Below are 56,408 nucleotides of genomic sequence, written 5' to 3' on the forward strand. Positions count from 1 at the left end.
TTAAAGTGCTTTACAATCCGAAGACCTTCTTCACACACGCGGCATGGCTGGATCAGGCTTTCGCCCATTGTCCAATATTCCCCACTGCTGCCTCCCGTAGGAGTCTGGACCGTGTCTCAGTTCCAGTGTGACTGATCATCCTCTCAGACCAGTTACGGATCGTCGCCTTGGTGAGCCATTACCCCACCAACTAGCTAATCCGACCTAGGCTCATCTGATAGCGCAAGGCCCGAAGGTCCCCTGCTTTCTCCCGTAGGACGTATGCGGTATTAGCGTTCCTTTCGAAACGTTGTCCCCCACTACCAGGCAGATTCCTAGGCATTACTCACCCGTCCGCCGCTGAATCAAGGAGCAAGCTCCCGTCATCCGCTCGACTTGCATGTGTTAGGCCTGCCGCCAGCGTTCAATCTGAGCCATGATCAAACTCTTCAGTTCAATACTGCTTGGGTTTTTAAGAAACCCTAAACTTGGCTCAGCAATCTCAAATGACTATGTGATTTCTCGCATGGCCACTTGTGATGCTGATAATCTTTTTGACTATCAATCCGTACTCACAAGCACCCACACGAATTGCTTGATTCGATTTGTTAAAGAGCGTTTGGTTAAGAGCTTTTCGTCTCAACCGAGGCGCGCATTCTACGCTTTCCTCAGAACCTGTCAAGCGTTTGTTTTGAAGTTTTTACTACCACTTTCTTTCGAAAGCTAACAACTTCAACAACTTACTGCTTGCCCCGAAGCGTTCATCGCTGCGAGGAGGCGAATAATACGCGCTTTGAAATCAGAGTCAACACCTTGTTCTGAAAAACTTTTCCAACAACCTTTTGCCGCTACCTGGCAACTAATGAAAGCGCAGTGGATCTGTAAAGAAACACACCACGGAGCGTAGCGGCCATGAGCAATGGGCAAAGCGAGAAAACCCCCGGTCTCTCTGCAGATGAAGAGCAGGAGGTCAGCCACAGCCAACCGCCGCGGGCGGCACTGCTGCATGAAATCATTCGCTACCAGGGCGATCAGGAGCTGGAACGTACACTTGCCGCGTTGTGGTGGTCGGCACTGGCCGCCGGCCTGTCCATGGGGTTGTCGTTGATGGCCATGGGGCTATTCTACGCCCGCCTGCCGGAAGGCGACGGTGCCCACGTGATCGCCAGCATCGGCTATAGCGCGGGCTTTCTTGCCGTGATACTGGCCCGCCAGCAACTGTTCACCGAAAATACGATCACCGCGGTGCTGCCCGTCATGACCGCCCCTACGCTGGCCAACTTTGGACGACTGCTACGTCTCTGGGGCGTGGTGTTGCTTGGCAACCTGGCAGGTACTCTGCTGATAGCCTGGGTGATGCTGGAACTGCCGATCTTCGACAGCAAGACCGATGTGGCATTCCTGGAGGTCGGCCGCAAGGTAATGAAGAACGACGTCAGCCAGATGTTCGCCAAGGGCATCATATCGGGCTGGATGATTGCCACCATGGTCTGGATGATTCCGTCAATGGAGCACGCCAAGATCTGGATCATTCTGATGATCACCTACCTGATGGCCCTTGGCGATTTCACTCATATAGTGGTGGGGTCAGTCGAAGTGTCCTACCTGGTGTGGGCTGGCGACGAAACCTGGCGCCGCTTCTGGCTGGAATTTGCATTGCCGACGCTGGCGGGCAACATCATAGGCGGCAGTTTCATCTTCGCCCTGATCAGCCATGCACAAGTGCGCAGTGACAGCGGTAAACCACCCTCGCGACTTCTGGACGACGACCAGGCCCTGTCCGCGCGCAGCAGGCACGAGCACAAATGATACTCAGCGTGCCGCTACGGTGAGTTCATTCCCCCTGGCCTTGCTAACTCACGGGCCAGGGGCTACACACCAGTTCCTCCCGCCATGCGGCGAGTCCTGGCTACCCCGTCTCCATCTGAGCCGGGTTGGCCAACATTACAAGGAACCGTCAACTGCCCCCACTTTGATCGAATCAACCGTGAATTGGCTTGTAAGGTCATTACTCGCCAATGAAGCACTGTTCAACAATATTCAAGCGAATTATGCGATGAACGGTACATCGGCAAAAGAAGATGAGCATTATGGACAACCGCAACGGCAAAGGGCTTTCATTCGTCAAGCGCATCTACCTGCCGCGTGTCATCGGCCTGGGAATCGGCCTGTTCACGGTCATGGCGGCCATTGCGCCGCTGTCGCCACCCTTCTGGACATGGCTGCTGGTACTGTTCAATGGTTTGCTGTGGCCGCACGCAGCCTACCTGTGGGCTTCCCGCTCGACAACGCCTTACCAGGCGGAACAGCGCAACCTCCTGCTGGACTCGCTGATGGGCGGGTTCTGGACCGCCGCCATGCACTTCAACCCGCTGCCCAGCGTGACCGTGCTGTCGATGATGACGATGAACAACGTCGCCGCCGGCGGCAAGCGCATGGTCTTTCGCGGGATGCTGGCGCAACTGGCCGGCATGCTCGCCGCCCTCCTGCTGCTTGGCCCTGGCTTGCAATTGATCGCCACGCCCCAGCAAGTCTATGCGTGCCTGCCAATGCTGGCGCTGTACCCGCTGGCCTTGGGCTGGGTGTGCTACCAGCTTGCGATCAAGCTGGGCGACCACAAGCGCCGGCTGAGTGCCCTGAGCCTCACCGACAGCCTGACCGGCCTGTTCAACCACGGCGCCTGGAAGGACCTGCTGCTGCTGAAGTTCCAGGCTTGCAAGCAGCAACAGGGGCACGCGGTGATTGCCCTGATCGACATCGATCACTTCAAGACCATCAACGACACCTTTGGCCATGTGGTCGGCGACTGTGTACTGCGCCAGCTCAGCGCTGAGCTGCGGCGAAGCCTGCGCGAGGGCGACCAGGCCGGACGTTACGGCGGCGACGAGTTCTGTGTGATCCTGCCCGAGACCAGCCAAGCTCAGGCCTGCCAAGCAATGGAGCGCCTGCGCGAACGGGTTTCCAGCTACCGCAACCCGCAGCTACCGCACCTGCGCATAAGCCTGAGTATCGGCCTGTCGCCCTTCGAGGCCGACCTCGAGTCCCCTGAACATTGGCTCGAACAGGCAGACAAGGCGCTATACCTCGCCAAGCACGCTGGCCGCGATCAGGTCAATTTTGCCCGCGGTCAAGCTGCCACGCTCAGGCTGGCCTATCCTGATTGAACCTCCTTCCTGACTGCCTGGCGGGAGGTTGCCTGAAGGAGCCGCTCGCGCATGGCCAGGACCGCCAAGCTTTCACCCGCTAGCCCCACACCGCGCTTTCAGGTGCGCCACCTCATTGCCGGTTTCAGCGCAGTGTTCGGTCTGGCTTGCCTGGTCATTCTCGGCGCGCTGTTCAATATCGCTAGCACACTCGACCGACAGGAGCGCCAACGTAGCGCCTTCCATGCGAACCAGGCGCTGGAACAACGGCTGCTCGCCTCACGCCAGTTTCTGTCCAGCTATGCCGTATGGGATGCAGCCTTCGAGCACCTGGCGGGCCAAGCCGACTGGCAATGGGCCTACGAGGAAAAGAACGTAGGCGAGTCGCTGTACAGCGCCAGCGGCTACGAAGGGGTGTTCGTCGTGGAAAACGACCGCACCACCTATGCCTTGTTCAAAGGCCAGCCCAGCCAGGCAGGTGCCAACACCTTTATAGACACACCGCTACAGCCGATCATCGAACAGGCCCGCGCAGCAGCAATTTCACGCGAGCAGGTCACCCGTTTCGTGCTGTTCAATGGCTGGCCGGCCGCACTCAGTGCAGCAGCCGTGCGCCCGGACAGGGAGGTTACCGACAGCGAAGTGAGCCAGGCGCCGGTAATGCTGTTCATCGACCAGCTCACCGAAAGCAAACTGGCACAGTTGGGCAACGGCGCCGGCCTGACCGGCATGCACGTGGAAAAGGAGGATAGCCAGGATCACAGCCACCTGCGTATCGACCTGGGCGACACCGGCTACCATCTGACCTGGAACAGCCCGCTGCCGGGGCGTCAGATGCTGTGGGCTGTGTTGCCAGCACTATTGTGCGCACTACTGATACTTGGACTGGTGATGCTTTACCTGTTCCGCCATGCCTTGCGCAGCTCCCGGGCAGTCGGCCTCACGCTCGTGCATCTGCAACAAAGCAACCAGGCCCTGGAGGCCAGCGAGCAACGTTTCCGCGCGGTGGCCGAGTCGGCATCCGACTGGATCTGGGAAACCGACCGGCAACAACGCCTGACCTACCTGTCGCAACGCTTCGCCACCGTCACCGGCTACCAGGTGGACGGCTGGCTGGGCCACCCGCTCAACCAGTTGCTGGCCTGCGATACCACGCCGCTGTCACCTTGGCTGGACGCTCTGGCTACCGCCGACCCGCATCAATTGGCCAACCTGCGCTGCACTTACCGCGACCAGAATGGCCAGAACCGCTACTGCCGGATATCCGCCCGCGCTATCTGGCGCGATGGCAAGGCCATCGGTTTTCGGGGTACCGCCAGCGATATTACCGACGAAGTCGACGCCCACGCGCGCATCCAGCACCTTTCGCAGCACGACCCACTGACCGGGCTGGCCAACCGCAACAAGCTCGCCAGGCACCTGGAGCAGGCCTTGTTGCGCGGCAGTGACTCGCCGCCGCTGACCTTGTTGCTGCTGGACCTGGACAACTTCAAGCCGATCAACGACTCGCTCGGTCATGCCGCCGGAGATGCCGTGCTGCAAGAAGTGGCAACGCGCCTGCGCGACACCACCCGCGACGGCGATCTGGTCGCGCGTCTGGGCGGCGACGAGTTCATCCTGGTACTCAGCGGCATGGACAACAGCAGCGAAATCGACCGCTTCTGTGCGCGCCTGATCGGTCTGCTGCAGCAACCCATCGTTTTCGACAGCCAGCCTCTGCACATTGGTGCCAGCATTGGTGTTGCCCAGACGCGCAACCAGGGCTTCGATGCCGGTGAGCTGATCCGCTGTGCCGACATCGCCCTGTACCAGGCCAAGGCCGATGGAAAGAACACATGGCGCTACTTCGTTGCCGAAATGAATCAGCAGATCCAGTATCGCCGTCAGTTGGAGAACGACCTGCGCCGGGCCCTGCGCAATGAGGAGTTCGAGTTGCATTACCAGCCGCGCTACCGCCTCGACGACCTGCGTATCGTCGCGGTCGAGGCCTTGGTGCGCTGGCAGCACCCCCAGGAAGGCTTGCTGGGGCCGGACACCTTCATCCCGTTGGCTGAGCAGAGCGACATCATTGTTGCGCTAGGCCGCTGGGTGCTGCGCGAAGCTTGCCGCACGGCTCATGACTGGCCGGCCGACGTACTGGTTTCGGTCAACCTGTCGCCTGCGCAGTTCTTGCGCAGCGATGTGGTAGCCGACGTGCGCGAAACCTTGCTGGACACCGCCTTCCCCGCCCAACGGTTGGAGCTGGAGATTACCGAGAACGTGATGCTCAACGACATCGAGGGTGCGCTAGGTACCATGCTGTCGCTCAAGGAGCTTGGCGTGCGTCTGAACATGGACGATTTCGGCACCGGCTATTCGTCGTTGGGCTACCTGCGTACCTACCCGTTCGACAGCATCAAGATCGACAAGCGCTTCATCAGCGGCCTGAACAACAACGGCGGCAGCGACCGCGCTGTGGTCCAGGCCATCATCAACCTGGGTGAGGCGATGGGGCTGACAGTGACAGCCGAAGGCGTGGAAAGCGAACATCAACTCAAGGCGCTGGAAAAGGACCGCTGCCATGAAGTGCAAGGCTATTACCTGAGCAGACCCCTGGACAGCGCCGGGTTGGCGGCGTTGCTGCACCAAACATCCCAAAGCACCGCACAGCCCTTGTAGACGCGGCCTGGTACTGCTCCTAAACAGACTGGGTGCGCTGCTGCAGGCTGCGCTGCGCCACGATCTCGGGCAGGTCACACCGACGCAGATAGGTGCGCAGCGGTTCACCAATGTTCAAGCGGTCATCCACATGCTGATCCAGCAACAGCGACAGTCGTTCGCGGCACAGCGCCATGCGCTGCCCTTGCTCGGGCCGCCAGACAAACTCGCTGCAGGGGGTGATACTGGCGTCGGCCACGTCCATGCCGAACGCGTCCTCGGAGAAACGCACGATATGAACACCGCGCTTGCCGTGAAAACCGACAAAGCCCTTTAGCTGATCGGCGGCGTTGCAGATATCCTGGGAAGTGATGGCCATGACGTAACCTCGCAATGAAATCGGAAGATACGCACGCCTGGCAGGAGAAGGGTTGCCTCTGTCGGGCAACTCACAACGGCAGCCTAACGCAACTGGCGGGCCGCTCGCCAAGTTTTTTCGTGTTTGCCCGACAGTCAATGCCGGCTTGGCCTGACGGTCGTCGGCGAATTAAAGCTGCACTGCCTTCACCACACGCACAGGCTTACCGCTTCGAAAGTTACATTTCTGCCTGACGAGGCAGCACCATCACTGCGGGTCGCCGCCCTCGTGCACCTGCACACTCGCCGTCATACCCGCACTCAAGGTCAGCCCTTCCGGCACTTGGTCCAGGCGAATCCTCACCGGTATGCGCTGGGCCAGTCGCACCCAGTTGAAAGTCGGTTCTACCTCCGGCAGCAATTGGCTGTCCGGATTGCTGTTGCGGTCGGTAATGCCGCGGCTGATGCTCTCCACGTGCCCCTGCATCGGTTCACCCGCCCCCATCAGCCAGACTTTCACGGTGTCCCCAACGCGAATGCGCGGCAGCTTGGTTTCTTCGAAATAGGCCTGGATGTAGAACGTCGAATCATCCACCAGTGCCATCACCGATTCCCCGGTGTTCACATAATTGCCTTCAGCCAGACGCAGATTGGTGATATGCCCGCTGCGCGGTGCCCGCACTTCACTGCGCGCCAGGTTGATCTTGGCCACCTGCAACTGCGCCTCGGCCTCATGCAACTCGCCGCGCGCAATGGCGGCATTGATCTGGGCGTTTTCACGCAACTCGGCACTGATCGCCTCTGGCCCTAGGGCAGTACGCCGGGCCGCTTCACGCTCGCGCAAGCGCAGTTGCTGGGCGCGGGTCTCGGTCACCGCACTGGCCTGGTCGAAGGCGGCCTGGAAACGCTCGCGGTCGATACTCATCAACAGGTCGCCAGCCTTGACCTGCTGGTTGTCATGGACCTTGAGTTCGCGCACCCAGCCAGACACATCAGGCGCAATCACCACCACATCGGCGCGTACACGGGCATCGCGCGTCCACGGGGTGAGCATGTAGTACTGCCACAGCTGGTAGCCGGCCAACACGGCCAGGGCCACCACACACAGGGTCACCAGAGTACGTACGGCCGCACGCATCGAAACACTCCTTTATAAAGTTCCCAGCAGGCGTACCACCAGGAACAACACACAAACGAACAGCGCCGCGTCGAACAGCGCCTCATGCCAGATCCAACGCCCCAACGGTGTGGCATGCACCACCAGGCGCAGCAGGCCGGTGAGCAGCAGCGCCAACAACACATAAAGCAGAAACGGGCTGAGCAGCACACCGCCCACTTCCCACTCACGCAAGCCCATGGGTGTCCTCCTGCCAGCGGCACCATTTGCCCCAGCTTTTCTGTAATTGCAGCACCGCCCCCTCGGCCAGCCGAAGCGGGTCGCTGGCAGGCAGCCGACGCAAGGCAGCAATGAACTGCTCACTGGCAGCATCCAACCGCTGCCCTCGCCCGGCAGCAGGCCCATTGGCCAGCACTGCTTCCACTTGTTGCAGGTACTCGCGCTCGGCCCGCCCCAGGGGGGCCTGGGCGACCGCCAGGCACATGCGCAGGTGCACCAGTTCGTCGCCGATATCCAGCCCGTGCAGGCCGTCATCCCAGCGTTTGCGTTCGCCTTCCGGTAATTCACTGGCATGCCGCGCCAGTTGCATCAGCCGGTCGGCCATGCGCCCGCCAAACCAGCTGTCAGCCCCGCGCAGGTCGCGCCGAGTCAGGCGCACCAAGTCGTTCTGGGTTGCAGCACGCAAGCGCCGGCCCAGCCAGGCCGGGTGGCGGAACACCAATAAGCGAAAGGCCATGACCGCTGCCGACACCCCCACCAGCATGGCCAGGGCACTGTTCAGCATGGTCGCCACGCCGAACTGCATGGCGTTGAGCGGCGACACCAGCACAATGAAGTGCAGGCAATAGGAAGTGGCCGTAGCCCCGGTACGCGGATGGGCCATGCCCAGTGCACCTAGAAACAGCGGCACGCCCATGCCCAGGCAGAGCATGGCGAAACTGCTCCATTGCGGCAGCATGATCTGCCCGACCAGAAACGCAGCCGGTATTGCCAGGAATATCCCGCGCAGAAAGCTCAGGCCGATCTGCGCGCCGTTTTCGCGACTGGCGAACAGGCTGCAGACCACGCAGGTCAGCACCAGGCCACCCGGGGCCGAAGGCCAGGCCGTAGCCAGCCAGAAGCCACTCATCACCAAAAAGGCCAGCGCGCTGCGCGAGCCGAACAGCAAGGCCAGCGACCAGTCTCGGTGCGCAGCCAATCCCTGGGACACGTCCTTGGGTGCCCTGCCCGCCTCCACATCCTCAAGTGCCTGGCTGGCGGCCATGGCATAGTCCAGCAGCAGGGCCATGCGCGCCAGGCAGAAGTGTTCAGCCGAACTGATCTGCTCATCGTGTGCGGCATCCCAGATGCGCTGACGCAGCAACAACAGGCTGGGCTGGTCGGGTTGGTCCAGCAACGTGCGCACTTCCTGCAACCAGGGCGTCAGGTGCTCGACCTCACACTCTTCCAGTTGCCGCCACTGGCGGCGCACCGAACGGGAAATACGCAACAGCACCATCAGTTTCTGGCTAAGGCCACGAATGGCACGAGCACGTTGGCGCCCGCGATTGCCCTCGAACCAAGCATGCTCACGTTGGCTGTCGATGGCAACGATGCGCCCCAGGCTTTCCAGCAGGCCTTTGCGCGCCTCGTCCTCTCCGCCCAGCATGGCTCTGGCGGCCTGCAGGCCGTTCTGCCAGGCCTGTCGCGCCTGCCCGCCCAGTTGCTGCTCGACCCGCATGGGCCAAAGCAAGGCACTGCTGGCTGTTGCACAGAAAATACCCAGGCAGATCTCGGTACAGCGAGCCACGGCCTGGTCGAATACCTGCAGGGGGTGATCGATGGCCGGCAAGGCAATGATCGCTGCGGTATAGCCGGCCAGTACAAAGGCATAGGCCCAGGCGCTGCGCAACTGGGTGGACGCGGCGGTGCACAGGGCCAGCCACAGCGCCAAGGTAAGCAGGAACAGGCCGGGGGTCTGGGCGAACAGGCCGATGAACAGCACCGACATGACGGTACCTACCAACGTGCCGGCCAACCGCGCCAAGCCTTTCTGCACCACCATGCCCGATAGCGGCTGAGCGACGATGAAAGCAGTCATCAATGCCCAGGAGGGTTGCTCAAGCCCCCAGCGCATCGCCAGCCACAACGCCAGGCCGCCACCGAGCAGGGTCTTGATGGCGAACTTGAGGGCGAGGCTGCTGGGAGCGAACAGGGCCTGAAAGGTGATGGGCACGAGGCGGACCTTGCGGGGAAAAGTCTTGCTGAAAAGATAGACAATGATAAGCAGGATAAAGCGGAAACGATTAATTAGCTAGCTAATCATGTATATTCGATTGGCCTGCACTGAAAGGGACAGCTCAGGCAGTAAAAAATGCAGGCAAAAAAAATGGGCGACCGAAGTCGCCCTAAATGCCTTGCGTGCTCGTGTACCCGGAAGGTCAGCGCGGCTTGCGCTTGTTCGAGTCCTTCCAGATGAAAATGCCCAGACCGGCAAAGAAGGCGACCATCAACCCGACCGTTACCACACCGGCGATAACCACGTTGTCGAAGAACATGTTGGCCTCCCCATTCGTTTGCCGTTGTCCGATGGGTGCAAGTTAACCAATGTGGAGGCGGGGAAAATTGATCAGCGTCAATGGTGCCCGGGGCCGGGCACGCGAGGGGGGCGCAGGGTTGACCTGCGTCAAGTTTCAGCGCTTCTTCGGCTTGCCCTTGGGCTTCTTTTTCTTGCTGGTACTCAATGGCAGGGCCTGCTCGAAAGCATTGCGCATTTCGTTCAGCCGCTTTTCCTTGAGGTCGTGGACGCGCTTGGCACGTTCGGCATCGAAATCGATGAGGTTGTCTTGGCTCATGGGTGGGCTCGACGATCAACAGAGAATTGCATGATGAAGCCAGGCGCAGGCGCTGACCAGCCCCTGTATCAGACTTCGATGTCCACCAGCAGTCCCTGGCGAACATGCTCGCCCATCAATGGCGCTACCGGCACGGTGTTGTCGGCATTGACCTCGTCACCCGGGACGGCATCGTAGCGCTCGTGCTCGCCCTTTTGCCGGCGTTGCTGCTGGCGGCGCTGTTCATCGCGCAGCAACAGTACCTGCTCCTGCGGATCGCGCTGGCGCTTGAGGTCGATGGCACTATCGCCGGACGCAGGCTGCGTCGGCACCACCGGCTTGATGTCAGGTGTTGGCTTGACCGGGTCCTGTTGCGAGGTGACCGGGGCGGCACTGAGCGGAATGATCGGCGGCAGCATGGACGTTCTCCTATGCCCCCTGTATCGGCAGGCGCAGCTTTACCTTGATGTCATGGACAACATTTACTCGGCTTCGTCACCAGGGAAGTCGTCACCTGGCGAGCTGGCCTCGCTCCAGGGTCGCTTGTACACCTGCTGCCAAACCGCAGCCATATGATCGCGTATTGCCTGCGGCGCGGCTTTCAGCGAGGCGCTGTCCTCGCGCTCACCACCGACCGGCTCCTCGCCCGCCGGGGTGATCAGCGACTGACCGGTAATGGTGTAACTGGCCTGCCCTTCACGCATCTCGATGTCGATGTCGTGCGGGTCGATACCGCCGCCGCAGAACGCATGGCTGGCCAACGTTACCTCGGCCACGCCATTCTTGTTCAGGTCACTGACATCACTGACGTCATTATAGAAGTCAACGTCCAGATCCAGCCCCGGGCAAGTGGTTTCCTGCTCGATCTGCCAACGCGCCCTGAAGGTGTCGTTCTCGGCCGTGCGCCCGTACAAGGTGGCCTTGAGCACCACCTTGTCCACTTCCTGTCCGCTTTCCAGGTCGCTGGCCTGGCCATCGCTGCGGCTCAGAACCAGCAGCCCCTCGCCGTCAACGTCCCGAAAGTGCACGCTCTTTATCGGCGTCTGCACGCCCAGTACCTCAAGCTGCTCCATCGGGATGGGGGGCAATGTCTCAAAGTCTTTCTGCTCGCAGGCGCTCAGCAGCACCAGGCTGCCCACGGCTATCGAAGCGCTGATCCAGCGTTGCTTGGCAGACATGTTGATCCAGGGCCCTCGTCGGCGGCGCTGTGCAGAACGATGAAACGACTAGACTGTGCCTTTCGGTACCTTTCGATGCTATCGGCACTTTGGTCTGACCGGCCGATCCGTTAACATAATCGGCTTTTTCACCGCGGGAGTTCAGGCAGTATGGCGCAGCAGTATCAACCGGGGCAACGCTGGATCAGCGACAGCGAAGCAGAGCTCGGCCTGGGTACCATCCTGGCGCAGGATGGCCGCCTGTTGACCGTGCTCTACCCGGCCACTGGCGACACCCGCCAGTATTCCCTGCGCAACGCGCCGCTGACCCGCGTGCGCTTCTCGCCAGGTGACCAGATCACCCACTTCGAGGGCTGGAAGCTGACCGTGCGCGAGGTCGAGGACATCGACGGGCTGATGGTCTACCACGGCCTGGACGGGCAAAACCAGCCTCGCACCCTGCCCGAAACCCAGTTATCGAACTTCATTCAGTTCCGCTTGGCCAGCGACCGTCTGTTCGCCGGGCAGATAGACCCACTGTCGTGGTTCAGCCTGCGCTACAACACCCTGCAGCACACCAGCAAGCAGATGCAGTCGGCACTGTGGGGTTTGGGCGGCTGCCGCGCACAGCCCATTGCCCACCAACTGCACATCGCCCGCGAAGTCGCCGACCGCAGCGCCCCGCGCGTTCTGCTGGCCGACGAAGTGGGCCTGGGCAAAACCATCGAAGCCGGCCTGGTCATTCACCGCCAGCTGCTGTCGGGTCGCGCCAGCCGCGTACTGATCCTGGTACCGGAAAACCTCCAGCACCAGTGGCTGGTGGAAATGCGCCGGCGCTTCAATCTGCAAGTGGCGCTGTTCGACGCCGAGCGCTTCATCGAGAGTGACGCCAGCAATCCGTTCGAGGACGCCCAACTGGCGTTGGTTGCCCTGGAGTGGCTGGTCGACGACGAAAGGGCCCAGGACGCGCTGTTTGCCGCAGGCTGGGACCTGTTGGTAGTCGACGAAGCCCACCACCTGGTCTGGCACGAAGACCAGGTCAGCGCCGAGTACGGCCTGGTCGAGCAACTGGCCCAAGTGATCCCGGGCGTACTGCTGCTCACCGCCACCCCAGAGCAGCTTGGCCAGGACAGCCACTTCGCCCGCCTGCGCCTGCTCGACCCCAACCGTTTTCACGACCTGGCCGCTTTCCGCGCCGAGAGCGAGCACTACCGCCCGGTAGCCGAGGCGGTGCAGGAGCTGCTCGACGAGGGCCGTCTGTCGCCCAAGGCCCACGCCACCATCCAGGGCTTCCTGGGTGCCGAAGGCGAAGCCCTGCTGGCTGCGGTCAGCGACGGCGACACACAGGCCAGCGCGCGGCTGATTCGCGAGTTGCTGGATCGCCACGGCACCGGCCGCGTATTGTTCCGTAACACCCGTGCGGCGATTCAGGGCTTCCCCGAGCGCCAGTTGCACGCCTATCCGCTGGCCACGCCCGAGCAGTACCGCGACCTGCCAGCCGGCGAGCACGCCGAGCTGTACCCGGAAGTTGCCTTCCAGGCCCAGGGTGACGTTGCGGATGACGAGCGCTGGTGGCGTTTCGACCCGCGTGTCGACTGGCTGATCGACACCCTGAAGATGCTCAAGCGCACCAAAGTGCTGGTGATCTGCGCCCACGCCGAAACCGCCATGGACCTGGAAGATGCCCTGCGCGTGCGCTCCGGCATCCCGGCTTCGGTGTTCCATGAAGGCATGAGCATCCTCGAGCGCGACCGCGCCGCTGCCTACTTTGCCGATGAAGAGTTCGGTGCCCAGGTACTGATCTGCTCGGAAATCGGCAGCGAAGGCCGCAACTTCCAGTTCGCTCATCACCTGGTGATGTTCGACCTGCCAGCGCACCCCGATCTGCTCGAACAGCGCATCGGCCGCCTTGACCGGATCGGCCAGAAGCACACTATCCAGTTGCACATCCCGTACCTGCAGGACAGCCCGCAGGAGCGCCTGTTCCAGTGGTACCACGAAGGCCTCAACGCCTTCCTCAACACCTGCCCCACCGGTAATGCCCTGCAACACCAGTTTGGCCCACGCCTGCTGCCGCTGCTCGAAGGCGGCGAAAACAAGGCCTGGGATACCCTGGTGGCCGACGCCCGCGGCGAGCGCGAGCGTCTGGAAGCCGAACTGCACACTGGCCGTGACCGCCTGCTGGAGCTCAACTCCGGCGGTGCCGGCGAAGGTCAGGCGCTGGTCGAGGCTATTCTCGAACAGGACGACCAGTTCGCCCTGCCGATCTACATGGAAACCCTGTTCGACGCCTTCGGCATCGACAGCGAAGACCATTCCGAGAACGCCCTGATCCTCAAGCCGAGCGAGAAGATGCTCGATGCCAGCTTCCCGCTGGGCGACGATGAAGGCGTGACCATCACCTACGACCGTGGCCAGGCGCTGTCGCGCGAGGACATGCAGTTCCTCACCTGGGAGCACCCGATGGTGCAGGGCGGCATGGACCTGGTGCTGTCAGGCTCGATGGGCAACACCGCCGTGGCGTTGATCAAGAACAAAGCGCTCAAACCAGGCACTGTACTGCTTGAACTGCTGTTCGTCAGCGAGGTAGTGGCACCCCGCAGCCTGCAACTGGGCCGCTACCTGCCACCGGCGGCACTGCGCTGCCTGCTCGATGCCAATGGCAACGACCTGGCGTCACGCGTGGCCTTCGAAACCCTCAATGACCAACTCGAGAGCGTACCGCGCGCCAGCGCCAACAAGTTCGTCCAGGCCCAGCGCGATGTGCTGGCCAAGCGTATCAGTGGCGGTGAAGAGAAGATTCTGCCAACCCACGTCGAGCGCGTGGCCGAAGCCCAGCGCCGCCTGGCAGCCGAGGCCGACGAAGAGTTGGCGCGCCTGGTAGCGTTGCAAGCGGTCAACCCGAGTGTGCGTGACAGCGAAATCGACGCCTTGCGCAAGCAGCGCGAAGATGGCCTGGCGATGCTGGAAAAGGCCGCCCTGCGGCTGGAAGCCATCCGCGTGCTGGTGGCTGGCTAAGAAAAACCAGGCACCGCTGCCCTTGTGGGAGCGGGCGGCCCGCGAACACCGGCGCAGTCGGTGACAGCCACCGTGCTGGATTCTTCGCGGGCACGCCCGCTCTGACCGGGCAAGCAATATTCCTGACTGCGATTACAGTGATAACCAAATCGTAGAAATCATTGTGCCATTAGTCAGGAAGGCTTAAATACTCCTTCCTATACTGCCTCTGGACAGTCTGCACAGGGTTGTAGCGCAGACGAGTGAAGACTCGATCAAGAGGCATTCCATGGAATGGCTGGGGCTGCAACTGTTCGCCGATCTTCCCGCAACCGGGCGCATCGTCATCGACTGCCGTCATGAACCGTTCTTGGTTCTGCTCGCCTATTTCGTTGCTTGCGCGGCCTGTCTAGCCACCCTCGACATGGCCGAGCGCCAGTCCCACAGCGACGACCCGACCGCCCACCGGCAATGGAACATGCTGGGAGCCTGCTGCCTGGCAGGCGGTATATGGGCCATGCACTTCATCAGCATGCTGGCTTTTCGGGCCCCGGTAGAAGTGCACTACGACGTATCCCTGACCATTCTTTCACTGCTCATCGCATTGTGCGTGGCCTGGCTGGCCATGCACAGCCTCGAACGCAGCAAGATGCGCGCGTACCACTTTGTGCCGAGCGCAGTGCTGATCGGCCTGGGCATCATCCTCATGCATTTTGTCGGCATGGCCGCAATGGAAACGGGTGCCCGCCAGTACTACCAGACCGGCTTGCTACTTGCCTCTGCCGCCATTGCCCTGCTTACCGCCCTGACCGCGCTGTACCTGGCCCGCTACTTGCGCAATGGCAGCGGCACCCTGTACCAGGCCATGAAGTACGGCGCCAGCCTGCTGATGGCCGGCGGCATCGTCGCCACTCATTTCACCGCGATGTCGGCCATGACCCTGATCATCCCTGCCGATACCGCACTGCGCCTACCGTCTGGCGACAACAGCCTGCAACTGGGACTGGGCATCGGCTTCATCACCCTGCTGATCAGTGGTGCCAGCATCAGCGCCGCACTGGCCGACAAGAAGTTGCAAAGCAAGGAGCACGACCTGCGCCGGGTCAGCGTGCTGCTCAGCCAACTGGACCAGGCCCGCGCTTCGCTGCAGCAGGCGGCGCACTACGACGCCCTGACCAACCTGCTCAACCGCCGTGGATTCAACCAGGTATTCGCCGAGCGCCTGGTCGAACATCAGGCCAGTGAAAACCGCCTGGCCGTGATGTTCCTCGACATCGACCATTTCAAGCGCATCAACGACAGCCTCGGCCACGACGCCGGTGACGAGCTGCTCAAGGTGATCGCCAACCACATCAAGGCCGCTACCCGCAGCCACGACCTGGTTGCGCGCTTTGGTGGCGACGAATTCTGTGTGGTCACCAGCCTGAACAGCCGCGACGAAGCCCGCCACCTGGCCCAGCGCATCATGCAACGGATGAAAGACCCCATCGACCTGGGCGGGCGGCGCATGGTCATGACCACCAGCATCGGTGTAAGTATCTTCCCGGACGATGGCGGCACAGCCGAAGAGCTGCTCAAGCATGCCGACCTGGCCCTCTACCAATCCAAGGACAACGGGCGCAACAGCCTGAACTTCTTCAATGACAGCCTGAAGGCCCGCGCGTCGATCGCCTTGCAACTGGAAGAAGAGCTGCGCCTGGCCCTGCTCGAAGAGCGTGGGCTGCGTGTGTACTACCAGCCGATCTTCGACCTGCGCAGTGGGCAAGTGGCCAAACTGGAAGCGCTGGTACGCTGGCAGCATCCTCAACACGGCCTGCTCGGGCCCGACCGTTTTGTCGGCATTGCCGAAGCCAACGGCCTGATCATCGACCTGGACCTGTGGGTGCTTCGCCACGCCTGTGCCGACCTGGCCCGCTTGCAGCGTCACGGCTGCGGCGAAGTCAAGGTCACGGTCAATTGCTCGGCAGTCACCCTCAGCCACGACGAACTGCCCAACGAAGTTGAAAAGGCGCTGCTCCACGCCGGCCTTGCGCCGCGCCATCTGGAGCTGGAAGTGACCGAGAACGCACTGGTGGGCGATATCCAGCGCACGGTCAGCCTGCTCAAACGCGTCCGGGCCTTGGGGGTGGCACTTTCGATCGACGATTTTGGTACCGGCTACTCGTCACTGGCCTACCTCAAACGCCTGCCGCTGGATGTACTGAAGATCGACCGCACCTTCCTGCAGGATGTACCGGGCAGCCAGAAAGACCGCGAAATTGTCCAGGCAATCATCGCCATGGCGCATACCCTGCACCTGCGGGTAGTCAGCGAGGGCGTGGAAACCGCCGAGCAGCAGGCTTTCCTCGAAAGCCATGGTTGCGACTACCTGCAGGGCTACCTGTTGGGGCGCCCCGTACCGCTGGCCGAGTTGCGTCCTCTGCTGGAGCGGTTGCAGCGCCAGAGTGGCCGGATCACTCCTTGTTGCGGTACAGCTCTACCAGGGTCGCCGGATCTTTTTGCAGGTAACCCTGGCTACCGTGCAACCGCATCAGTTGCGCGGCAAGGCCACTGAGTGGCGTTGCTGAGCCTTGCTCGCGGGAAAACTTGACCGCGCCATCGAGGTCCTTGAGCAGCGTGCGTACGTGCCACTTGATTGGCTCGAAGCGGCTCTCGGCCATTTGCGGCGCAAGAATCTGCAATGGCTTGGAATCGGCAAAACCACCGGCCAGCGCTTCAGCGATCAGCGTCGCATCCACGCCCGACTGTTCGGCCAGTGCCACCACTTCTGCAATTACCAGGGCATTGCACGCGACGATCATCTGGTTGCAAGCCTTGGTCACCTGGCCCGCGCCTACCGCCCCCATATGCGTCACGCGCTGACCAAGCACCTGCAGCACCGGGCGTGCACGCTGCAGGTCGGCCACTTCACCACCAACCATGATCGCCAGCGTGCCAGCTTCGGCACCGGGCGTACCGCCAGATACAGGTGCATCCAGCCACGCCATGCCGCACAGTGCCGCCAGCTCGGCGGCCATTTCACGGGTGGCGGTGGGTTCCAGGCTAGAGAAATCGATCAGCAACTGGCCGCTGCGCCCGCCTTGGGCAATGCCTTGCTCACCGAACACCACTTCACGCACCACCGCCGTGTCGGCCAGGCACAGTAGCACCATGTCGCTGTCACGGCACAATTCGGCCGGGCTGTTGGCCTGGCGAGCGCCAGCAGCGACCAAGGCGGCGCACTTGCCCGGGCTGCGGTTCCAAACCGTCAATGGATAACCCGCTGCCAGCAGGCGGCGGCACATGGGCAGGCCCATCAGGCCGATGCCGGCGAATCCAAGCGAAGGTCGTGCAGTGCTCATCGATAAACTCCTGACTGATTCGAACATTTCCCAGATTGGCGACGATCCCGGTGGCGCCTGGCACAACGGTGCCACATTACGCATCCCGTAAAATGTTACCGCCACGCCGAATTGTTACTTCCCTCTACCCATCCTGATTGCTTTCAATCACCAAAACGGCGCTGATGCGTATTTTTGCGCACCAAAAAAGATCACGCTTATTCCTGGCACTTCACCTGTATCACGATGAACGGCGACACCACCACCGCCCAGATCTCTGGCTCGCGGCTTTGCAGGTCCAATGCCTGCTCGGCCGACACCGGCCCAACGATGCCATCACTACGCCACTTGGCGAAGATCTCGCTGCGATTCTCGGCCATCGCCTCGGCAACAGCGATCAGGTCAAGGCTGGGGTCGACCCAAATCAGGTCACCCTTGGCCCAAAAACGCTCCAGCGCTTTCCACTCGATGATTGCCGTCTCGCCAAGCAATTTGGCATAGAGGGTGCTTGTTTGATCAGTCATGGGCGGTATCCGCAAAAGTCGGCCAATAAAAAGGCCGGCATTTTTGCAGAAAAACCCGGTTTCAAATATGTAATTTGGTCGATTGACCCCGGGTTTGTGGGACGGGGTCGCAGATGCAGGCAGTTTGATGGCGCCTTTCTGTATCTTTCTGTCGATCAAGCGACAACACAGGAAAGACGCACTTTTCGACCGCTTTTCAAGCGCTCGAACAGCGCTCTACACTGTACCGGTACAGTTCCGGGACATGTTCCGGGGGAAGGTGGGCTTGCGCGTTGGCATGGCCACGCCGCGAATCCCGCCCGGTCTGTAGCCCTGGCCGCCAGGACTATAAGAATTACAACAGAATGAGTGGAGCACTATGATCAAGATTTCCAAGCTGTTCGCCGCAATGGTTCTGGCCGGGGTAGCCAGCCATTCGTTTGCCGCCGATACCATCAAGATCGGCATCGCCGGTCCCAAGACGGGTCCTGTGACCCAGTACGGCGACATGCAGTTCATCGGCGCCAAGCAAGCCATCAAGGATATCAACGCCGCGGGCGGCGTCGATGGCAAGATGCTCGAAGCCAAGGAATACGACGACGCGTGCGACCCTAAACAGGCCGTGGCAGTCGCCAACAAAGTGGTCAACGATGGCGTCAAGTTCGTCGTCGGCCACCTGTGCTCCAGCTCCACCCAACCTGCGTCCGACATCTACGAAGACGAAGGCGTGATCATGATCACCCCCGCCGCCACCAGCCCGGAAATCACCGCCCGTGGTTACCAGCTGATCTTCCGCACTATCGGCCTGGACAGCGCCCAGGGCCCGGCAGCCGGCAACTACATCGCCGACCACGTCAAGCCGAAGGTCGTTGCCGTCCTGCACGACAAGCAGCAGTACGGTGAAGGCATCGCCACCGCCGTCAAGCAGACCCTGGAAAGCAAAGGCACCAAGGTTGCCGTATTCGAAGGCCTGAACGCTGGTGACAAGGACTTCTCCTCGATCATCCAGAAGCTCAAGCAGAACAATGTCGACTTCGTCTACTACGGCGGCTACCACCCAGAGCTGGGTCTGATCCTGCGCCAGGCTCAGGAAAAAGGCCTGAAAGCCAAGTTCATGGGTCCGGAAGGCGTGGGTAACGACTCCATTTCGCAGATTGCCCAGGGCGCTTCCGAAGGCCTGCTGGTCACCCTGCCGAAGTCGTTCGACGCAGACCCGGAGAACAAGAAGATCGTCGACGCCATCAAGGCTGACGGCAAGGACCCGAGTGGCCCGTTCGTATTCCCTGCCTACTCGGCCGTCGAACTGATCGCTCAAGGCATCAAGAAAGCCGGCTCCGATGATACCGAGAAGGTGGCCAAGGCCATCCACGAAGGCACCTTCAAGACCCCGACCGGCGACCTGTCGTTCGACAAGAAAGGCGACCTGAAAGACTTCAAGTTCGTGGTCTACGAATGGCACTTCGGCAAGCCGAAGACTGAAGTCTCCCCTCAGTAACTGCGTGACTAATAGCTGACCTACGAGCCCACTGTGCGAGCAGTGGGCTTCGTTTTATGAGGTTCATGGGCCCGATCCCCGCGATCCGGGGGCGGGCTCACCTGAAAATCTTAAAACCGTCATCCGCGGTTTCCTGGCCGTACCCCTGCCAGTGAAATGCAAATCAGGTTTTTAGGAGCGCTGTAATGCCTGAGATCTACCATTTCTTCCAACAACTGGTTAATGGATTGACCATCGGCAGCACCTATGCCTTGATCGCCATCGGCTACACGATGGTGTACGGCATCATTGGCATGATCAACTTCGCCCACGGCGAGGTGTACATGATCGGTTCCTACGTGGCCTTCATCGCCCTGGCGGGTCTGGCCATGATGGGTATCCATTCGCTGCCGATCCTGATGACCGTCGCCTTCGTCGCGACGATCTTCGTCACCAGTGCCTATGGCTACAGCATCGAACGAGTTGCCTACCGCCCCCTGCGTAACAGCAACCGTCTGATCCCGCTGATTTCCGCCATCGGCATGTCGATTTTCCTGCAGAACACGGTCTTGCTTTCGCAGGACTCAAAGGATAAATCCATCCCCAACCTGATCCCCGGGAGTTTCTCCTTCGGGCCAGGCGGTGCTGAAGAAGTACTGATCAGCTACATGCAGATCCTGGTGTTCGTCGTCACCCTGGTGGCCATGACACTGCTCACCCTGTTCATCTCTCGTTCCCGCCTGGGCCGCGCCTGCCGCGCCTGTGCCGAGGACATCAAGATGGCCAACCTGCTGGGCATCAACACCAACAACATCATCGCCCTCACCTTCGTCATCGGTGCCGCCCTGGCGGCCGTGGCGGCCGTGCTGCTGAGCATGCAGTACGGGGTGATCAACCCCAACGCCGGCTTCCTGGTGGGCCTGAAAGCCTTCACCGCGGCGGTACTGGGGGGCATCGGCAGCATTCCGGGCGCCATGCTCGGTGGGCTGGTGCTGGGTGTAGCCGAAGCATTTGGCGCCGACATATTCGGTGACCAGTACAAGGACGTGGTGGCATTCGGCTTGTTGGTTCTTGTCCTGCTGTTCCGGCCGACCGGCATCCTGGGCCGCCCGGAGGTTGAAAAAGTATGAACAGAAATCTCAAACAGGCGTTCTTCAGCGCCTTGCTGGTCTGGGCCGTGGCCTTCCCGGTGCTGGGCCTGAAACTGAGCATCGACGGCATCAGCCTGGTCGTGCACAGTCAGGGCTCGTTCACCATCAGCATCATCGCCGTGTGTTCGGTGCTGATGTTCCTGCGCGTGCTGTTCGACAAGCAGTGGAGTTCGGTGATGGGCCGCCGTTCGGATCGCAAGCTGATCCCCCCGGCAGTCAGCAACTACCTCACCCTGCCCAAGACCCAGCGCTATGTCATCATCGGGTTGATCGTGATGGCACTGGTATGGCCGTTCTTCGGCTCTCGCGGTGCGGTCGACATCGCCACGCTGATCCTGATCTACGTGCTGCTGGGCCTGGGCCTGAACATCGTGGTCGGCCTGGCAGGCCTGCTCGACCTCGGCTACGTGGGTTTCTATGCCGTCGGTGCCTACAGCTATGCCATGCTCTCGCACTACCTGGGCTGGAGCTTCTGGGTGTGCCTGCCGATTGCCGGCCTGATGGCTGCCACATTCGGCTTCCTGCTCGGCTTCCCGGTGCTGCGCCTGCGCGGTGACTACCTGGCGATCGTGACACTCGGCTTCGGCGAGATCATCCGCCTGTTCCTGCGTAACCTCACCGACTGGACCGGTGGCCCCAACGGCATCAGCAACATCCCCAAGCCGGAGCTCTTCGGCTTGACTTTCGAACGCCGTGCAGCCGAGGGCATGCAGACTTTCCACGAGTTCTTCGGGCTGCAATACAACTCGATCAACAAGGTCATCTTCCTGTACCTGGTGGCCCTGCTGCTGGCCCTGCTGGCTTTGTTCGTGATCAACCGCCTGCTGCGCATGCCGATCGGTCGTGCCTGGGAAGCACTGCGTGAAGATGAGATCGCCTGCCGTGCACTGGGCCTGAACCCGACCGTGATCAAGCTCTCGGCATTCACCCTGGGTGCCTGCTTCGCCGGTTTCGCCGGCAGCTTCTTCGCCGCGCGCCAAGGCTTGGTGACGCCGGAGTCGTTCACCTTCATCGAGTCGGCGATCATCCTCGCCATCGTCGTGCTTGGCGGCATGGGCTCACAACTGGGCGTGATTCTCGCGGCCATCGTGATGATCCTGCTGCCTGAGCTGATGCGTGAGTTCAGCGAATACCGGATGCTGATGTTCGGTGCGCTGATGGTGTTGATGATGATCTGGCGTCCGCAAGGCTTGCTGCCTATGCAACGTCCACAGATGGAGCTGCCCCGATGAGCCGCGAAATTCTGCAAGTCAGCGGCCTGAGCATGCGCTTTGGCGGCTTGTTGGCGGTCAACGGCGTGGGCCTGACCGTCAAGGAGAAACAGGTAGTGGCGCTGATCGGCCCGAACGGCGCCGGCAAGACCACCGTGTTCAACTGCCTGACCGGCTTTTACAAGCCCAGCGGCGGCACCATCCTGCTCGATGGCCAGCCGATCCAGGGCCTGGCCGGCCACCAGATTGCGCGCAAGGGCGTGGTGCGAACCTTCCAGAACGTGCGCCTGTTCAAGGAAATGACCGCGCTGGAAAACCTGCTTATCGCCCAGCACCGCCACCTCAACACCAACTTCTTCGCTGGCCTGTTCAAGACCCCGGGTTTCCGCCGCAGCGAGAAGGAAGCCCTGGAGCGTGCGCAGTACTGGCTGGAGAAGGTCAACCTCACCGAGTTCGCCAACCGCACCGCCGGCACCCTTGCCTACGGCCAGCAGCGCCGCCTGGAAATCGCCCGCTGCATGATGACCCAGCCACGCATCATCATGCTGGACGAACCAGCCGCAGGCCTGAACCCGAAAGAAACCGAAGACCTCAAGGCCCTGATCGCCTACTTGCGTGAATCGCACAGCGTCACCGTGCTGCTGATCGAGCACGACATGAAGCTGGTGATGAGCATCTCCGACCATATCGTGGTCATCAACCAGGGCACCCCCCTGGCCCACGGCACGCCGGAAGAGATCCGCGATAACCCTGATGTGATCAAAGCCTACCTGGGGGAAGCGTAAATGCTGAAGTTTGAAAACGTTTCCACCTTCTATGGCAAGATCCAGGCGCTGCACAGCGTCAACGTGGAGATCAACCAAGGCGAAATCGTCACCCTGATCGGCGCCAACGGTGCCGGCAAGTCGACCTTGCTCATGACCCTGTGCGGCTCGCCGCAGGCGCACAGTGGCAGCATCAAGTACCTGGGTGAAGAACTGGTCGGCCAGCCGTCCTCGCATATCATGCGCAAAAGCATCGCCGTCGTGCCGGAAGGCCGCCGCGTGTTCGCCCGCCTGACCGTCGAGGAAAACCTGGCAATGGGTGGTTTCTTCACCGACAAGGGCGACTATCAGGAGCAACTGGACAAGGTGTTGCAACTGTTCCCGCGCCTGAAGGAGCGCTACATGCAGCGTGGCGGCACCATGTCCGGCGGCGAGCAGCAAATGCTCGCCATTGGCCGGGCACTGATGAGCAAGCCCAAGCTGCTGCTGCTCGACGAGCCCTCGCTGGGCCTGGCACCGATCATCATCCAGCAGATCTTCGACATCATCGAACAGCTACGCCGCGATGGCGTGACGGTGTTCCTGGTGGAGCAGAACGCCAACCAGGCGCTGAAGATCGCTGACCGGGCTTATGTGCTGGAAAACGGTCGGGTGGTGATGCAGGGTACGGGGGAAGCACTGTTGACCGACCCGAAAGTGCGCGACGCGTACCTGGGGGGTTGAATGAAAAAGGGCCTTCGGGCCCTTTTTTCTGCCTGCAGGACGTGTATCGTGGCCAGCTCTTTGGCAAAGATTCCCCGGAGCCCGCCCCATGCGCCTCACCCCTACCCTGCTGCTCAGTGCCCTGCTGCCCCTGTTCGCTGGCTGCCAGTTACTGGCCGAGCAGCCCCGTGACCCGAACATCGGCACCACGCGCATGCAGGGCGAACTGAGCGCCAATGGCGGCCGCCTGTTGTTCAAGCCCTGCAGCGAAGCACGCCGCTTCGTGATCAATGACGTCGCCGGCACCGGCATCCTGCCGGAGGCCGCCAACCTGGCCAAGGACGCCAACGCCAAGTTGTTCGCCGACGTGCGCGGTCGCCTCACTGGCGCCAAGCAGGCCGACAACGACGGCCAGCTAGAGGTCAGCCGCCTGTACCGCCTGGAACCCTCCACCCGCGCTTGCGACGACCCCAACTTCAAGCAGCTGACCCTGCGCGCCAACGGTCATGAACCGGACTGGGACATCAAAGCCAGCGGCAAGGGCATGGTCATCGAGCGAATCGGCCAGCCCCCCCTGCCCTTGCCGTTCCTGGAAGAAGAAGTACCCGGTGGTGGCTTGACCCTGACCAGCGAAGCCAACGGCCAGCACGTGGAACTGTGGGTCGCTCCGCAGCGCTGTGCAGATATCGCCACTGGCGCCATCCACCACCTGCGCGCCGAACTGCGCATCGACGGCAAGACCTTGCAGGGCTGTGCTTACTACGGCGGCGCACGCGACAACTGATCACCGGGCGTTTTTATCCTGCCAGTAGGGGCAGCGAACAGCTTATACTTGGCGGTTTGTGTAAAGCCGCCGGCCGCCCATGGCCGGGATACTGGACCCTGCCATGCTACGAATCACCGAACTGAAGCTGCCCCTGGACCATCCTGACGAAGCGTTGCGCGAAGCCATCGTCCAGCGCCTGGGCATCCGCGACGAGCAACTGCTCAGCTTCAACCTGTTCAAGCGCAGCTACGATGCGCGCAAGAAGAACAGCGAACTGCTGTTCATCTACACCATCGACCTGGAAGCCAGCAACGAGGCCGAGCTGCTCAGCAAGTTCGCTGATGATCGCAACATCGGCCCTGCGCCAGATGTCACCTACAAGTTCGTCGGCCAGGCCCCGGCAGGCCTGCAGGAGCGCCCGATCGTGGTCGGTTTCGGCCCGTGCGGCATCTTTGCCGGCCTGTTGCTGGCACAGATGGGCTTCAAGCCGATCATCCTCGAACGCGGCAAGGAAGTTCGCCAGCGCACCAAGGACACCTGGGGTCTGTGGCGTAAAAGCGTACTCAACCCTGAGTCCAACGTGCAGTTCGGTGAAGGCGGCGCCGGCACCTTCTCCGACGGCAAGCTCTACAGCCAGATCAAGGACCCGCAACACCACGGCCGTAAAGTGCTGGAAGAATTCGTCAAGGCCGGTGCGCCGGACGAAATCCTGTACATCAACAAGCCGCACATCGGCACCTTCCGCCTCACCGGCATGGTCGAACAGATGCGCCAGGACATGATCGCCCTGGGAGCCGAAGTGCGCTTCCAGGAGAAGGTCACCGACCTGTTGATCGAAGATGGCCAACTGACCGGTGTCGTGCTTGAAAGCGGCGAACAACTGCACTCTCGCCATGTGGTATTGGCCCTGGGCCACAGCGCCCGTGACACCTTCCGCATGTTGCACGCCAAAGGTGTCTACATGGAAGCCAAGCCGTTCTCGGTGGGCTTCCGTATCGAGCACCCGCAAACGCTGATCGACAAGGCGCGCCTGGGTAAGTACGCCGGCCACCCGAAACTGGGTGCCGCCGACTACAAGCTGGTTTACCACGCCAGCAACGGCCGCTCGGTATACAGCTTCTGCATGTGTCCGGGTGGCACCGTGGTCGCGGCCACCAGCGAGCCAGGCCGAGTCGTCACCAACGGCATGAGCCAGTATTCGCGTAACGAGCGCAACGCCAACTCCGGCATCGTCGTCGGCATCGATCCCGAGCGCGACTACCCGGGTGGCCCGCTGGCCGGTATCGAACTGCAGGAGCGCCTGGAGGCGCACGCCTATGTAATGGGCGGTAGCAACTACCAGGCCCCAGCGCAACTGGTGGGCGACTTTGTCGCCGGCCGCCCCTCCACCGCTCTGGGCAGCGTCGAGCCGTCCTACAAGCCGGGCGTGACCTTGGGCGACCTGGCGCCGAGCCTGCCGGACTTCGCCATCGAGGCGATCCGTGAGGCACTGCCAGCGTTCGACCGACAGATCAAGGGCTATAACCTGCATGATGCGGTGTTGACCGGGATCGAGACGCGCACCTCGTCGCCACTGCGGATTACCCGGGGTGAGGATTACCAGAGCCTGAACCTCAAGGGGCTGTTCCCGGCGGGTGAAGGGGCCGGGTATGCGGGCGGGATCCTGTCAGCCGGTGTGGATGGCATTCGCATCGCCGAGGCGGTGGCGCGGGATATGCTCGGCCTCTGATTCTTTATCGAATGACAGGGCCTCTTCGCGGGTGACCCCGCTCCTGCACGGAACAGTGGTCTCCCCGCAGGGGCGGATTTCCCCAAGGCCTGCTGGCAACAACATATAACAAAAACGAATATGGTTTTTGTTTTAAGGAACATCGTCACAGGCTAGGGTGTACGCCCGTACCCTTCGTAAACTGCTCATGGAGGGCCTATAGCCCGTGCGTAGCCTGCTTACCCGTTTCTTCCAACTGGAAGCCGCCAGCGGCCTGCTGCTGATCGCTGCCGCCGTTCTGGCCCTGGTCATCAACAACTCGCCACTGTCCTACCTGTACAGCGGCTTGCTCGACGTACCCGTCGCCGTCCAGATCGGCGCGCTGAACATCGCCAAGCCATTGCTGCTGTGGATCAACGACGGCCTGATGGCCCTGTTCTTCCTGCTCATCGGCCTGGAAGTCAAACGCGAGGTGGTCGACGGCCACCTGTCCAAGCCCTCACAAGTGATCCTGCCTGCCACCGCAGCCGTGGGCGGCATGGTGGTGCCAGCGCTGATCTACTGGTTCATCAACCGTGACAACCCCGCAGCCGTGGCCGGCTGGGCAATCCCTACCGCCACCGACATCGCCTTCGCCCTCGGTGTCCTGGCCCTGCTCGGCAAGCGCGTACCGGTGTCACTGAAGTTGTTCCTGATGACCCTGGCGATCATCGACGACCTGGGTGCAATCATTGTGATCGCCCTGTTCTACTCCGGCACCCTGTCGAGTGTGTCACTGCTACTGGCAGCGGCCTGTCTGGTGGTGCTGGTGGCGATGAACCGGCTTGGCGTGGTCAAGCTTGGACCCTACATGATCGTTGGCCTGATCCTGTGGGTCTGCGTACTCAAGAGTGGTGTGCATGCCACCTTGGCCGGTGTCGCCCTGGCCTTTTGCATTCCGCTGCGTACACGCCATGCTGAATCGTCGCCTCTGCTGGCGCTGGAACACGCCCTGCACCCTTGGGTGGCCTATGCCATCCTGCCACTTTTCGCCTTCGCCAATGCCGGCGTTTCACTGACAGGCATGACCGTAGATAGCTTCACCCACCCAGTGCCGATGGGCATCACGGTCGGCCTGTTGCTGGGCAAGACCGTGGGGGTTTTCGGCCTGACCTGGGTGGCGGTCAAGCTGCGCCTGGCCTCGCTGCCTGCAGGTGCTGGTTGGGGGCAAATACTGGGGGTGGCGATACTCTGTGGCATTGGCTTCACCATGAGCCTGTTCGTAGGCTCGCTCGCCTTCGCCCCGGGTAGCAGTGATTACGCGGGCATGGACCGCATGGGTATTCTGACTGGCTCGTTCTTTGCCGCAGTGATCGGCTACGCCGTCACCGCGATGGCCAGCCGCAAAACCAGCGTTGCCTGACTTGACTGAAGCATAAGAAAAACCCCGACTGGCAGCAGCCATGTCGGGGTTTTTATTACTGCACTACGGTCAGTGCGAAACGCGACTGGTACCGTCTACAGTCATGATGCGCACTCGGTCGCCAACACGGAAGATTTCGTTCTCCTGCACGGCCTGCACATAGGCGCGCATGCTGCCATCATCTTCACGAACGGTAATTTCGACACCTTGGGTACGAGTCAGGCCTTCTTCTGCTGCGGAACCCGCCAAGCCACCGGCCACGGCACCGATCACGGCAGCCACGATGCTGCCACGGCCACCGCCCACGGCGCTGCCGGCTACACCGCCCACGATGGCACCAGCACCGCCGCCAATCGGGGTCTTGGTGCCCTCGATCTTGACCGGACGCAGGGATTCGATGGTGCCCATACGCACGGTTTGCACGCGGCGGGCTTCGTCACGGGAGTAGCTGTCACCGGTCAGGCTCGAGGCACAGCCCCCCAGCAGCAGCGACATGGTGGTAAAGGTCGCCACCAGCAAAGCGGATTTACGCATGGGTAAAGTCTCCATAAGTCAGGTGCTCATTAGACGCTGCACATTGACGGCTGTCACGGTACAAACGTAATAAAATTGTTTTCATTCAGCCGGGGTACAGCCTGCCGGGCTGTGTCGAAGGCCTTTCAAGTGAGACCAAGAATAGCCATGGATTACTTCATCGTCGTGGTCACCACCGTTACGGGACTGTATTTTCACTGGTGGCTGTATGTGCGCATGCGCCGCTGGATGGACCGTGACCTGGCCTTGTCGCTGGCAGGGGCTGATCCTGAAAAACGCGCGTTCATGCTTGAAAGGTTGGCGCAGGCGCGGCAGGAGAAGGTAGGGCGTAAGCAACTACCGGGGTGGTTGGAGCGCGAGGCGGCGGGATATCCGGGGTAACTTGATCGATGGCTGGGGCCGCTTGGCAGCCCCAGTTACTCAGGGTGCCAGCCGCTCTCGCAGCCACTGCCCATCCACCAGCCGATAGTTCAACCGGTCATGCAGGCGGCTTGCGCGCCCCTGCCAGAACTCGATGCGCTCGGGCAACAAACGGTATCCCCCCCAATGCTCAGGGCAATGCGGCTGGGTGTCGGAGAAACGCGCTTCAGTGGCCTTTACCAGGCCCTCCAGTTCCTCACGCCCGGCAATCACGCGGCTCTGTGGCGAGGCCCAGGCCCCCAGACGGCTGCCCAGCGGGCGGACCTGGTAGTAGGCATCCGACTCCTGCGCCGTAACCTTCTGCACCCGACCTTCAATGCGTACCTGACGTTCCAGCGCCGGCCAGAAGAAGGTCATGGCCGCAAAGGGGTTGGCTTGCAGTTGCTGGCCTTTGGCGCTGTCGTAGTTGGTGAAGAAAGTGAACCCCTGCTCGTCGAGCCCCTTCAACAGCAATACACGGCAATGCGGGCGACCTTCGCCGTCCACGGTGGCCAAGGTCATGGCGTTGGCTTCCACCGGTACCTGCTCGGTTTTCACCGCATCGGCGAACCACTGGTGGAACAGGGCAAACGGCTCCCCCGGTGCCTGGGCTTCGGTCAGTCCATCACGGGTGTAGTCGCGGCGCATATCGGCCAGGGATTGGGTCATGACTGCGGTTCCTTGACGATCAGTTGGTCTTCGCAGGGCTGTTGGCAGCTACTTTCTTGTCAACGGCAGCTTTCTTGGCAGCAGGCTTGGCTGGCGCAGCTTTTTTCTTGGCTGCAGTCTTCGCAGGTGTTTTGGCCTTGGCTACAGGTTTCTTCGCCGCAGCCTTGGCGACCGGCTTGCTGCCAGCAGCCTTGGCATCCTGCACGGCCACCATCGAGGCCGGGGCGGGTGCCGGGGCGGCCTGCTGGTATTTGGCCAGGAGTGCAACCATGGTGTTCTGCGGGGTCAGCAACATTTCCACGCGGCGGTTCAGGGAGCGCCCCTCGGCGCTGTCGTTGGCAGCGCGCGGCATCATCGAGCCCATACCCTTGAGGGTCAGGCGGTCACGCTGCAGGCCGCTGAGGCGGAAGATGGCCGATACCGAAGCGGCGCGCTCCAGGCTGAGCTTCTGGTTGGCAACGGCGGCACCGCTGCTGTCGGCATGGCCCAGCACCAGCACGGCAGTCTTGGGGTCGCCTTCGACAGTCTTGGCGACGCGGGTGATCGGGCCCAGGGACAGGGGCAGCAGCATGTTCGGGCGATCACGATTGTATGAGCTGTCTACCGGCAGGGTTACCGCCAGCACATTGTCGCGACGCTCCAGCTCCAGCTTGCTGTCCTTGATCGCTTCACGCAGCTTGGGCTCGTATTCGTCCAGCCAGGCCTGGGTAGCCTTCTGATCAATCTTCGGCACCACCGGCCCCTTGGCTTGCTCGTCGTCACCGCCAAACGGCCACCACCAGCGGCTGGCGCTTTCGGATTTGGCATCGGCTTTGGCCACGGTTTCAGTAACGGCTGACTTCACTTCCTGCTCGGCAACCTTTTCCGAACCGAAAGGCCACCAGCTGGAACCACCTACCTTGGAGCCATCCGGGGAGTGGCTGGCGCAGCCGGTAACGGCGGTCAGGCACAGGGCGAGTGCTAAGGTTTTATGTGAAGACATCAGCGATACACCATGAAATAGAAAGATATTTTGCCCAGGGACTTCAGGCCTTGGCATTGAGGATAGTCAAAGGGGTGTGGCAATACCCGCATTACCCGATCAAAGGCAAGTGGCAAGAACGCGCACCAGTTTCTGGGCCCGTGGGTCCATCAGCACATAAGGGCCTAGGGTATTGACCACAAAACCGAAGGCCACATCGTGCTCCGGGTCGGCAAAACCGACCGAGCCACCGGCACCGGGGTGGCCAAAGGCGCGGGCGCCAAGACCAAAGGTGGCATTCGCCACATCGGGCTGGTCGAGCATGCAGCCCAGGCCGAAACGGGTCTGAGTGAGCAAGGTACGATCCTGGCCGAGGCTATGCTCGCGGGTCAGCTCATCGAGCAGTTCGGATTCAAGCAGGCTGCCGTCCAGCAGCCCGGCATAGAACCCCGCCAGGCTGCGTGCGTTGCCATGGCCATTGGCCGCTGGCTGCTGCATGCGTCGCCATTCCGGTTTGTTGGTGCTGGTCAGTATCGCGGGCGGGTTGGTAAAGGCGCGGGTCGACAGTGCCTCAGGCTCGCGCATGGTCACCTGCAGCAAGCGTTGCGCTGCGGCATCTCCAGCGTTGCCCTTGCCACGGGCAATATGCGCCACGCGGTGGAACTCTTCGTCGGCCAGGCCAACATGGAAATCCAGCCCCAACGGGCGGGCGGTACGGGCCACGATCGAGTCGCCAGGGCCACGGCCGTCGGCACGGCGGATCAGCTCGCCGATCAGCCAGCCATAGGTGATGGCGGCATAGCCGTGTTCTGTGCCTGGCGTCCACCACGGAGTCTCGGCGGCCAGGGCATCGACCATGACCTGCCAGTCATACAAAGCTTCGGCCGGCAGCAGCTCACGAATGGCCGGCAAGCCGGCACGGTGGCTGAGCAACTGGCGCAAAGTGATCGACTGCTTACCCGCCTGGGCAAACTCGGGCCAGTAGTTGGCCACCGGGGTATCGAGGGCCAGCTTGCCCTCGCCGACCAGTTGCAGGGCGGTAACGGCCGCGAAGGTCTTGGTGCAAGAGAACAAGTTGGCGATGGTATCACTGTGCCAAGCCTGCTGGCCGTCCTTGTCGGCACAGCCGGCCCACAGGTCAACGACGGTTTCGCCACCCACCTGGATGCACAGCGCGGCGCCACGCTCCTGGGGATCATCGAACAGCGCGGCAAAGGCTTCGCGCACGGCTTCGAACTTCAGCTCATAGTGACCCTGGATCTGCACCCGCTGCTCTCCGTACGACCATATCCAAAAAGGTGTGCATTGTTTCAGTAGTTGGGCGTTTTGCAAACTGGCTTGGACCAAGTGGTCGCGACACAAAGCCACTCCCACGTAAGATGACTGCACCAGCCTGACTTCAGGGGGCCGGTCTTTCCAGCTCGGCACGCAGCTGGCTCATGGTGTGCAGGTTACTTTTGCGCACGGCATCGACAAACCCTGGATAGGGCATGTCGGTAATCGCCACCAGCCCGAGGTGGCCGTTCTCACCATCGAGCAGGCGACCGCTGGCCGGTTGGTCGAGGTACTGGAACCAGTGCGCGCCAACGATCATCGGCTGCGCCAGGGCCGCCTTGAGGAAGTTTGCGTAGGCCGGGCCGCGATCCTCTTCCCGCGCCAGCTCCAATGGCCCCGGCCAGAACGGCCCGCGATCACGCGAGCCGAACTGGAACTCGGACACGAGCACCGGCTTGTCCAGCTCCGCCAGGCGGGCAAAGTCGTAGCCGTCCTGTGGCTTGAGGGTATAGAAGTTGAAGCTCAGTACATCGCAAAACTCGGCACAGGCCTTGACCGCCTCCGGTGTACTGACCGCATAGCGACCACCCAGGAGCATGTGATTGGGCGCATGCCACTTCAACGAATCGGAAATGGTCTTGAAGTAGGTCTCGGCAAATACCCGCTGGAAGTGTTGGTAGTCACGCTCGATTTCCGGGTGCTCCGGGTTAGGCAACGGCGCCTCGAAGCCAGGATCCTCCATTAGCTCCCAGGCGGTCAGTTCGATCCCCCAGGCCTTGGACAACCCCTCCTGGTTGCGATACTTGTCGCGCAGCTGCTTGAGAAACGCGCGTTTGGCTGGCACGTCGGTGGTCAGGCGCAAGGTACCGTAGGCCAGGCCATAACGGGCCTGGGGATCGCTTCCGGGGGCAGCCCAGGCCAGTTCGTTGTCCGCGAAGTAGCCGATCAACCAAGGGTCGTCGCGGTGATCGCGAGCGGCGATGGCCACCGCACGTTCGGTGGCCATGGCAAATCGCGGGTCGAACGGGTCGGGCATACGCCCCCACCAATCCATGCCAGTGCTGATGCTGGCATAGTCGCCCACGATCGACAGCGGCAAGGTATACGGCATGCGTCTGGCCTGGCCAAGGGCCGGCTCGCTCCAGTTGCCAACGGTGTTGAACCCCCAGGCCAGAAGCCGGTCAAGCGCGTGCGCCTGCCAGCGGTCGGCATCCAGCACCGGCAGTGCGCAGTTGGCTGGCTGGCCCTCCACTGCGGGCGGACAGGGTTTGCCATAAGTACGCTGCAGGTTGGCGGCGTAGAAGTCGAACCAACGCCCCTGCTTGAAATTGCGCCCCTGCGACGAGGCATTGCCATCGTCGTTGTTGCTTTCGCCATAGAACCCGGCCAGTGCATCGCCCTCGGCGGGCAGGGCCTTGAACATGCCTTCGCGCCCGGCGACATACGTACGCCCACCGTCTGCCGCCACGGCGTTCACCCCCAGCGAATAGAACGGGTGCCCATCCGGCGTTATCAGGTACCAGCGGCCATCACGCTTTTCCGTGCGAAAGAAGCCCTTGGCTGCAAAGGCCGGCCCGCCCACCAGGCCACCGTAAGCGTCCAGCTGCTGCTTGCTGCGCTCCGCCAACCAACCCTTGAGCTGTTGCTGTTCACGGGTATCGGCCGCCTTGAGCTGCTCGTCACTGGATACCTTCTCGGGCCAGTTCCCGCGAGTCGACTGGCCATAGGCATCAATCAGCTCGTGATAGGCCGCCCTGTACGCCTGGTCGTCATCCTGGATACCGACACGCTCGATCAACAGGCTCTGCGCCACCTTGGGGCTGGGGATGCTCAGGCTGACCGAGGTCACCTGCTTGAGGTCGACTGCACCGGCACTGCTGGTCAAAAGGAGGCGCTGACCACCGTGGGTCCACGGCATCGGCGGGCCGGCGCGCATGCCCTGGTCCAGCGGCGAACTGGCTGTCAGCGGCACCATCACCGTTTGCGCGGGGCCTGCGGGCAGGTCGATACGGCTGGCCAAGGTGCTGCCATCGCTGCCTTGCACCGTGACATCCACGGTCAATGCCCAATCCATGGCACTTTGCAGGCGCAAGGTCAGGAACTGCCCGGCGGACCAGTCCCACACCCCGCTCTGCGGGCTCAGGCACAGGGTGGGCTGCTGCGCCGGGTTGAACACCACACGCCGCAACACCTCGCCCTCGGCCGTTTGTTCCGCGTTGTACTGCGGCATGCCGGCATTCACGGTCGCCACATTGACCACCGAGGCCGGGCGCACGAAGCTGAACAGCGTTTGCTGCTCGGCCAGCAAGGGCGAACTGCACAACAAGGCGAAGACGGCGGGCACGGTACGGCGGATCATAAGGCGAGGGCTCTCCTTCAGGGCCCTGATGGGCCCAAGGCTGAGTAATGGACAATGCGCCGGCGCAAGTGCTCGGCGGTCAGGAAATTTCCCGCCGGAACGGCGGCAGCGCATTGAGAATAGCCTTGCCGTAGCGCTGGGTGACCAAGCGCCGGTCAAGCAAGGTGATAACGCCGCGATCCTGCTCGGTACGCAGGAGGCGACCGCAGGCCTGGATCAGCTTCAACGAGGCGTCGGGCACGGCAATTTCCATGAACGGGTTGCCGCCACGTGCCTCGATCCACTCGGCCAGCGCAGCTTCGACCGGGTCATCGGGCACAGCGAAGGGAATCTTGGCGATGACCACGTGTTCGCAATACGCACCCGGCAGGTCGACGCCTTCGGCAAAGCTGGCCAAGCCAAACAGCACGCTGTGCTGGCCATCGTCGACCCGCGCCTTGTGCTTGTTCAGGGTTTCCTGCTTTGAAAGGTTACCCTGGATGAGCACCAGCTTGCGCCAGTCACGGTCCAGACCGTCAAACACATCCTGCATCTGCTTGCGTGACGAGAACAACACCAGCGCGCCACGGGCATCTTCGACAATGTTCGGTAGCTCGCGGATGATCGCCGCGGTGTGCGCTGCCGCATCGCGCGGGTCGGCCTGCAGGTCGGGGACCCGCAGAAGGCCGGCATCGCCATGCACAAACGGGCTGGGCACCACGCAGGTGACTGCGTCGCGCGGCAACCCCGAACGCATGCGGAAACGGTCGAATTTGCCCAGCGCGGTCAATGTCGCCGAAGTTACCAGCGCACCGTGGGCCACGCTCCACAGGCTGCGCCGCAGCATTTCTGCGGCGAGGATGGGGCTGGCGTTGACTTCGATGTCGAACAGCGCGCCACTCTCGGCCAACGTCAGCCAGCGCGCCATGGGGGGGCTGTCTTCCGGGTCTTCGGCGGTGAAGGCTGTCCACAGCTCCCAGTTGCCTTGAGCACGGGTGACCAGGCTGCCGAACAACGGATACCACTCTTCGGCCTGGTGGCTGGCGATGCCGATGTTGACCTCGCCGTCCATGCCTTCCTTGAGCAGGTCAGCCAGACGGGTGAGCAGATCGTTGAGGCGGGCAAAGCCCTTTTTCAGTTCGATGCCCACTTCGCGAATCTGCTCCGGCACCACCCCTCCCTCGAAACGGTAACGCGGGCGCTCACGGCCTTCGGTGTCCTCGCTGGGACGGAAGTCGGCCACCTGTTCACAAAGGGTGAACATGAACTGCTGCTGGGTGCGTACTTCTCGTGCCAGCTCCGGCACCTGCTCGATGTACTTGCCCAGGTCGCCGGGCAGCGGATGCTGGGCCAGCAGCTTGGTCAGGTTCTTGGCGGTCTGCTCCAACCAGTCGGCGGTAGAGCGCAGCCGCGAGTAATGGGCGAAATGGCCGATGGCCTTGTCTGGCAGATGATGGCCTTCGTCGAACACGTACATGGTATCGCGCGGATCGGGTAGTACCGCGCCGCCACCCAGGGCCAGGTCGGCCAGGACCATATCGTGGTTGGTGACGATCACGTCGACCTTGCCCATGCCTTCGCGGGCCTTGTAGAACACGCACTGCTGGAAGTTGGGGCAGTGGCGGCCGGTGCACTGGCTGTGGTCGGTGGTCAGGCGTGCCCAGTCCTGGTCCTCCAGGGCCTCGGACCAGCTGTCACGGTCACCGTCCCAGCGGTTGCCGGCAAGCTTCTCGATCATGCTGTTGAACAACTTCTGGCTGCGCTCGTCGACTTCGATACGGAAGCCTTCTTCTTCGAACAGTTGAGCCGTGGCGGACTGGGCGTGGCCTTCCTGCAGCAGGATGTCGAGCTTGGACAGGCACAGATAGCGGCCACGGCCCTTGGCCAGGGCAAAGCTGAAGTTGAGGCCGCTGCTGCGCATCAGGTCGGGCAGGTCCTTGAAGACGATCTGCTCCTGCAGGGCCACGGTGGCCGTGGCGATCACCAGGCGTTTGCCCGCGGCCTTGGCAGCCGGGATGGCAGCCAGGCTGTAGGCTACCGTCTTGCCGGTACCGGTGCCCGCTTCCACGGCCACCACCGCAGGCTCGCCAGCGCGGCGGCCTTCATCGTCGCAGGCAATGTCGCCAAGTACCTTGGCCACTTCGGCGATCATCAGGCGCTGGCCATAGCGCGGTTTGAGGCTCTTGGCTTCGAGAAAACGCGAATAGGCGCCCTGGATAGTGGCTTTGAGTTCGTTGCTGATCATGGTCTGCAGGCGCCCGGAGGGCTGGATATATTTTCAGTGTTTCGCATGGGGCGGCTATCATACCCCGCTATTGCCCTTTCTGCCGCATGGAGATCCGAATGCTCGCCTTTGCCCTGCCCTACACATTGCATGTTCTGGCCGCCCTGGTATGGGTCGGCGGCATGTTCTTCGCCTGGCTGGTGCTGCGCCCGGCAATGGTTGCAGCCCTGGAAGGGCCTGCCCGCCTGCGCTTGTGGGTGGAAGTTTTCCGACGCTTCTTCGGCTGGGTCTGGCTGGCGGTGGCGATTTTGGCGATAAGTGGTATCGGCATGTTGCACATGCGCTTCAGCGGTTTCGAGACAGCACCCAGGTACGTACACGTGATGATCGGTGGCGGGATCGCCATGCTTGCCTTGTTCATGCGCATTCAGGCGTTGCTGCTGCCGGAATTGAAGGCAGCAGTGCAGGCCGAGGACTGGCCGACGGGGGCGGCGGTACTGGGGCGCATTCGGCGGATGGTGGGGGTCAATCTGCTGCTGGGGCTGGCCGTGGTTGCGGTGGCCAGTTCGCGGCTGGTGATCTGACAGGTTCTGCGCGCAACCAGTAGCGAAACCGGTGCCACGGTGGATGTCACCGGCGTTGCCGGTGTTCGCGGGCAAGCCCCACAAGGGATCGCGGTGAGAATCACAGCCACTGCAGCTCACTTCACCCGCGGCGCCTCGCGCACACGGGGAATGGACATGACATGGAAGATCCCCGTCAACAGGATTTGCAACCGGTCAAACCAACGGTGACTGCGCCCGCGCAGGCTGCGATTGAAGAACAGCACTTCAAGCAAGTGCAGACCCAACAAGACGATGCCTGCGGCATTGATCAGCAGATTGAAGGGCAAAGGTTGTGGCATCAGCTGATTGAACAACAACACCCCCCAGAAAGCGACCGTCAGGACCTTGCCCAGACCCAGGATGAACTTCATACCCGTCCCTATAGATTGTTGTCATGTCGAGGCGACCCGATCGAGCAAACCGTGCGAACGACATTGACGGTAATGCCAAGGCAGGCGCCTGCACCACTCAGTTGAAGTGCAGCTCCACCCGTCGGTTGCGCGCGCGGCCCTCCTCGGTTTCGTTGTCGGTCACCGGCTCGCTTTCCCCGCGGCCCTGGCTGGTGACCTTGCCCATCTCCAGGCCCTGACCAATCAGGTACTCGGCGACGCTGCTGGCGCGGCGTTCGGAAAGTGCCTGGTTGTAGCTGTCGGAGCCCACACTGTCGGTATGCCCGATCACACGGACCTTGGCCACCGTCGGTGAGTTGAGTTTCGCCACCAGGCCTTGCAGGCGTTGCTGGGCCGCCGGCGTCAGTTCGGCGGAGTCGAAGGCGAACATCACCGCGCCGTTGTCATCGAGGGTGATCACCTCTGGCGAGGGTTCGGGAGCACTGGCAGGTGGCGCTGCCGGGTACTGTCTGAGTGGGCAACCCATGTGGTCGACCGCCGTGTTGGCTGGGGTCTCGGGGCAGTGATCACGTCGATCGAAAATGCCGTCACCGTCTTCGTCACCGTCCTGGGCATAACAAATCAGCCCCCCGGCGATGGCGCCCAGGGCACCACCACCGGCAGCCCAGGAAGAACTCTCGATGGCGCCAAGGCCACCACCGACCAAGCCGCCCAGCAGGCTGCAGATGGGCCAGGTCCTTTGATTGAGGGGCGCACTGCCATCGCTGTGCGTAGCGCAGCCCGCGAGCAGGCTGGCAGCCACCAACAGCGGCAATGCCGCCTTCGACGTCACACTCATGCTGAATGCTCCTGTGTCATTGGCCACAAACGGCCGGGCGGCATGAAGATGCGCCCGTGCCACTGCTCAAGGCACGAGCGCACGCCGTCTTACCGCTGGATCTTGATCTCGGTACGACGGTTCATGGCACGCCCTTCGGCTGTGGCATTGTCTGCCACCGGCTGGGTCTCACCCGCGCCGACCACCGAAACGAAGCTGCTGCGCGCTACACCGCTGTCGACCAGATAATCGGTCACCGAATGGGCACGTCGCTCGGACAGCTTCTGGTTGTAGCTGTCGGAACCGACGCTGTCGGTATGGCCGCTGACGCTAAGGCGGGCAGATGGCGCTTCCTGCTTCAGACGCGTAGCAATGGTATTGAGGCGCTCTTTGTCACTGGCAGTCAGGCGCGCAGAGTCGAACTCGAAGTGCACATCACGGATGACAATGACTTCTTCCTTCTGCACCACCACTTCTTCGACCACCGCGACCGGCTCAGGCGGGCATCCGTTGGCATCGACCTGCACACCACGCGGGGTGCCAGGGCATTTGTCACGGCTGTCGGGCACGCCGTCGCCATCCTCGTCGCCATCGCCGTGGGCCCAGCAATAGCCCGCCGCCAGGCCACCGCCCAGCAACGCACCCCAGCCAGCCCAGCTGGAACTTTCGATGGCGCCCAAGGCGGCGCCGCCTACACCCCCGACGGCGGCACATTTCGGCCAGTCGGTTTTTTGCAAACCTGCACAACCAGTCAACACACTGGTGAGCAGTACCAGGGGTATCGCTGTGCGTACTATGCTCATTTCATTGCTTCTCCTAGGGGGAATCGGCATAAGACCGATCTCTGGGAGTAAAGACCGCTCATCCCAACCCTGCCAGCAATAAGCTACGTCACGGCCACATGCCTCTTTGCCCACACGCCGCAGCCCGCTAGTCTTGGACGACTAGAACGAGGAATGGCAATGACCGAAGGTTTTTCCAAACGCACCCCGCAACAGGCCCTGGCAGCCCTGCTCGAGCGTTTCACTCCGCAACGCCTGCTGCTGGTAGGTACGCGCTTTCCGGCGCTGGACGCCTTCGCCCAGGCGCACCCCCAGGTGACCATCGACATCGCCGCCCCAGGCCCGCTGCCGGCCGAACTGGCCGCCCAGCGCTTTGACCTGGCGGTACTGGTGGACTGCCTGGAGCACTTGCCCAAGCGCACCGGCCTGGAGCTGCTCGGCGGCATTCGCAACCTCAACGCCAGCCGGGTTGCAGTGCTGGCCGACCTGGCCGCCTGCGGCTGGCAGGACACCGACTTCTTCGCCCTGGCCTTGTCGGCCAGCGAGAAATTCCGCCGTGACCAACAGGTTTTGAGCCTGTTCACCTATGATCTACATGACTATAAGCAGGTACCGGACTGGCTCAACGCCAGGTTCTGGGCCAACCCTGAAAACTTCGGCAAGTACTGGTGGTGATGATGAGTGTCTCGGTCTGCCCTTGTGGCAGTGGCAACCTGCTTGACGCCTGCTGCGGGCATTACCATGCCGGTACCCCGGCACCGGATGCCCAGGCCCTGATGCGCTCACGCTACAGTGCGTACGTGCTGGGCCTGGTCGACTACCTGGTAGCCACCACCCTACCGGTTCAGCAAGCCGACCTGGACCGTGCTGCCATCGCCGACTGGAGTGCACAGAGCACCTGGCTGGGCCTGGAGGTGGAAAGCGCAGAAGTGCTGGGCGGCCAGCCGGAACACGGCTTCGTCACCTTTACCGCGCGTTGGCACGACCAAGAGGGCGATCATCAGCACCGTGAACGCTCGGCCTTCGTCCAGCATGCCGGTCGTTGGTACTTCATCGACCCAACGGTCGGGCTGAAGGCCGGGCGCAACGACCCCTGTCCCTGCGCCAGCGGGCACAAATTCAAGAAATGCTGCGCCAGCTACGTAGGGAACTGAACATGATCAAGCGCACCCGTCTGCTACTGCTCGGTGCGCTGCTGGCATGGCTGACGGGTTGTGCCAGCTGGGGCGAGGACTGGCGCGAGCCCGAAGTGCATCTGGTCGAGGTCGAAACAGTCAAGGCCAGGTTGCTGGAACAGGAGTTCGTGTTGCACCTGCGGGTCGACAACCCCAATGACAGCCGCCTGTTCATTCGCAACGTGTCGTATGCAATACGCCTCAATGACCTGCTACTGGTGCAGGATCAAGCCAGCGTATGGCGCAGCGTGGGCGGGCATGCACGGCGCACGTTCAAGATCACCGCACGAACCAACCTGTGGCAGCACCTGAAGCCACTGGCCAAACTGCTGAAAAGCAAGCAGCCGCTGCATTACACCCTGCAGGGCGAACTGGCGACCGGGTTGCTCATCCATCGGGACCTGCACATATCACGCAGTGGTGAGATAATCTCCGGCGATCACATACCGGAGTAACCCTGCAATGTCCCAACAGCCTCACGTTCATGGCCCTGACTGCAACCATGACCATGATCACCACCACGATCACGGCCATGTACACGGCCCGCACTGCAACCACGGCCATCAGGAGCCGGTACGCAACGCCCTGAAGGACGTTGGCCGTAACGACCCGTGCCCGTGCGGTAGCGAGAAAAAGTACAAGAAGTGCCACGGCGCCTGATCGACTGACTCGATAAAAAACTGAGAGATTGCGCGAACACTGTGGGGAGCGGGCGCGCCCGCGAACACGGGCGAAGCCCGTGCCATCCACCGCGTCACCTGCTTCGCGGGCTTGCCCGCTCCCACAGGTACCGTGCCAGCCTCTGAATCATGAGCCTGGCACAGGTAGGCTACGCGGCCTTTCGCCGGTTAGCCCCCAGCAGGTCCTGGTACCAGAGGCCGGCATCATAGGCGATGGTCACCAGGGTGGTCTCGACATACTGCGGGTGCTGGGCCATGCGCTGGGCAACCGCCAGGCAGGCAGCGGCTGTATTACCGACGAAAATGCCACTCTGCATGTAGAACCAGCGCTGTGCGGCCAGCATTTCTGCATGGTGCACCTGGGCCCGCTCGTCCACCAGCGACCAGTCCATGAACGGCGGGCAAACGCCCACGGCCATGCCTTCAAAACGATGATCGGCGAACACGCCGGCCCTCGAGTCACAGCCATTGGGATCGACCAGCACCGTCGACACCTCGAAGCCATGGTCCTTCAGCCCCAGGGTGATACCCGTGAAACTGGCGCCAGTACCCGCACAGCCCACGAACAGGATCTGCCTCCCCGCCCCGGCGTTGGTCAGTTGCATGGCCAGTTCGCTGGCGGTCTGATAGCGGTGGGCCTCGATGCCTACCGGGTTGTTGAACTGGTCGGTGTAGAAGTATGACTTGCCCAGCGCGGCCTGGTTATCCAGGTGATGCATCACCACGTCCTTGGGTGTGGCACCGGCCATCAGCATTTCCTTGCCGATCAGTCGGGCACCGAAACACTCCAGCAGATCCCGCTTGGTCTGGCTGAAACTCAGCCCGACCGCCAGCTCTACGGCGACCTGGTATTTGTGGCAAGCCGCCAGCAAGCCAAAGCCGAAACTGCCACCGGTCTTTTCGATGACGGTCGTCACCCCGGGAATGATGTCACCCTTGCGCACGGCATGTTCGACGATCTGCCGCGCCGCCCGGTATTTGTGGCTACCGCCCGGGTTGTTCATTTCCAGTTTGGTGTAGATGCGATCGCTGACACTGATGAGCTCGCTCATTTGCGGCTACCTTCCATTGAAGTATGCAGACCGGCCTTGTTCTGCAGCAAGCCGGCAGTGGCAACCAGCAACCCCATGCAGAGGACCATGCAGATGGCATTGGTACCGTCCCAGCCAACCGAGCTCAGCAACAGCGAAGGGCTGAATGCGCCGAGGGTGGCAAAAACGGCAATGGCCAGGTCGTTCTTGCCCTGCATCTGCATCGCGGCCGGGCTGTTCTGCAGTGACTGGGCCAGCAACGCACCTCCGCCTACATAAGTGAGGTTCCAGCCCAGTCCAAGGGCAATCAGTGCCAGGGTCATCATGGCGTAGCTGTGCGACCAGATATTCATCGCCGAGCAACCGATCAACAGGGCCAGGCCCGCGCAAATGGTGGTCTTGATACCCAGTCGCTGGATGATGGCGCCGGTGAAGAACGACGGGGCAAACATGGCGATCACATGCCACTGGATCGCCAGTCGGACGTCAGTGAAGTCCTCGTGCATGTGTTTCATGTGCATCGAAGCCTGGATCATCAGCAGGTTCATGATCCCGTAGCCCAGCGCAGCGACAGCCATTGCCACAACCACGCTCGGGCCTGCCGGCTCGGCGCGGGTGCTTGCCGGCTGTGTTGCGCTGTTGATCGCGCTGGCCGTACCCGCATCATTGGGCAGGCACAGGGCAATCAACAACGACAGCAGCGCCAGGCCGACAAACGCGGCATAACACAACGAAAACAGTGGGAAGCCACCAACATCACGCAGCCACTCGGTAAGCGTTGGCCCGACGACAGCCGCGATGACCCCGCCAGCCACGACCAGCGAAAGCGCCTTGGGCTTCAAGGCCTGGGAAAGATTGTCGGTTGCCGCGAACCGGTTGAAGTTGGCGAACGCGATGTACACACCCAATGCTGAGTGGCTGAGGACCAGCGTTGGAAAATGCTGGTGCTCCACCGCCAGAAAGCCGCTTACGCCAGACAGCGCCAGGGGAATCGCGCCCAGCATGAACGCCTTTTTACGGCCGATGCGGCTCATCAGCCTGGAGACCGGATAGGTTGCCAACATCAGGCAAAGAAACTGGAACCCGTACGGCACCGTGGACCATGCGGCGTCAGGCGCCAACGAGGCCCCGACAATGGCGGCCATCGTCACCGACATCACGGCAGTCGTCAGGTTGATCGACTGTGCGGTGAAATACAGGTACGTGCGCCGCGGTAACGTGCTGTTCATAATGCGTGCTCGTGATAAGGGGACAGGTCGATTTCGGCCTCGGGGAACACGCAGATCAGCCGTTCCTTGCCTTTACCCAGGCGTTTGCGCTTGACGCCAAGGCGCCCGATGCGCCGAGGCGAATCGAGGTGCGTGCCACCGCACGGGATTTCGATCCCGTTGTAGGTCCACAAACGCGCGTCCTCCAGGCCTTGAACCGCGTAGTGCTCGATGGGCGCATCGCAGCCGATCAGTTCATTCGCCCGTCGTTCTATTTCAAGTACGTCTTCAGCCGTGAACGCGTCCTCGACCAGGAAGTCGAAACGTGCCGTGTCTTCTTTGATATGGCAGCCGATCGTCCATTGCTTCAGCTCTTCACGCAGCCCGATGGCGGCGGCATACAGGAAGTGGCTGGCACTGTGAGACAACGTCAGCCGTTCGCGCCGTTCAATATCGATAGTGACGCGGGCCGGCATGCCTACGGTGACTTCATCAAGCAAGTGCAAATCATCAGGGTGCAAGCTGTGAATAATGATGCCGCCCAGTTTTCCGCCTTTGAAACCCTCCAGGCGAATAGGGCTACCGTAGAGTTTTTTAACCCAGATGAATCGCACGGTACCCACCGGTAATTCAATCGTGCCGAAGTCCGCTTCCTGGCCGCCACCTTCCGGGTAGGCCACTGTGCTCAACAACTCGATGCCGTCGCTGTGCACGCGTGCTACTTGAGTGTTCGCGCCCGCCAGGTACTGGTCTTTGTAATACAGCTTCTCGGTATTTCGTAAAACTTCATAGTTAAGAGAGTTCATGATTCCAATACCACCTGCAATGATGTTTTAACCTGTACCCGGGCAGCGGCCGGGACGTCTTTGGTAACAATGCAGCCCGGTCCGATAAACGCGCCGTCACCCACATGAATTGCGCCCAGCACACTGGCGAAAGCGCCGATCTGTACCCGGTTACCCAACGTCGGATGCCTGGGGTTCGAGGGGTTGTCACTGATACCGCGGGCGCCCAGGGTCACCCCGCCCAGCACGTAGCAATCGTCACCAATGGTCGACGTTTCACCAATGACGGTGCCCATGCCATGATCGATGATGAAGCGCGCACCGATGCGGCTGCGGAAATGAATCTCCGCCCCCGACAGCATTTTTCCGCGCCGGGAAATCATGGCGGCCAGGCATTGGCCGCCGGCGCCGTAGGTAGCGGCGCTATTGTTGTAGATCCAATGGGCAAGCCGATAATGCAAAACCGCAGAATAAGAGGTGTAGGTTTTTGCAATGAATACCAGGTCGCGGCCGGCAGCCGGATCTTTCATGGCAAATGCCTGCAAATCGGCATGTGCCTGTTCAGTCACACTTTCAATGACCGATGTTTCTTTCAGTGCTTCGAACTCGACGATTGAACAACACTCCAATAACGCCGAGGTCACAAGATTCTTTACAACTTTGAATGACTCCAGTTCGTCAGGGACAGGAAGCCTGGCAATGACGGCTGATTGCATGTCCATAGGGTGCATGGGCTTGATATCCAGTTATCGGGTCTGCACAAACGCTATAAGTGCCGCCTTTGTTGGCAGCCGAAAGTTTCGACACGGGGATAGTGGCATGTGCTGGCCATTTGCAAACGAACAGTCGACAAGCATTTCCGTTAACTGTTAGGCTTTTTTTTCTAACGGTTTCGGACCTGCCATGACCCCCTGCAGCCTTCATCACCTGTTGAAACAACGCCTGGATGCAGGCGAGTGGTTGCCAGGGCAACGCATGCCCTCCATCCGCAAGCTGACGGCGGCAGTCGACTTCAGTTACCACGACGTCGTATCGGCCTATGCCCAGTTGGTCAGCGAAGGTGTGTTGACGGCATCACCCGGCCGTGGCTACTTCGTGGCAAACCGCGCCCGGCAAACCAGCGTGATCCACGAACCCGAGTGCATGGCCGGCGATCCGCTGTTCCGGCTGCTGCAGGGCGGCCAGCACTTCACCAAACTGGGCAGCGGCTGGCTGCCCCCTGCATGGCGCGACACCGAGTTGCTGGCCAAGGCAATTCGGCGCACGGCGCGGTTGGAGCAGAGCTCGCTGGCAGAGTACGGCGACATCCAGGGCTACCTGCCCATGCGCAAACAGCTGTGCGTGCACATGAAACGGCTGACCCGTGTCGAAGCCCGCCCCAACCAGTTGCTGACCACACTGGGTGCCACGCAAGGCCTGGACCTGGTGGCACGGTTGCTGATCAAACCAGGCGACCACGTTTTCGTCGACGAACCGGGTAACGGCAACCTGATCAAGCTGATCCAGCTGGCGGGCGGGCACGTCGTCGGTATTCGGCGGACCCAGGACGGGCCGGACGTGGAAGAAATGAGAAGCCACCTGGCCAGGCACAAGGTCAAGGCGTTTTTCTGCAACAGCACCTTCCACAACCCGACCGGCAGCAACATCAGCCCGCACAACGCCTTCAGCGTCCTGCGCCTGGCGGTGGAGCACGAGTTCTTCGTGGTCGAGGATGATGTGTATGGGGACTTCAGCCCCGCCGTGCGCCAGACCTTTGCCGAGCTGGACAACCTTGACCGGGTTATCTACATCGGCAGCTTCTCCAAGTGCCTGTCGGCATCGCTGCGCGTGGGGTTCATTGCCTGCTCGCAAGACCTGATCGAGCCGCTCACACGCCTTAAACTGCTGACCTGCGTTGCTGTCCCGGCGTTTTGCGAACGCTTCGTCAACACCATATTGTCGGATGGCACCTATGCCCGGCACATGAAGGACGTGCAGCAGCGCCTGATTCGCCAGCAAGTGCAAACCCAACGCTTGCTGCTCGAGCGCGGCTGGCAGTTCGACATTGCACCACAAGGGGGGATGTTCCTCTGGGTCTACCACCCGGACCTGCCCGACCTGCAACCTTTCATGCGTAAACTGGAGCAGCACAAGATCCTGCTGATGCCCGGCTCTGCATTCGCGGTGAGCCGTGACTATCAACGCTACACGCGTATCAATTGCACGCATTTTTCCGACGCCTTGGCTGAGCACTTCGACGTTTGACCCGCGCAATCAAATAAACCGACCTGGGACCTTGCACGGCGCCTGCGCGCTTACTACCTTAGCGCCTTTCCAAACCAGCCTCGCCTTGCAGGAGCCCTTGCCATGGCCGCCCCCGCCTTTCCTCCCTTCCGCCTGCGGTTCGCAACCGCTGCCACCCTGCTCGGCATGCTCGGGCTGGCCGGCTGCCAGATGGGCGGCTACCAGGATAGCGTGCCACCGACCAGCGGCGTGCAGCCGCTCAAGGGCCTGGCGCAGAACGTTTCGGTACGGCGCAATGCCATGGGCGCGCCGCTGATCGAAAGCAGCAGCTTCCATGATGCGCTGTTCAGCCTGGGCTATGTGCACGCCAGCGACCGCATCGAACAGATGGTCGCCATGCGCCTGCTCGCCCAGGGCCGTCTGGCCGAACTGGCCGGCAGCGAAGCGCTGGACATCGACCGCCTCATGCGCGCCGCCAACCTCAAGCAGAGTGCCGCCCAGCAATACGCCGACGCATCGCCACGGCTCAAGCGCTTCTTCGAAGTGTACGCGCGCGGGGTCAACGCCTACCTGTTCCGCTACCGCGACAAGCTGCCAGCAGGCCTGGCCAGCAGTGGCTATCGCCCCGAATACTGGAAGCCTGAAGACTCGGCGCTGATCTTCTGCCTGTACGCGTTCAGCCAGTCGGTCAACCTGCACGAGGAACTCAGCGCCCTGACCCTGGCGCAGAAAGTGGGTAGCGACAAGCTGGCCTGGTTGCTGCCCGGGGCCCCGGACGAGCCGTTGGCCGAAATGGAAGTGGACAAGCTCAGGGGCCTGAACCTCGCCAGCCAGTTGCCGGGGTTGCCCGCCCTGACAGCCGCCAGCCAGAAGCTCGCCGACCTCGACCTGCTCGGTAGCCCGGGGTCGGCCAACCTGGCCCTGGGCCCGCAGCGCAGCCGCAGCGGCAAGAGCCTGCTGGCCAGCGACAGCCGCGCCGGCTGGGCCTTGAGCCCGGTACAAATCAATACCAGCAAGTACCAGGTGGCCGGCCTGTCCTTGCCCGGCCTGCCGATCGTGCTGGCCGGCTACAATGGCAAGCTGGCCTGGAGCAGCAGCGCAGTGATGGCCGACAATCAGGACGTGTTCCTTGAGCAGTTGCGCCGCCAAGGCAATCAGTTGAGCTACCTGGCCGACGGTAAATGGCTGCCGGCCCGCACCCGTATCGAAACCTTCTTTATCCGTGGGCAACGACCACTGCGCGAAGTGATGTACGACACCCGCCACGGCACCCTGCTGGCCCAGCCAGAAAACGCTAGCCTGGGCCTGGCGCTGAACCTGCCACAGTTCAAAGGTGATCGCAGCCTGGATGCGCTGTTCGACCTGACGCGGGCCAAGAACCTGGAGCGAGCCTTCGACAGCACCCGGGAAGTGACCGCTGCTGCCGTCAACTTCGTTTTCGCCGAGCCTGAGCACATCGGCTGGCAAGTCAGTGGCCGCTACCCCAATCGCCGCGAAGGCCAGGGCTTGCTGCCCTCGCCGGGCTGGGACGGGCGTTACGATTGGGACGGCTATGCCGACCCGATGCTGCACCCATACGACCAGGACCCACCCGCGGGCTGGATCGGCCACGCCAACCAGCGCAGCCTGCCGCGCGGCTATGGCATGCAGCTGTCCAGCACCTGGTATTACCCCGAACGTGCCGAACGCCTGGCACAGCTGGCCGGCAACGGCCGCCACGACAGTCGCAGCCTGATGGCCCTGCAGAACGACCAGGTGACCTTGCTGGCCAACAAGCTCAAGCAGATGTTCGACGCCCCCGGCATGGCCCAGCCTCTGAAGCAGGCGATCGACGCCCTCCCCGCTGTGCAGCGCGACAAGGCCCGCAACACACTGGCCCGGATCAAGGCTTTCGATGGCCGCCTGAGCCCGGTGTCGGCAGATGCCGCGCTGTACGCGTTGTTCTTGCAGGAGGTCGCTCGACAGACCTTCCTCGATGACCTTGGCCCGGCGTCCAGCCCGGCCTGGCAGGCGTTCGTCAGCAATGCACGTTTGTCGTTCTCGGCGCAGGCCGATCACCTGCTGGGCCGCGATGACAGCCCTTTCTGGGATGACCGCACCACGCCGCAAAAAGAAGACAAACCCACCATCCTCGCCCGCAGCCTGGCAGGCGCAATGGAGGCCGGTATCGCGCAACTGGGGGCCGACCGACGCACCTGGCAGTGGGGCAAGCTGCACCAGTACCGCTGGCCGGCACCGGCCTACCATGGCCTGGGTGATGCGATCAGCCGTGCGCCGCTTGCCGCAGGCGGCGACTTCACTACCCTGGCCCTCACACCATTCGCCTGGGGCAGCGACTTCGACACTCGCCTGCCAGCCTCGGCACGGATGATCGTCGACTTCGGCCAGGCCGAACCCTTGCAGATACTGACCAGTAACGGCCAGTCCGGCAACCCGGCCAGCGCGCATTACCGCGACGGGCTGGATGCCTGGTTCAAAGGGCGATTCATGAGCCTGCCGCTGCAACAGCAGAACTTCGCCAGGGCGTATGGCAACCAGCGGCTTACGTTGGTGCCGGGGCGGTAAAGGCGTGCTTGAGGGAAGCACGAGGGGGCCTGGTGAACGTATTCAGCAGCTCCCTCCCACATCCATCCGAACTAACGCCTTGCACCACGTATCCTAACGGGTAACCCCAGAACCAGTGCCCGTGCCATGGACCTTGTCATCGCCCGCCCCGAAGGGCTGTACTGCCCGCCCGGAGATTTCTATATCGACCCCTGGCGGCCCGTGGACCGGGCTGTCATTACCCACGGCCACGGCGACCACGCACGCACCGGCAATGGCCATTACCTGACCGCCAGCCCCGGTGCCGGCATTCTGCGCAGCCGCCTGGGCCAGGCCATCAATTTGCAGACCCTGCCCTACGGTGAGCGCCTGCTGCACCACGGTGTGACGTTGAGCCTGCACCCGGCCGGGCACGTGCTGGGTTCGGCGCAGGTGCGCATGGAGTACCGAGGTGAAGTCTGGGTTGCATCCGGTGACTACAAGGTAGAACCCGATGGCACCTGTACGCCCTTCGAACCAGTGGCGTGCCACACCTTCATCACCGAGTCGACCTTCGGCCTGCCGATCTACCGCTGGCCAAGCCAAAGCGAGACCTTCGCCGACATCAATGCCTGGTGGCGGGCCAACAGCGAACAGGGCAAAGCCAGCGTGCTGTTCTGCTATGCCTTCGGGAAGGCCCAGCGGATTCTGCATGGGCTGGATGCCAGCATCGGCCCGATCCTCGTGCATGGCGCCATGGAGTCGCTCAACCGGGTGTACCGGGATGCCGGTATCCGCCTGCCGGAAACCCGCTACGCAGGCGACATCCCGCGCAACGATCCACTGCTGCGCCAGGCACTGATCCTGGCGCCCCCATCAGCCAGCGGCAGCAGCTGGCTGCGCCGTTTTGGCGATTACAGTGATGCCTTGGCCAGCGGCTGGATGCTGCTACGCGGCGCCCGCCGACGGCGCGGCGTGGACCGGGGCTTTGTGCTATCCGACCACGCCGACTGGCCCGGCCTGCTCTGGGCCATTGGCCAGACCGGTGCCAAACGGGTAATGGTCACCCACGGCTCGGTCGACGTACTGGTGCGCTACCTCACCGAACAAGGCCTGGATGCCCGCGCCTTCGTCACCGAGTATGGCGACGAAGACGATGCGCCGAACACGGCCACTTCGCCATGAAAGCCTTCGCTACGCTGTTCCTGCGTCTGGACGCGACCACCTCCAGCAACGCCAAGCTCGAGGCACTGCGCGGCTACTTCGACATGGCGCCCGCCGAAGATGCTGCCTGGGCGGTGTATTTCCTGGCCGGCGGGCGCCCACGCCAACTGGTGCCCACCCGCCTTCTACGCGAACTGGCAACAGCGCTGGCAGGCCTGCCGGACTGGCTATTCGAAGAAAGTTATCAGGCCGTGGGCGACCTGGCCGAGACCATTTCGCTGCTGCTGCCGCTGCACGTCGATGGCAACGAGGAGGGCCTGGCCACCTGGGTGGAACAGCATTTGCTGCCCCTGCGCGGGCTGCCGCCTGAGCAAGTCCGGCAGCGCCTACCGCCACTCTGGGCCCGGTTGGACCGCGCCAGCCTGATGCTATGCCTGAAGCTGATCACTGGCAGCTTTCGCGTGGGCGTGTCAAAGCTGCTGGTCACCCGCGCCCTGGCACAATTGGCCGGGCTGGACGCCAAACGCGTGGCCCAGCGCCTGGTCGGCTACACCGATATAGGCCATCGCCCGACTGCAGCCAGTTACCAGAGGCTGATCGCCCCAGAGTCCGCCGATGAACACAACCAGCGTGGCGGCCAGCCCTACCCATTCTTCCTGGCCCATCCCCTGCAAGTGTCCAGCGATCAATTCGACACCCTGCTCGGGCCACCAAGCGATTGGCAAATCGAGTGGAAGTGGGACGGCATTCGGGCGCAGGTGGTAAAGCGCGATGGCCAGCTGTGGGTGTGGTCACGCGGCGAAGAACTGGTTACCGAGCGTTTCCCCGAACTGCATGGTCTGGCACAGACGTTGCCCGATGGCGTGGTGCTCGACGGCGAGATTCTGGTCTGGAAACCCGGTGAAAACGAGACTGAACTGGCCGTGCAGCCATTTGCCTTGCTACAACAGCGCATCGGTCGCAAAACGCTGGGTAAAAAACTGCTGAACGATGCGCCAGTGGTGCTGCAGGCCTACGACCTGCTGGAGTGGCAGGGCGATGACTGGCGCAGCCGACCGCAACACGAACGTCGAAGCCAGCTGGAACGCCTGGTGGATGAACACCCACTTGCCCCCGTGCTGTTGTCGCCTCTGCTGCAAGGCCCGGACTGGCCCGACCTTGCCCGCCAGCGCGAACAGTCGCGCAGCCTGGGTGTGGAGGGGCTGATGCTGAAGCAGCGCAAGGCCCTGTACGGCGTGGGGCGCACCAAGGACATGGGCATTTGGTGGAAGTGGAAGATCGACCCGTTCAGCGTCGATGCGGTGCTGATCTATGCCCAACGCGGCCACGGCCGCAGGGCCAGCCTGTACAGCGACTACACCTTTGCCGTATGGGATGCACCGGCAGGTACCCCTGATCGGGCGCTGGTGCCCTTTGCCAAGGCCTATTCAGGGCTCAGTGACGAAGAAATGCGCAAGGTGGACGCCATCATCCGCAAGACCACGGTGGAAACGTTCGGCCCGGTGCGCAGTGTGACGCCAACGCTGGTGTTCGAGCTGGGCTTCGAAGGCATCGCACTGTCCCGGCGTCACAAAAGCGGTATCGCCGTGCGCTTTCCGCGCATGCTGCGCTGGCGGCTGGACAAGCCGGTGGAGGAGGCAGATGACCTGGCCACCTTGCAGGCGCTACTGGCCTGAAAAAGTTTGCGTTGCCCGATTGCTGCAGGATGAGGCGCATTCGCTGAAACTATGCTTCTATTTTTGAGCCGACCCGTGTCGCAGACCGTTTTCGCCACGCAGCCAGGACCAACATGCATCACTCAACCCATGACCTGCTCTCCCCCGTTCCGGGCATCACCCGCCAACTGCACAGCTTCCACTTCGGCCCCCGCAGTGGTGGCAAAGTCTATATACAGGCCTCGCTACATGCCGACGAGTTGCCGGGCATGCTGGTAGCCTGGCACCTCAAGCGCCGCCTGGTCGAGCTGGAACAGCAAGGCCGACTGCAGCGCGAGATCATTCTGGTGCCGGTTGCCAACCCGGTGGGCCTGGAGCAAGTGCTGCTGGATGCGCCATTGGGGCGTTTTGAACTGCAAAGTGGCGAGAACTTCAATCGCCACTTCGTCGACCTGTCGGACAGCATCGGCGACCAGATCGAAGAACACCTCACCCAGGACCCGCAGCACAACCTTGCACTGATCCGCGAATACCTGCGCCGCGGCCTGGATGCACACCCGGCCCGTACCCCCCTGCAGGCCCAGCGCCTGATACTGCAGCGCCTGGCCTGCGATGCCGACATGGTGCTGGACCTGCACTGCGACTTCGAAGCGGTCGAGCACCTGTACACCACACCCGATGCATGGCCCCAGATCGAACCCTTGGCCCGTTACCTGGGCGCCCAGGCCAGCCTGCTGGCAACCGACTCGGGCGGGCAGTCGTTCGATGAGTGTTTCAGCCTGGTCTGGTGGCAATTGCAGCAGCGCTTCGGCAAACGCTTCCCGATTCCGTTAGGCTGCTGCTCGGTAACCGTCGAGCTGCGCGGCCAGGCGGATGTCAGCCATGATCTGGCCAGCAAGGACTGCCAGGCGATCCTCGACTTCCTGACCCACGCCGGTGTCATCGAAGGCACCAGGGCCGCCCTGCCCGCACTGTTACGCCACGCCACGCCGTTGGCCGCGGTGGAACCCGTGGCAACGCCACTGGGTGGGTTGCTGGTTTACCATGCCAAACCGGGCCAGCACCTGGAGGCCGGCCAACTGATTGCCGAAGTCATCGACCCACTCAGTGACCGAGTCACCGCCCTGCGCAACAGCCAGCCGGGCCTGCTGTATGCGCGTAGCGTACGGCGCATGGCCACCGCTGGCATGGTCATCGCCCATGTGGCCGGCGAACAGGTATGCCGCAGCGGCTACCTGTTGGCCAATTGATCCGGGTAAAACCATTGCAGCCGGCCAGTGGTCTGTAGAAGCACAGCCGTCGAAGGACCACCTGCCTCATGCCTGCCGCTACTGACCTCGCAAACACCTGGTTTGCCATGCGCGGCTGGAAGCCCTTCGCTTTCCAACGGCGCGTATGGGCTGCCGTCGCACGGGGCGAGTCCGGTTTGCTGCATGCCAGTACCGGTGCCGGCAAGACCTACGCGGTATGGCTCGCTGCGCTACGTGCGTTCAAGCCCAGGCCGCAGGGCCGCCAGCCGGCCCCCATACAGGTGGTGTGGGTGACGCCCATGCGTGCCTTGGCCGCCGATACCGCACGCGCGTTGCAAGCGCCGCTTGAAGAGCTCGAGCTGCCCTGGAACGTTGGGGTGCGCAGCGGCGACACCAACAGTGCCGAACGCGCCCGACAGGCCCGGCGGCTACCCAGTGTGTTGATCACCACCCCCGAAAGCCTGACCCTGCTGCTGACCCGGGCACAGGCACGTGAGGATTTCGCCACGCTGCAAATGGTGGTGGTGGATGAATGGCACGAGCTGCTTGGCAACAAGCGCGGGGTACAGCTGCAGCTGGCCTTGGCGCGCCTGCGCCATTGGCACCCAGCCCTACCGACCTGGGGCTTGTCGGCAACGCTCGGCAACCTGCAACACGCACTGGATGTCTTGCTGCCCCAAGGTGGCCTGCTGGTGCAAGGCCGGCAAGACAAAGCGCTGCAGGTCGACACCCTGCTGCCAGCAGCGATCGAGCGCTTCCCTTGGGCTGGGCACATGGGCCTGAAGATGCTTGACCAGGTCAGCCATGAGATCGATGCCAGTGCCAGTAGCCTGGTGTTCACCAATACCCGTGCCCAGGCCGAAATCTGGTACCAGGCCCTGCTTGAGGCCCGCCCGGACTGGGCCGGGCTGATCGCCCTGCACCACGCCTCGCTGGCCCGTGATACCCGCGACTGGGTCGAGCGCAGCCTCAAGCAAGGCAGCCTGAAGGCAGTGATCTGCACCTCCAGCCTGGACCTGGGCGTGGACTTTCTGCCTGTGGAACGGGTGCTGCAAATTGGCTCGGCCAAGGGTATTGCCCGCCTGATGCAGCGGGCGGGTCGCTCAGGACATGCGCCAGGGCGGCGCTCGAGGGTCACCCTGGTGCCTACCCATAGCCTGGAACTGGTGGAAGCGGCTGCGGCTCGGCAGGCACTGATAGCCGGCCACATCGAAGCCCGCTTTTCACCGTGCCTGTGCATGGATGTGCTGGTACAGCATCTGGTCAGCATGGCCTTGGGCAGTGGCTTTCGCCCGGAGCAACTGCTCGCCGAAGTGCGCAGCACCTGGGCCTTTCGCGAGTTGCGCGACAACCAATGGCAATGGGCGCTGGACTTCGTCTGCCAAGGCGGCAGCTCACTGACCGCCTACCCGGACTACCAGCGCGTCGAGCGCCAGGCCGACGGTGTTTACCGGGTTACCAGCGAACGCCTGGCGCGGCGCCACCGCATGGGCATCGGCACCATCGTCAGCGATGCCAACCTGCAACTGAAATACTGGAGCAAGGGCGGCGGCGGGAAAACGCTGGGCAGTATTGAAGAAGCGTTCATCGCCCGCCTGCGCCCCGGCGATACGCTGGTGTTCGCCGGGCGGGTACTGGAGCTGGTGCGGGTGGAAAACATGACGGCCTATGTGCGTCGCAGCACCGCGCGCAAGGCCGCTGTAGCGCGCTGGAACGGCGGGCGCATGCCACTCTCGAGCGAACTGGCCGACGCGCTGGTCGAGCAGCTCGATGCTGCCGCCCATGAACGCTTTGACGGGCCAGAAATGCGCGCAGTACGCCCGCTGCTTGCGCTTCAGGCGCAGTGGTCAGCCTTACCCACCACAGGCACACTGCTGGCCGAGACCTTCAAATCCCGCCAGGGCTGGCACCTGTTCCTGTATCCCTTTGCCGGGCGTATGGCCAACCTGGGCTTGGCCAATCTGATTGCCTGGCGGGTCAGCCGCGCACAACCACTGTCGGTGTCGATTGCCGTCAACGACTACGGATTCGAACTCCTCAGCCCGGCCAAGGTGGACTGGGCCAGTCACCTGCCGCAAGCGCTCGGCACCGGGCACCTGCTGGAAGATGTGCTGGCCAGCCTGAATGCCGGGGAAATGGCACTGCGGCGCTTTCGGGAAATTGCCCAGATTGCCGGGCTGGTGTTTGGCGGCTATCCCGCCGCGCAGAAGAGCACGCGGCAAATCCAGGCCTCCAGCGGGCTGTTCTATGAGGTGTTTCGCAAACACGATGCGGGGAATCTGCTGCTTGGACAGGCGCGGGATGAGGTATTGAGCGAAGAGCTGGAAATCGAACGGCTGCGTCGGCAATTGCTGAAAATGAGCGCGCTGCAACTGGACCTGCGGGCGTTGAAGCGGCCAGGGCCACTGGCGTTTGCCTTGCTGGTGGAAGGCATGCGCGAGACATTGAGCACCGAGAAGCTGGCAGACCGCATTGCGCGGATGGTGGCGGACCTGGAGCAAGCGGCGGACGCGGAATGAATTACCAACCCATCGAACACTGTGGTCAGGTGCTCTGGCTGCTCGCCGACAAAGCCATCTACTGGCCCGCCCGCCGCGCCCTGCTGGTGGCCGACGTGCACATCGGAAAGGCCGCCAGCTACCGCGCCCTGCATCAACCGGTGCCACGCGGAACGACTGAGGCGACACTCGCCCGTCTCGATAGACTGCTGGCCGAGCACGACTGTGAGCAACTGATCATCCTGGGCGATTTTCTTCACGCCCGCACGGCCCGAGCACCGGCAACACTGGCCAAGCTGGATGATTGGCGGAAGCGACAGAGAAAGCTGAAAATTGCCCTCATACGCGGCAATCATGATAGCAACGCCGGCGATCCACCAGCTTCGCTCGATATTCAGATCGTGGACGAGCCTTGGGTTCTGGAGCCCTTTGCCCTGCAGCACGAACCGCAGCCCCACCGCACCCACCCGGTGCTCGCGGGCCATGTACACCCGGTGTTCGTCCTGCGCGGCAAGGCCCGTCAGCGCCTGCGCCTGCCTTGCTTCGTGATCGATGAGCAGGTCAGCCTGCTACCTGCGTTCGGTGAGTTCACTGGAGGGTGGGAAATCACCCCAGCCAGCGCCAGCCGGGTGTACCTGGCGGGCGCTGACCGCATCTGGCCGCTATAGCGACGCTCAGGCGACTGGCGCGGGAGGCGGCTCGTCCGGCAAGGTCGGCTCACCCGGCTCCATGGGTGGCGTCTCACCGGGTTCCGGCGGTTGCGGAGTATCGGGGTCAGGTTGATGGGGCACGCCCCCCGCCTGCATGGGCAGCGGGTGCGCCAGCAGTGACCAGGGCAACAACCCTACGTGATTGGGCTGCAGGCCTGCCAGCTTGGCACTGATTGCGGGATGGAGTTTCATAGGCTGCTCCTGACGAAAGCCGATGCACATCATGCACACCGGCGTTACTTCGTTGGAGTGCCAAAGGCGCGGGTAATTCCCCGCGCTTGTCGGCTCAGGTGCGCGGCAGGGTGACGCCACGCTGGCCCTGGTATTTGCCGCCACGGTCCTTGTACGACACTTCGCACTCTTCATCGGACTGCAAGAACAGCATCTGCGCCACGCCCTCGTTGGCGTAGATCTTCGCCGGCAGCGTGGTGGTGTTGGAGAACTCCAACGTCACGTGGCCTTCCCACTCGGGCTCGAGTGGCGTGACGTTGACGATGATGCCGCAACGGGCGTAGGTGCTCTTGCCCAGGCAAATGGTCAGGACATCACGCGGAATGCGGAAATATTCGACAGTGCGCGCCAGGGCGAAAGAGTTTGGCGGGATGATGCACACGTCACTCTTGATATCGACGAAGCTGCCGGCATCGAAGTTTTTCGGGTCGACGGTGGCCGAGTTGATGTTGGTGAACACCTTGAATTCGTTGGCGCAGCGCACGTCGTAGCCATAACTGGAGACGCCGAAGGAGATCACACGGCTGTCCTGCTCGCCGCGCATCTGGCGCTCGACGAAGGGCTCGATCATGCCGTGTTCCTGCGCCATGCGGCGAATCCACTTGTCCGATTTGATGCTCATGGCGGGGTGTCCTGAAGAGTTGCGTGGTGAAAATCGTGATGCGCATATTACCGGTCCCGGCGCCCAGGTTAAAGTTCCATCCCAAATCCCGCGCCGGGTGGGGGCTGCAGCCGCCGCCGATCCGAATTTGCCTAAAGCGCCTTCTGACCATTGGCAGGTTGCGGAAAGTGGGGTAAGGTGTTGCCACTGTGCTGCACGTGACACCGAGAATCTCTAGTTTGATGCACGATCCTGATCGGCCCATCGCTGAATTTTCTGCTCTCTTTGCGCTCAGTCCCGGGCAGGGTTTTTCCTGACCGTTATCAAATTGTCCAAGGAGACAGAAAAATGTCCAACCGTCAATCCGGTGTTGTTAAGTGGTTCAACGATGAGAAAGGCTACGGCTTCATCACCCCTCAGTCGGGCGACGACCTGTTCGTGCACTTCAAAGCCATCCAAGCTGACGGCTTCAAAACCCTGAAAGAAGGCCAGGCTGTTACTTTCGTCGCTACCCGCGGC

Annotated in this window: 52 protein-coding genes and 1 rRNA gene (1 of these 53 running past the window's edge); 27 read left to right on the forward strand and 26 right to left on the reverse strand. The window is 62.2% G+C overall.

Translation table 11 applies throughout. The features are described from left to right. Window positions 1-435: ribosomal RNA gene (locus ACF8RA_RS25055) — 16S ribosomal RNA — on the reverse strand; the annotation flags it as partial. A 456-nt stretch (window positions 436-891) separates the two neighbouring features. Here ACF8RA_RS25055 and ACF8RA_RS25060 point away from each other — a divergent pair. The 3 genes from ACF8RA_RS25060 to ACF8RA_RS25070 all read left to right on the forward strand — a co-directional run bounded on the left by ACF8RA_RS25060 (window position 892) and on the right by ACF8RA_RS25070 (window position 5,780). Continuing rightward, entirely contained in the window at window positions 892-1,788 is an 897-nt protein-coding gene (locus ACF8RA_RS25060; RefSeq protein WP_339443713.1) for a formate/nitrite transporter family protein, read from the forward strand. 281 nt (window positions 1,789-2,069) lie between these two features. Beyond that, on the forward strand, window positions 2,070-3,143 hold the full coding sequence (locus tag ACF8RA_RS25065; RefSeq protein ID WP_176685302.1) for a diguanylate cyclase: 1,074 nt from the start codon (window positions 2,070-2,072) through the stop codon (window positions 3,141-3,143). A 51-nt stretch (window positions 3,144-3,194) separates the two neighbouring features. Further along, window positions 3,195-5,780, forward strand: coding sequence for an EAL domain-containing protein (locus ACF8RA_RS25070; RefSeq protein ID WP_392519674.1), 2,586 nt, complete (start codon window positions 3,195-3,197; stop codon window positions 5,778-5,780). 19 nt (window positions 5,781-5,799) lie between these two features. On the opposite strand, the gene ACF8RA_RS25075 is transcribed toward ACF8RA_RS25070, so the two are convergent. The 8 genes from ACF8RA_RS25075 to ACF8RA_RS25110 all read right to left on the reverse strand — a co-directional run bounded on the left by ACF8RA_RS25075 (window position 5,800) and on the right by ACF8RA_RS25110 (window position 11,224). Continuing rightward, window positions 5,800-6,138, reverse strand: a complete 339-nt coding sequence (locus ACF8RA_RS25075; protein WP_176685304.1) for a DUF2025 family protein — start codon at window positions 6,136-6,138, stop codon at window positions 5,800-5,802. A gap of 246 nt (window positions 6,139-6,384) precedes the next feature. Further along, window positions 6,385-7,254 carry an HlyD family secretion protein gene (locus ACF8RA_RS25080; RefSeq protein WP_176685305.1) on the reverse strand — a complete coding sequence of 290 codons (870 nt, stop codon included), beginning with the start codon at window positions 7,252-7,254 and terminating at the stop codon, window positions 6,385-6,387. A 12-nt stretch (window positions 7,255-7,266) separates the two neighbouring features. Further along, the gene (locus tag ACF8RA_RS25085; RefSeq protein WP_012051433.1) at window positions 7,267-7,473 is read right to left on the reverse strand and encodes a DUF1656 domain-containing protein; all 207 of its coding nucleotides are present in this window, start codon (window positions 7,471-7,473) and stop codon (window positions 7,267-7,269) included. Continuing rightward, complete coding sequence (locus tag ACF8RA_RS25090) at window positions 7,460-9,448, reverse strand: FUSC family protein (RefSeq protein WP_209967656.1); 1,989 nt, start codon at window positions 9,446-9,448, stop codon at window positions 7,460-7,462. Before ACF8RA_RS25090 ends, ACF8RA_RS25085 begins: the two co-directional genes overlap by 14 nt. Before the next feature lie 205 nt (window positions 9,449-9,653). Continuing rightward, on the reverse strand, window positions 9,654-9,770 hold the full coding sequence (ccoM, locus tag ACF8RA_RS25095) for a cytochrome c oxidase subunit CcoM (protein ID WP_003254862.1): 117 nt from the start codon (window positions 9,768-9,770) through the stop codon (window positions 9,654-9,656). Window positions 9,771-9,905: 135 nt separating this feature from the next. Continuing rightward, window positions 9,906-10,067 carry a hypothetical protein gene (locus tag ACF8RA_RS25100; RefSeq protein WP_003254864.1) on the reverse strand — a complete coding sequence of 54 codons (162 nt, stop codon included), beginning with the start codon at window positions 10,065-10,067 and terminating at the stop codon, window positions 9,906-9,908. 68 nt (window positions 10,068-10,135) lie between these two features. Continuing rightward, entirely contained in the window at window positions 10,136-10,465 is a 330-nt protein-coding gene (locus ACF8RA_RS25105) for an aspartate-semialdehyde dehydrogenase (protein WP_176685307.1), read from the reverse strand. A gap of 63 nt (window positions 10,466-10,528) precedes the next feature. Beyond that, entirely contained in the window at window positions 10,529-11,224 is a 696-nt protein-coding gene (locus tag ACF8RA_RS25110) for a M949_RS01915 family surface polysaccharide biosynthesis protein (RefSeq protein WP_392519675.1), read from the reverse strand. 150 nt (window positions 11,225-11,374) lie between these two features. On the opposite strand from ACF8RA_RS25110, the gene rapA reads away from it, so the two are divergent. After that, window positions 11,375-14,221 carry an RNA polymerase-associated protein RapA gene (rapA, locus tag ACF8RA_RS25115; protein WP_339443716.1) on the forward strand — a complete coding sequence of 949 codons (2,847 nt, stop codon included), beginning with the start codon at window positions 11,375-11,377 and terminating at the stop codon, window positions 14,219-14,221. Window positions 14,222-14,489: 268 nt separating this feature from the next. After that, window positions 14,490-16,754 (forward strand): bifunctional diguanylate cyclase/phosphodiesterase, encoded by a 2,265-nt coding sequence (locus ACF8RA_RS25120; protein WP_176685310.1) that lies wholly within the window; start codon window positions 14,490-14,492, stop codon window positions 16,752-16,754. Here ACF8RA_RS25120 and ACF8RA_RS25125 read toward each other — a convergent pair. Both ACF8RA_RS25125 and ACF8RA_RS25130 read right to left on the reverse strand, forming a co-directional pair. Then, complete coding sequence (locus ACF8RA_RS25125) at window positions 16,654-17,541, reverse strand: NAD(P)-dependent oxidoreductase (RefSeq protein WP_392519676.1); 888 nt, start codon at window positions 17,539-17,541, stop codon at window positions 16,654-16,656. The genes ACF8RA_RS25120 and ACF8RA_RS25125 overlap by 101 nt on opposite strands. A gap of 197 nt (window positions 17,542-17,738) precedes the next feature. After that, a complete protein-coding gene (locus ACF8RA_RS25130; RefSeq protein WP_392519677.1) occupies window positions 17,739-18,044 on the reverse strand; it encodes a DUF2288 domain-containing protein in 306 nt (101 codons plus the stop codon). A gap of 358 nt (window positions 18,045-18,402) precedes the next feature. Here ACF8RA_RS25130 and ACF8RA_RS25135 point away from each other — a divergent pair, with 358 nt between their 5' ends. From ACF8RA_RS25135 to nhaA, 8 genes are all read left to right on the forward strand, one after another. Next, window positions 18,403-19,518 (forward strand): branched-chain amino acid ABC transporter substrate-binding protein, encoded by a 1,116-nt coding sequence (locus ACF8RA_RS25135; RefSeq protein ID WP_176685313.1) that lies wholly within the window; start codon window positions 18,403-18,405, stop codon window positions 19,516-19,518. A gap of 185 nt (window positions 19,519-19,703) precedes the next feature. After that, window positions 19,704-20,627, forward strand: a complete 924-nt coding sequence (livH, locus tag ACF8RA_RS25140) for a high-affinity branched-chain amino acid ABC transporter permease LivH (RefSeq protein ID WP_008097482.1) — start codon at window positions 19,704-19,706, stop codon at window positions 20,625-20,627. Then, the gene (locus tag ACF8RA_RS25145) at window positions 20,624-21,880 is read left to right on the forward strand and encodes a high-affinity branched-chain amino acid ABC transporter permease LivM (RefSeq protein ID WP_176685314.1); all 1,257 of its coding nucleotides are present in this window, start codon (window positions 20,624-20,626) and stop codon (window positions 21,878-21,880) included. The genes livH and ACF8RA_RS25145 overlap by 4 nt, the downstream gene beginning before the upstream one ends. Next, entirely contained in the window at window positions 21,877-22,644 is a 768-nt protein-coding gene (gene livG, locus ACF8RA_RS25150) for a high-affinity branched-chain amino acid ABC transporter ATP-binding protein LivG (protein ID WP_021785842.1), read from the forward strand. The genes ACF8RA_RS25145 and livG overlap by 4 nt, the downstream gene beginning before the upstream one ends. After that, complete coding sequence (locus ACF8RA_RS25155; protein WP_021785841.1) at window positions 22,645-23,346, forward strand: ABC transporter ATP-binding protein; 702 nt, start codon at window positions 22,645-22,647, stop codon at window positions 23,344-23,346. It begins immediately after the preceding gene. Window positions 23,347-23,434: 88 nt separating this feature from the next. Beyond that, on the forward strand, window positions 23,435-24,109 hold the full coding sequence (locus ACF8RA_RS25160; protein WP_084850151.1) for a COG3650 family protein: 675 nt from the start codon (window positions 23,435-23,437) through the stop codon (window positions 24,107-24,109). 103 nt (window positions 24,110-24,212) lie between these two features. Then, window positions 24,213-25,820: an NAD(P)/FAD-dependent oxidoreductase gene (locus tag ACF8RA_RS25165; RefSeq protein WP_176685315.1), complete on the forward strand. Its 1,608-nt coding sequence runs from the start codon at window positions 24,213-24,215 to the stop codon at window positions 25,818-25,820. 205 nt (window positions 25,821-26,025) lie between these two features. Further along, window positions 26,026-27,201 carry a Na+/H+ antiporter NhaA gene (gene nhaA / locus ACF8RA_RS25170; protein WP_176685316.1) on the forward strand — a complete coding sequence of 392 codons (1,176 nt, stop codon included), beginning with the start codon at window positions 26,026-26,028 and terminating at the stop codon, window positions 27,199-27,201. A 69-nt stretch (window positions 27,202-27,270) separates the two neighbouring features. Here nhaA and ACF8RA_RS25175 read toward each other — a convergent pair whose 3' ends face one another. Next, complete coding sequence (locus tag ACF8RA_RS25175) at window positions 27,271-27,735, reverse strand: glycine zipper 2TM domain-containing protein (RefSeq protein WP_009684613.1); 465 nt, start codon at window positions 27,733-27,735, stop codon at window positions 27,271-27,273. Window positions 27,736-27,882: 147 nt separating this feature from the next. Here ACF8RA_RS25175 and ACF8RA_RS25180 point away from each other — a divergent pair, with 147 nt between their 5' ends. Then, on the forward strand, window positions 27,883-28,116 hold the full coding sequence (locus ACF8RA_RS25180; RefSeq protein ID WP_176685317.1) for a hypothetical protein: 234 nt from the start codon (window positions 27,883-27,885) through the stop codon (window positions 28,114-28,116). A gap of 39 nt (window positions 28,117-28,155) precedes the next feature. Here the strand turns inward: ACF8RA_RS25180 and pdxH are convergent, their stop codons facing one another. The 5 genes from pdxH to dinG form a co-directional block, all read right to left on the reverse strand. Beyond that, complete coding sequence (gene pdxH, locus ACF8RA_RS25185; RefSeq protein WP_176685318.1) at window positions 28,156-28,803, reverse strand: pyridoxamine 5'-phosphate oxidase; 648 nt, start codon at window positions 28,801-28,803, stop codon at window positions 28,156-28,158. Window positions 28,804-28,822: 19 nt separating this feature from the next. Then, window positions 28,823-29,785 carry an OmpA family protein gene (locus tag ACF8RA_RS25190; protein ID WP_176685319.1) on the reverse strand — a complete coding sequence of 321 codons (963 nt, stop codon included), beginning with the start codon at window positions 29,783-29,785 and terminating at the stop codon, window positions 28,823-28,825. A gap of 99 nt (window positions 29,786-29,884) precedes the next feature. Next, complete coding sequence (locus ACF8RA_RS25195; protein WP_176685320.1) at window positions 29,885-31,030, reverse strand: serine hydrolase domain-containing protein; 1,146 nt, start codon at window positions 31,028-31,030, stop codon at window positions 29,885-29,887. A gap of 133 nt (window positions 31,031-31,163) precedes the next feature. Next, on the reverse strand, window positions 31,164-33,398 hold the full coding sequence (locus tag ACF8RA_RS25200) for a beta-galactosidase (protein ID WP_392519678.1): 2,235 nt from the start codon (window positions 33,396-33,398) through the stop codon (window positions 31,164-31,166). A 79-nt stretch (window positions 33,399-33,477) separates the two neighbouring features. Then, window positions 33,478-35,622 (reverse strand): ATP-dependent DNA helicase DinG, encoded by a 2,145-nt coding sequence (gene dinG / locus ACF8RA_RS25205; protein ID WP_392519679.1) that lies wholly within the window; start codon window positions 35,620-35,622, stop codon window positions 33,478-33,480. Between the two features lie 98 nt (window positions 35,623-35,720). Here dinG and ACF8RA_RS25210 point away from each other — a divergent pair, with 98 nt between their 5' ends. Continuing rightward, window positions 35,721-36,185, forward strand: a complete 465-nt coding sequence (locus tag ACF8RA_RS25210; protein WP_392519680.1) for a CopD family protein — start codon at window positions 35,721-35,723, stop codon at window positions 36,183-36,185. Window positions 36,186-36,301: 116 nt separating this feature from the next. Here the strand turns inward: ACF8RA_RS25210 and ACF8RA_RS25215 are convergent, their stop codons facing one another. The 3 genes from ACF8RA_RS25215 to ACF8RA_RS25225 form a co-directional block, all read right to left on the reverse strand. Further along, on the reverse strand, window positions 36,302-36,577 hold the full coding sequence (locus ACF8RA_RS25215) for a DUF1145 domain-containing protein (protein WP_176685323.1): 276 nt from the start codon (window positions 36,575-36,577) through the stop codon (window positions 36,302-36,304). Between the two features lie 97 nt (window positions 36,578-36,674). Beyond that, entirely contained in the window at window positions 36,675-37,394 is a 720-nt protein-coding gene (locus tag ACF8RA_RS25220) for an OmpA family protein (RefSeq protein WP_209967676.1), read from the reverse strand. 89 nt (window positions 37,395-37,483) lie between these two features. Continuing rightward, window positions 37,484-38,176: an OmpA family protein gene (locus tag ACF8RA_RS25225; RefSeq protein WP_176685325.1), complete on the reverse strand. Its 693-nt coding sequence runs from the start codon at window positions 38,174-38,176 to the stop codon at window positions 37,484-37,486. Window positions 38,177-38,335: 159 nt separating this feature from the next. Here ACF8RA_RS25225 and ACF8RA_RS25230 point away from each other — a divergent pair, with 159 nt between their 5' ends. From ACF8RA_RS25230 to ACF8RA_RS25245, 4 genes are read left to right on the forward strand one after another with little or no spacing between them, the layout of a single operon-like run. Next, window positions 38,336-38,830 (forward strand): DUF6231 family protein, encoded by a 495-nt coding sequence (locus ACF8RA_RS25230; RefSeq protein ID WP_176685326.1) that lies wholly within the window; start codon window positions 38,336-38,338, stop codon window positions 38,828-38,830. A gap of 2 nt (window positions 38,831-38,832) precedes the next feature. Further along, the gene (locus tag ACF8RA_RS25235; RefSeq protein WP_392460658.1) at window positions 38,833-39,309 is read left to right on the forward strand and encodes a YchJ family protein; all 477 of its coding nucleotides are present in this window, start codon (window positions 38,833-38,835) and stop codon (window positions 39,307-39,309) included. A gap of 2 nt (window positions 39,310-39,311) precedes the next feature. After that, entirely contained in the window at window positions 39,312-39,785 is a 474-nt protein-coding gene (locus ACF8RA_RS25240; RefSeq protein ID WP_176685333.1) for an LEA type 2 family protein, read from the forward strand. A gap of 7 nt (window positions 39,786-39,792) precedes the next feature. Further along, on the forward strand, window positions 39,793-39,990 hold the full coding sequence (locus ACF8RA_RS25245; RefSeq protein ID WP_003254900.1) for an SEC-C metal-binding domain-containing protein: 198 nt from the start codon (window positions 39,793-39,795) through the stop codon (window positions 39,988-39,990). A gap of 169 nt (window positions 39,991-40,159) precedes the next feature. On the opposite strand, the gene ACF8RA_RS25250 is transcribed toward ACF8RA_RS25245, so the two are convergent. Genes ACF8RA_RS25250 through ACF8RA_RS25265 form a run of 4 tightly spaced genes read right to left on the reverse strand, consistent with a single transcriptional unit; the run spans window position 40,160 to window position 43,765 of the window. Next, window positions 40,160-41,062, reverse strand: a complete 903-nt coding sequence (locus ACF8RA_RS25250) for a pyridoxal-phosphate dependent enzyme (protein ID WP_176685334.1) — start codon at window positions 41,060-41,062, stop codon at window positions 40,160-40,162. After that, the gene (locus ACF8RA_RS25255) at window positions 41,059-42,270 is read right to left on the reverse strand and encodes an MFS transporter (RefSeq protein ID WP_176685335.1); all 1,212 of its coding nucleotides are present in this window, start codon (window positions 42,268-42,270) and stop codon (window positions 41,059-41,061) included. The genes ACF8RA_RS25250 and ACF8RA_RS25255 overlap by 4 nt, the downstream gene beginning before the upstream one ends. Then, window positions 42,267-43,055: an alanyl-tRNA editing protein gene (locus ACF8RA_RS25260; protein ID WP_176685336.1), complete on the reverse strand. Its 789-nt coding sequence runs from the start codon at window positions 43,053-43,055 to the stop codon at window positions 42,267-42,269. Before ACF8RA_RS25260 ends, ACF8RA_RS25255 begins: the two co-directional genes overlap by 4 nt. After that, window positions 43,052-43,765, reverse strand: a complete 714-nt coding sequence (locus tag ACF8RA_RS25265; protein ID WP_176685337.1) for a serine O-acetyltransferase — start codon at window positions 43,763-43,765, stop codon at window positions 43,052-43,054. Before ACF8RA_RS25265 ends, ACF8RA_RS25260 begins: the two co-directional genes overlap by 4 nt. A 172-nt stretch (window positions 43,766-43,937) precedes the next feature. Here ACF8RA_RS25265 and ACF8RA_RS25270 point away from each other — a divergent pair, with 172 nt between their 5' ends. From ACF8RA_RS25270 to pdeM, 7 genes are all read left to right on the forward strand, one after another. Next, the gene (locus ACF8RA_RS25270; RefSeq protein WP_176685338.1) at window positions 43,938-45,278 is read left to right on the forward strand and encodes a PLP-dependent aminotransferase family protein; all 1,341 of its coding nucleotides are present in this window, start codon (window positions 43,938-43,940) and stop codon (window positions 45,276-45,278) included. Between the two features lie 102 nt (window positions 45,279-45,380). Then, entirely contained in the window at window positions 45,381-47,822 is a 2,442-nt protein-coding gene (locus ACF8RA_RS25275; RefSeq protein WP_392519681.1) for a penicillin acylase family protein, read from the forward strand. A 126-nt stretch (window positions 47,823-47,948) separates the two neighbouring features. Then, on the forward strand, window positions 47,949-48,965 hold the full coding sequence (locus tag ACF8RA_RS25280; protein ID WP_392460660.1) for a ligase-associated DNA damage response exonuclease: 1,017 nt from the start codon (window positions 47,949-47,951) through the stop codon (window positions 48,963-48,965). Then, complete coding sequence (locus ACF8RA_RS25285) at window positions 48,962-50,620, forward strand: ATP-dependent DNA ligase (RefSeq protein WP_176685341.1); 1,659 nt, start codon at window positions 48,962-48,964, stop codon at window positions 50,618-50,620. The genes ACF8RA_RS25280 and ACF8RA_RS25285 overlap by 4 nt, the downstream gene beginning before the upstream one ends. A 113-nt stretch (window positions 50,621-50,733) precedes the next feature. Continuing rightward, window positions 50,734-51,849 carry a succinylglutamate desuccinylase/aspartoacylase family protein gene (locus tag ACF8RA_RS25290; protein WP_176685342.1) on the forward strand — a complete coding sequence of 372 codons (1,116 nt, stop codon included), beginning with the start codon at window positions 50,734-50,736 and terminating at the stop codon, window positions 51,847-51,849. 68 nt (window positions 51,850-51,917) lie between these two features. Continuing rightward, a complete protein-coding gene (locus ACF8RA_RS25295) occupies window positions 51,918-54,368 on the forward strand; it encodes a ligase-associated DNA damage response DEXH box helicase (RefSeq protein ID WP_392519682.1) in 2,451 nt (816 codons plus the stop codon). Further along, window positions 54,365-55,015, forward strand: coding sequence for a ligase-associated DNA damage response endonuclease PdeM (gene pdeM / locus ACF8RA_RS25300; RefSeq protein WP_392488532.1), 651 nt, complete (start codon window positions 54,365-54,367; stop codon window positions 55,013-55,015). Before ACF8RA_RS25295 ends, pdeM begins: the two co-directional genes overlap by 4 nt. 6 nt (window positions 55,016-55,021) lie before the next feature. On the opposite strand, the gene ACF8RA_RS25305 is transcribed toward pdeM, so the two are convergent. Both ACF8RA_RS25305 and dcd read right to left on the reverse strand, forming a co-directional pair. Continuing rightward, the gene (locus ACF8RA_RS25305) at window positions 55,022-55,249 is read right to left on the reverse strand and encodes a hypothetical protein (RefSeq protein WP_003254918.1); all 228 of its coding nucleotides are present in this window, start codon (window positions 55,247-55,249) and stop codon (window positions 55,022-55,024) included. Between the two features lie 94 nt (window positions 55,250-55,343). Next, a complete protein-coding gene (gene dcd / locus ACF8RA_RS25310; RefSeq protein ID WP_176685345.1) occupies window positions 55,344-55,910 on the reverse strand; it encodes a dCTP deaminase in 567 nt (188 codons plus the stop codon). A 327-nt stretch (window positions 55,911-56,237) separates the two neighbouring features. On the opposite strand from dcd, the gene ACF8RA_RS25315 reads away from it, so the two are divergent. Continuing rightward, window positions 56,238-56,408: the 5' portion of a cold-shock protein gene (locus ACF8RA_RS25315; protein ID WP_003254922.1), read on the forward strand. Its footprint extends 39 nt past the window's final position; only the first 171 of its 210 coding nucleotides appear in the window; its start codon is at window positions 56,238-56,240; its stop codon lies beyond the right edge, outside the window.

This window comes from Pseudomonas sp. FYR_5 (genome assembly GCF_043106315.1).
GTDB classification, from domain to species: domain Bacteria; phylum Pseudomonadota; class Gammaproteobacteria; order Pseudomonadales; family Pseudomonadaceae; genus Aquipseudomonas; species Aquipseudomonas putida_Y.

Coding starts and splice junctions, on each gene's coding strand:
- ACF8RA_RS25210 (WP_392519680.1), top strand. CDS start 35,721: ATGCTCGCCTTTGCCCTGCCCTACACATTGCATGTTCTGGCCGCCCTG.
- ACF8RA_RS25080 (WP_176685305.1), bottom strand. CDS start 7,254: ATGCGTGCGGCCGTACGTACTCTGGTGACCCTGTGTGTGGTGGCCCTG.
- ACF8RA_RS25110 (WP_392519675.1), bottom strand. CDS start 11,224: ATGTCTGCCAAGCAACGCTGGATCAGCGCTTCGATAGCCGTGGGCAGC.
- pdeM (WP_392488532.1), top strand. CDS start 54,365: ATGAATTACCAACCCATCGAACACTGTGGTCAGGTGCTCTGGCTGCTC.
- ACF8RA_RS25230 (WP_176685326.1), top strand. CDS start 38,336: ATGACCGAAGGTTTTTCCAAACGCACCCCGCAACAGGCCCTGGCAGCC.
- livH (WP_008097482.1), top strand. CDS start 19,704: ATGCCTGAGATCTACCATTTCTTCCAACAACTGGTTAATGGATTGACC.
- rapA (WP_339443716.1), top strand. CDS start 11,375: ATGGCGCAGCAGTATCAACCGGGGCAACGCTGGATCAGCGACAGCGAA.
- ACF8RA_RS25255 (WP_176685335.1), bottom strand. CDS start 42,270: ATGAACAGCACGTTACCGCGGCGCACGTACCTGTATTTCACCGCACAG.
- ACF8RA_RS25295 (WP_392519682.1), top strand. CDS start 51,918: ATGCCTGCCGCTACTGACCTCGCAAACACCTGGTTTGCCATGCGCGGC.
- pdxH (WP_176685318.1), bottom strand. CDS start 28,803: ATGACCCAATCCCTGGCCGATATGCGCCGCGACTACACCCGTGATGGA.
- ACF8RA_RS25270 (WP_176685338.1), top strand. CDS start 43,938: ATGACCCCCTGCAGCCTTCATCACCTGTTGAAACAACGCCTGGATGCA.
- ACF8RA_RS25235 (WP_392460658.1), top strand. CDS start 38,833: ATGAGTGTCTCGGTCTGCCCTTGTGGCAGTGGCAACCTGCTTGACGCC.
- ACF8RA_RS25070 (WP_392519674.1), top strand. CDS start 3,195: ATGGCCAGGACCGCCAAGCTTTCACCCGCTAGCCCCACACCGCGCTTT.
- ACF8RA_RS25165 (WP_176685315.1), top strand. CDS start 24,213: ATGCTACGAATCACCGAACTGAAGCTGCCCCTGGACCATCCTGACGAA.
- ACF8RA_RS25275 (WP_392519681.1), top strand. CDS start 45,381: ATGGCCGCCCCCGCCTTTCCTCCCTTCCGCCTGCGGTTCGCAACCGCT.
- ACF8RA_RS25240 (WP_176685333.1), top strand. CDS start 39,312: ATGATCAAGCGCACCCGTCTGCTACTGCTCGGTGCGCTGCTGGCATGG.
- ACF8RA_RS25290 (WP_176685342.1), top strand. CDS start 50,734: ATGCATCACTCAACCCATGACCTGCTCTCCCCCGTTCCGGGCATCACC.
- ACF8RA_RS25120 (WP_176685310.1), top strand. CDS start 14,490: ATGGAATGGCTGGGGCTGCAACTGTTCGCCGATCTTCCCGCAACCGGG.
- ACF8RA_RS25225 (WP_176685325.1), bottom strand. CDS start 38,176: ATGAGCATAGTACGCACAGCGATACCCCTGGTACTGCTCACCAGTGTG.
- ACF8RA_RS25260 (WP_176685336.1), bottom strand. CDS start 43,055: ATGAACTCTCTTAACTATGAAGTTTTACGAAATACCGAGAAGCTGTAT.
- ACF8RA_RS25200 (WP_392519678.1), bottom strand. CDS start 33,398: ATGATCCGCCGTACCGTGCCCGCCGTCTTCGCCTTGTTGTGCAGTTCG.
- ACF8RA_RS25105 (WP_176685307.1), bottom strand. CDS start 10,465: ATGCTGCCGCCGATCATTCCGCTCAGTGCCGCCCCGGTCACCTCGCAA.
- ACF8RA_RS25145 (WP_176685314.1), top strand. CDS start 20,624: ATGAACAGAAATCTCAAACAGGCGTTCTTCAGCGCCTTGCTGGTCTGG.
- ACF8RA_RS25190 (WP_176685319.1), bottom strand. CDS start 29,785: ATGTCTTCACATAAAACCTTAGCACTCGCCCTGTGCCTGACCGCCGTT.
- dcd (WP_176685345.1), bottom strand. CDS start 55,910: ATGAGCATCAAATCGGACAAGTGGATTCGCCGCATGGCGCAGGAACAC.
- ACF8RA_RS25160 (WP_084850151.1), top strand. CDS start 23,435: ATGCGCCTCACCCCTACCCTGCTGCTCAGTGCCCTGCTGCCCCTGTTC.
- ACF8RA_RS25285 (WP_176685341.1), top strand. CDS start 48,962: ATGAAAGCCTTCGCTACGCTGTTCCTGCGTCTGGACGCGACCACCTCC.
- ccoM (WP_003254862.1), bottom strand. CDS start 9,770: ATGTTCTTCGACAACGTGGTTATCGCCGGTGTGGTAACGGTCGGGTTG.
- ACF8RA_RS25245 (WP_003254900.1), top strand. CDS start 39,793: ATGTCCCAACAGCCTCACGTTCATGGCCCTGACTGCAACCATGACCAT.
- dinG (WP_392519679.1), bottom strand. CDS start 35,622: ATGATCAGCAACGAACTCAAAGCCACTATCCAGGGCGCCTATTCGCGT.
- ACF8RA_RS25175 (WP_009684613.1), bottom strand. CDS start 27,735: ATGCGTAAATCCGCTTTGCTGGTGGCGACCTTTACCACCATGTCGCTG.
- ACF8RA_RS25220 (WP_209967676.1), bottom strand. CDS start 37,394: ATGAGTGTGACGTCGAAGGCGGCATTGCCGCTGTTGGTGGCTGCCAGC.
- ACF8RA_RS25280 (WP_392460660.1), top strand. CDS start 47,949: ATGGACCTTGTCATCGCCCGCCCCGAAGGGCTGTACTGCCCGCCCGGA.
- ACF8RA_RS25265 (WP_176685337.1), bottom strand. CDS start 43,765: ATGCACCCTATGGACATGCAATCAGCCGTCATTGCCAGGCTTCCTGTC.
- ACF8RA_RS25305 (WP_003254918.1), bottom strand. CDS start 55,249: ATGAAACTCCATCCCGCAATCAGTGCCAAGCTGGCAGGCCTGCAGCCC.
- ACF8RA_RS25135 (WP_176685313.1), top strand. CDS start 18,403: ATGATCAAGATTTCCAAGCTGTTCGCCGCAATGGTTCTGGCCGGGGTA.
- ACF8RA_RS25085 (WP_012051433.1), bottom strand. CDS start 7,473: ATGGGCTTGCGTGAGTGGGAAGTGGGCGGTGTGCTGCTCAGCCCGTTT.
- ACF8RA_RS25100 (WP_003254864.1), bottom strand. CDS start 10,067: ATGAGCCAAGACAACCTCATCGATTTCGATGCCGAACGTGCCAAGCGC.
- ACF8RA_RS25180 (WP_176685317.1), top strand. CDS start 27,883: ATGGATTACTTCATCGTCGTGGTCACCACCGTTACGGGACTGTATTTT.
- ACF8RA_RS25250 (WP_176685334.1), bottom strand. CDS start 41,062: ATGAGCGAGCTCATCAGTGTCAGCGATCGCATCTACACCAAACTGGAA.
- livG (WP_021785842.1), top strand. CDS start 21,877: ATGAGCCGCGAAATTCTGCAAGTCAGCGGCCTGAGCATGCGCTTTGGC.
- ACF8RA_RS25215 (WP_176685323.1), bottom strand. CDS start 36,577: ATGAAGTTCATCCTGGGTCTGGGCAAGGTCCTGACGGTCGCTTTCTGG.
- ACF8RA_RS25125 (WP_392519676.1), bottom strand. CDS start 17,541: ATGAGCACTGCACGACCTTCGCTTGGATTCGCCGGCATCGGCCTGATG.
- ACF8RA_RS25155 (WP_021785841.1), top strand. CDS start 22,645: ATGCTGAAGTTTGAAAACGTTTCCACCTTCTATGGCAAGATCCAGGCG.
- ACF8RA_RS25130 (WP_392519677.1), bottom strand. CDS start 18,044: ATGACTGATCAAACAAGCACCCTCTATGCCAAATTGCTTGGCGAGACG.
- ACF8RA_RS25075 (WP_176685304.1), bottom strand. CDS start 6,138: ATGGCCATCACTTCCCAGGATATCTGCAACGCCGCCGATCAGCTAAAG.
- ACF8RA_RS25065 (WP_176685302.1), top strand. CDS start 2,070: ATGGACAACCGCAACGGCAAAGGGCTTTCATTCGTCAAGCGCATCTAC.
- ACF8RA_RS25060 (WP_339443713.1), top strand. CDS start 892: ATGAGCAATGGGCAAAGCGAGAAAACCCCCGGTCTCTCTGCAGATGAA.